The sequence below is a fragment of the Haloquadratum walsbyi C23 genome, assembly GCF_000237865.1.
GTDB classification, from domain to species: domain Archaea; phylum Halobacteriota; class Halobacteria; order Halobacteriales; family Haloferacaceae; genus Haloquadratum; species Haloquadratum walsbyi.
In genome coordinates this window covers 1,326,447-1,381,222 of record NC_017459.1, presented here as the reverse complement: position 1 = coordinate 1,381,222, position 54,776 = coordinate 1,326,447, and the positions used below count along the sequence as shown (strand labels likewise).

The following is a 54,776-nucleotide window of genomic DNA, read 5'->3' as shown; positions in this document are numbered from 1 at the left end:
GATGTTCATCCCTTCCAACCCGAGTTCGACAATGAGTGGATAGAGATGACATGTCTTCTGTAACTCTAGGAGAGATTCAGTATCCTGTTTCGAGACTCCATCGGTGATGTATGCTGGCGGTGGTTCCAGTGAGTCGGGCTTCTTGACGCTTATCTTATCAAAAAAGAGGGTTCTGTAAGAAGATTATTTGCTAAGATAGCAGCATCCAACGGAGGTATCTTTAATACAGAGGGTGGGTCGGTCAGCATAAAGAGACACTTATTGACGAGACAGAACATATCTCAGTATGAACACGACCCGTGAGCCCGTCGCTCTCACAGTAGCCTCCGTTGTTGTGCTGGCGGTCAGCAGCTACTTTCCGTGGATGGCCCCCGGTCCCGACGCAACCATGATACCCGCTATCGGGCTTTTTACACTCGGCTACAAAGTCGCGTTTGCCGAAATCATTTTTCTCGGCGTGGCGACTGCAGCGAGTGGCGCTGTTCTCATGCTTCCGTGGAACCTAGCGAAAGGAGGGCTTCTGTGTGTCTTTGGTGTGGGATATGCTGTTCTGCCGCATTTTCTTGTTGCACAACAGTCTGTCGGGCTCCCCGGACCATTCGAGCCGACGATGGTCGGGCCAGCCCTTGCTTCGATTGCAGGTTGTCTTACGGTCGCTGCTGGCATCCTTGTGCTACGAGACTCGTTCGAAACCCTCCACTAAACATTACTCCTGTAACGGTTTTTGATCCCCTTGCGCTCATCACTGGGTATACGGCTTCACCCTCGATTAGTACTCCGTCTCTCTACGGCGGGTGAATTGGACTACTTTGAGGGAGTTGTACTGTCGCTTTACCTACTTCACAGAGTAATGGGTTGGTGAGCAGTGCAGGCGAAGCCCGGATTATTCGGTGGAAGAATGATAGACATCACACAAAATATTCTATTCTTCTGCGTATAGCAGCGTCCGTTTGCACTCAGGGCAGACATGTGAGACTGATGTGAGACTCCCCGACATCAGTTGGTCAACGAATCCACTGTCCGTTGAAACGATTGATGGCTGTCCGTGGCTCTCGTTCAACTTCATTCGTTCTAGTGGCTCGTCACAGTCTGGGCACTGTTTCTCAGAGGGCATATATATAGAAAGCGACACTCATTCACATAACGGCTACGACAGTAGCACTTCGGCAACTTACCTGAAATGAGGTGCTAAGACCTCTTCTTCAAGGAGCGAGCAACGCGAGCGAGTCGGGAGAGGATACAGGATACGGTGCCGCACGAATATCAAACACGTCAGACGCTCGAGCTATATGTCCACACAGTGCAACGGCTTATATGTGTACCCCTCGCAAAAGCAGAATCATAGCCAGAATCAAGACCAGTGCTAGAGTCAAAATAGTGATATATACTCCTCGACTCAGCACTCACTCTGAGTTCATCCGATTCGACTCAAGTTGAGTTGACTCACTTCGACTCATCTCAACGTTAGTCACTTCGAAGCGCGCTCCGCCATCAGCACTTTCGGTAATGGATATTTCCCATCCGTGAGCTTCAACCACTTGCTTCACGATTGAGAGTCCAAATCCAGTGCCATGTTTGCTCGTTGTATAGCCCGCCTCAAACACGTCATCTCGATCACTCTCAGAGATTCCGTCTCCGTCGTCTGCAATATAAAACCCATCCGTGAGTTCACCAATCGTGATTGTCACATTCTCGTTCTTATCGACATTATCATCCTGATTCCGTGCATGCTCAATTGCATTCCGCATCAAATTCTCAAGTAACTGTGCAAGGCGATTTACATCTGCTTTTACCGTGACAGTCTGGGTGGCAGTAATATCGAGATGGATTGTTGCATCGGTTGTCTCAACATTCTGCCAACAGTTCTGAGACAATTCAGCGAGATTGACTGATTCGACACTCCCAATTTGCTCATTTGCACGGGCTAACGTGAGAATACTTTCAATTAGTTCGTCCATCCGAGTTAATGCCGAGTCAATCTTATCGACTTGTTCACGCTGATCGTCACTATCACACTCCTCACGAAGAAGTTCCAAGTTCCCTTTTGCAACCGTGAGTGGATTCCGCAGGTCATGGCTCACAACGCTTGCAAACTCATCCAATTGTTTGTTCTGACGGTGGAGTTCCCGTCTGTCCTCGACGTACTGTGTGATGTCTTGTGCCACTGCCATCACGCGTGCAATCTCTGTTTCTGTCTCTGTGTTTGTCTTTGTTGTATTGCCGTTACCATCCACAGGTGTCACCCGAATTCGGTATCGTTTATTTCTATACTCCTGTTCGACAACAGTGGTATTCCCGTTGAACGCCTGTTCGAAGTGTTTGCATGTTTCATCCGCGAGTTCATCCGGAAACACTTCATGTGGTGTGTGACCCTCAATATCCGCAGGTGACAGATCAGCTTGCTTCAATGCTTCACCGCGAGCACGAACATACTCGAAATTGTCGTCGATTAGGTACACCGCTCCATTGGGAAAGTTCTCTGCCAACGTTTGATATTGCTGTTTCAGCTTTGAGAGTTCTTGTCTGCGTTCGTGCCTCTCAGTAATGTCACGGCTTGAACCAGCAATATATTCAACCTCATCATCAACAATGACTGGAGCAAGTCTGGTTTCCCACTGGATATACTCATCTCCAAACCGGACCCGCTCCTCATACTCGAGTTCTTTCCGTTGTTCGACGCATTTCTGATACTTTTCTTCGACCTTCTGTGCCTCCTTCCCACCCAAAACTTCCTGTATCGTTCGCCCACGACTCTCCTCAACCGAGATTCCTGGTGTGGCTTCCCAAGCTGGATTGAGCCGCTCGATTGTGAATGATTCATCAACGTTAATCAAAAACAGGTGATCTTGAGTATTCTGAAATAGCGTTTCAATCTGTTCGAGTTCCTGACGACGCTTTCGTTGCTGGGTGATATCACAGATCGCACCTTGAATCTTAACGATATCGTCACCGTCGTATACAGCCTCACCAGTAATACATACCCATTTTTCTTCATCCTCAGCGGTAATCAATCGGACATCAACTTCGTATGCTTCGCCCTGTGTACGACACTTTTCGACCGCTTGCTCAACTGCCGCTTGATCATCGGGGTGATAAAATTCGATTGCAGTCTCAACCGATGGCTCGAATTCCCCAGTGGGATCAAGATCGTGAATTGCGTATGTTCCACGCGTCCAAAATATCTCGCCGGTTTCAACATCAGCCTCCCACCCACCGACAGTAGCCAATTGTTCAGTATGTCGGAGCAAGTCACGATTCCGCTCAAGCGTTTCTTCACGTTCTACTCGATCAGAGATATCTGTATAAATAAAAAATCCGCCTAAGCCATTATCGCAGACAGCGTTTTCAAGAAGGAACTGGCGGAGACCGTCGGCAGTCTCACGAATAACCTCTCTCGACTCGAGACGACCACCCGCTTGGACATATTGATTCATCGATTCGGCTTCATCGATTCGGTCATCAGGAACAATGTGAGCGTCGAGGGAGTCACCAACGATATTATTACTTTCATACCCAAACACATCCTCGAAAGCCGAGTTCACTTGAGTGACGATTGGCTCACTGTTTTTATACCGCACCTCCACAGTGGGTTGTGAGAGGCGGTCGAAAAGGGTGCGAAATCGCTGTTGTTCTTCCTGCACTCGTTGTTTACTCTGTGACTGCTCAACAGCATTTGTGATTCGATGAGCTAACAATTTATACTGTTCCGTTCCAGATGATTTTTGCAGATAATCAGTCACTCCAGCAGAGATAGCTTCACTGGCGACTGTCTCAGACCCCTTACCAGTAAACAGAATAAATGGGAGTTCAGGGTACTTCTCACGCACAGTCTTGAGAAATTCGATCCCGTCTGCGTCAGGCATGTCATAATCAGAAATAACGCAGTCGAATGATGAATCAGCGAGCCGAGCGAGCCCATCACTTGCACTCGCGACGGCTTCGGTCTCAAATCGGTCATTTTCTCGTTCAAGAAATGTCGTCACCATCTCAGCGAAGTCTGAGTGGTCATCGACATGGAGAACGCGGATTGTATCCCTGCGTTCACGTCTCTGCCGAGTAGCCATATTTATGATTTCTTATTTCTCTCATAAGTATCTTCATTGTCAATGTAACTGGCATGAATATCGGCTTGAGTGCTTGTATTTGTATACTCAATTTGCGGCATCTCAGATTGGACTGCACGAATAGAAAATGAAAAATGAAAAATAAAAAATGTGCTTGTATATTGAATCTTTCTTAAATGAGATACCTCACAAGACGAATTTTGAATATTCAATTAGCCTATCGCGACACCGCAAAAATGAGTTGTTATATCGAGTGACGTTCGATCCACCACCACCGATATGTTCCCTGGTATGAGATATGAGCATCATAAGGGAATCGTCATATGTGGACTGTTTCTCAGATCAAATCCACTCAGAACGTGATGATCTCATAGTCGTCGTCGACAAGCGAGCGGATGCTCGGGTGACCGTCGTGGTCGCCGACGAGTTGGATACCAGAGTCAGCTACAGCGTCCGTCACACCGAAAGCATCCGAGCAGTAATCACAAGCAGAGGAGTCAGCCTTGACCACCTGATAGAGTTCGTGGTAGTCACTATCTTTATCTTCGAGTTCCGGAATCCACTGTGTTCCGGCGCCATCGAAAACAACTTCAAGCTCGTCGCCATCGGTTTCGGCGAACTCCTTAGCCGCTTCAAGCCCGTTTGCGAGCCGACCGTGGTCTGCGTGTGATTCCGTTCCGGCAAGGATCACGACTGCTGCTTTCGTCATTACAGACATCTGTATCCAAGTCACAGGTATAAGCTCACGGAAACGCACACGTCATCCGATGAATAGTATGTTGCCACCGACACCACACGCTGTGTATGTCATGAGAGTGATGCACGGTTCAGTCATCCCAAAGAATCGCATCAACTCGAAGGCATGGAAAAAGATCAATGAGCATGAGAATGAGGATTCAGGTCGTATGTTTTCGTCCCGTCGAACGCTACTAGCATCTCGTTCGTCAGCACTCCCATATTGACTTCCCCGAGCTACTGACCGGCAAGACACTCGCGGTACTGTACTACCTCGACCAGCTGCGGACTGTCTCCGAGATTGCCGACCGGAGCAACAACTACCGCAACACGGTCAACCGTCCTCAAACGGTTTCGCAACCGGGGTCTTGTTGGGACCGTCGACGGTCACTATGATTTCAACGCCGACTTCGACCATCTTCATAGGTTCGCCCGTGAACTCACGCATCAGATACATCGCCAGCGTATTGAAGCCGTTGCCTCAAGAAGCATGACTCTCTAGGAAGACCACGACGGATCTCTCGCCCAGGTCGAGACGGAGATCAACGCGGAGGCGTTCCCCGAAACCGGTCTCGCTCGGCTCGCAGCCTTCGACCTCCAGTTCCTGCTTACCGATCACCACTACTACGTCTACTCCGAGGACCTCGATGCCGTCTCGCGGGCGGAGCTCTGCTGTCACACGCTCTTGATCGATGATGGCAGCCGCCACCGCTCGTACTGTCTCCTCCTGCTCAGCCACGTTGACGTCGACGAGGCGGACCTCCGAGAGCAGGCGGCGAAGTATGGGCTCGAAGACGAAATCAACGCCTTGCTCCGCTACCTTGAGACGCACGGCGAGGTAGCCGTCGACGGCATCTGCCTCGAGACCATCGGCTAACTCCGCTAGCAGCTGTTTCGCCTACTTGGAGTCGGTGTCTTCGCCACCGAACGGCGACTCAGTCGAGATTCGGTGCTTTAGCTTCAGATTTGATGCACCCCAATGAGAGTAATGGAGCGTGTACTGTCCGTCGGTTCGTTCGTACGCAACAAGTGCGCGGTGGCCCATTGAACAATCACCTCGCAGGACGACCCACGACTGGATCGCACCGCACCCCTCCCGGGGGACGAACAACGCTACTCGTCGATCGGGTCGGGGGAACTGAGGTCCGCGTACAGCACCTCACCGTCGCGGACGACGTACCGTTTCGCCAGCACGGGAAATTTGCACTTGGTAAATCCGGCTGTCTGGATGTCGAATTCTTCGTTCGGTTCGAGATACTCCACGAGCGCCCGGAGGAACTCGTGGGTGACGATGCCACCGTCGTAGTCAGGAAGACCGTGTTCTCACGGGCCTCGTACACTTCGAAGCTGTCGTAGCCCCAGATGATCAGTTCGCTGTCGTCGTCCACCTTCCAGTTGAGCGTCCCGAAGCAGTGGTTCTCACAGAGCTCGCGGACTGCCTGTGGATCCGATACGAGCGCGCCGGTCGATGTCGTTGCGGGGAGAGTTGCCATCGGTTGTTCTCGGGAGCGGTCTCGCGCCCCCGCACCCCTTCAGGGGGCGAACAACCGCTCACGCTGTGACGACCACAGGACACTGCACTGCTGACGCGTCGTGCTGTCAGGATTCTCCGTGGATGTCACCGTCCCTCGTCGTATTCGGTTGGGTGAGAACATCCACCTGCTCGAGGAGCGTCGTCGCGGTGCTAATTCGCTCCTGATCAGCGGGCTCCAATTGGTCGATGTCGATACTGGTGAGGCTGCTGAGCGCGCGGTGGAGTCGATAACCGGGGGTGTCTCGTGGGTCCATGTGTGCGCCTCCGCCAAATTACGGCGCGAAAAACACCGGTGGGCAGTCAGCGGGACGGTCCGGGAGTGATCACGAATTGGCCTCCAGTTAACCAACAGAACGAATCGATATCAGGGTTCGTTGGTTAAACTGACACCGTCTCTATTGACCGGCTTCGGGTTCGACCCCATAGCGCGGTGTCCCGCACCGCTGACACTCCCACATGGGCTGCCCGGTCCCCTCGTCATCGGGGACAGCCTCGAATTCGCGGAATCGATGCTTAGTCTCCCGACCACACTCGCGCCTTCGCGAGCGCCCTGTGGGCGCAAGCGAGAGCGCGCCCGAGGCGGACGACCATCCAGCACCGCGCGCCGACCCGCCTGGAGCGAGCGGTCAGCGGGATATGCCCGCTCGTGTCCGGCCCGATGTGCGGGGTCGTGTCCAGGGCGACTGTCGCCGAGAACGCGCGCCGCGGTGTGGCGCGCGACAGCGCAGGCGGCACCAAGCGCTGGAACGCGAAAGCCCGCAAGGGGCGCAACCGACGGGGATACCCGCTGGCGCCGAGGGCACATCCATTTCAGCCCGGAACGGGCGCGGGCGGTGCGGAGAGCGCCCGCACGCCCGGAATGGTCGGTCGCGAGCGACGCGGAGGGCGGAACGCGGCGAGCGGGGCGGGCCGTAGAGAACCACTGGTCAACCGGGACCGACGGTTAGTGACACAGCCGACATCCTGGCGGACTCAGAAAGGGCGAGGCCGCCTCGGTCGTCCCCCGACCCCGCTAGCACCACAGGAACGAGGAGCACAGCGTGGGGCGCGGGATGCCAAGCGGCCGAGGGCTTTCACGAGACGCATCTCAGTCGTCTCCCTGTGCGTTCAACTCCCGAAGGGTCCAGACAGCCGTCGTGCCAATTCGAACATCATCGAAATTGCGCATATCGAGGGTGACCGTGGCTGTCCGAAACGGATAGTGCTCAACAAGTACACGATGGATGACAGTTCTGACCGCCTCTGCACCATATCGATCAACGACAGCAGCCATCGCCTCGTCGAAGTGTGCGTTGTGGTGGTTCTCACGCGGGTCCCGTGCTCGCTCAAGGACAAGTGTGGTCACGTCGTCGACCGACGCGTGGGCTGGATTCCCCGTCTGTTCTCGAACCTCGTAGAGAGCATCGGTCTCGGTCATGGGTAGCACCTATTCACCGTCGACGTCGTCAGCTGAGCCAGACGCAGCAGTCTCGAGACGGCGCTGACGGCGAACCTCGGCGAGGGCGTCTTCGAGCGTCGCGAGGTCATCAATCGCCGTGGCCTCGCTCATAATGTCGTCGAGAAGTGCGGCTCGTTCGACAACGTGGGTGTCTCCCTCGGTTGTCTCGATCGAGTCAATAGACACCGACCGCTCCTCACTCCATCCACACGCCCAGCAATTCCGGGCGACGACGATCTGCTCGTCTTCGTCAGCAGCAAGCAGTGCATCCGCCACTGATGCTGAGAGTGGATGGTCTGGCCCCACTTCCATCGTGACAGGGCCGCCACACGCAGGGCACTTCATATCGATACCGAATACCGCCGTCGCTTTCAATATATGGCGTCCGAGTCAAACAATCACATGGTCGTCGAGGAGGCGCTGCCGTAGCGAGATTGGGCGCCGTCAGGAAACGTGTTCGATGGTGATTTCAGGGAGTAAGTGCGCTGCTGGCTCCAGCTCGGCGAAGGATTCGTCGTTTGTGAGAATCGTCGGTTCGTGGTCACGGTGCTCAAACGCTAGCACGAGGATTGGAACGTCCTTTCGGCTGGATCTCACAGACGCGAGCGAGCGTCTGCACGGTCGGAGCTGATCGCTGCTCTCGCAGGAGTGCGTCGCTCACATCACGACTCGACGGCGCCTCGATGAGCCCTGTCATTCGCGTCAGTCGCGTCAGAAACCTCGTTTTGACGGTATCACGGTCCGCCGCAGAGAGACTCTGTGTCCGGTCGAATGCGGCCAGCGCTTCTTTGACCATGTACGCGTTGATAGCAGACGTTGTCTCACCGCGGTCGATTTCAGCAAGCAATTCAGCGGCCTGCTCGTTGGTTCGCAGTGTCCCGAAGACCCACAGATTCGTATCGAGGATCTTCACGCGTCAGACCCGTACACCTGCTCGGACGTCTCTTTCCGTGCCTCTTCGACGGCCTGTTCGAGGTCGTCCGCATCGACTTTCTCTCCGAGTGCTGCGAGCTCTGCGTCGATATCGCTATCGGACTGGCGGCTCTGCTCGGCCTGCGCCAGCAATTGCTCGAGCCGAAGCGCGGCGATCGCCGTGTCGTCATTGAGTTCTCGGAGATGGGATCGGCATGCTTCCTTGATGAACTCGCTCTTATTCGTGTAGATCCCCGTTTCATCGAGGAATCGCTCGATTTCGGTGTCGAGTTCGACCGGGAACTTGACGCTGACACTCGCGTATTTCATAGTAGTACCATCGTGCTACAAATATTTAAATGACGGGCTCAGCCCTTGTTCCGAGGGGTGACGTACGGACATCGCCTGTCCCCTTTATTCGCTGACCTCTTGGACAAGATGCTCCTCGAGGTCGCGCGTCCAGTACGTTGCAAGTCCGCCGGGATTACATCGCGCACAGAACTGGAGCGGCCCCTCGAGATGACCGAGTTCCACACGGAAGCGCGTGAGTGCTGCGAGGGCGTCGACGACGAGCCCACACCCGTCGCAGGTGTGGTGGTCGCGCTCCTCGGGATCCGGCCGATCTTGGACGGCACAGTCGACACAGATCGGGTGTGTCACCCGTTCGTCTTTCCCCCACGTATGCGCCTCGCCCATCTGTGACCCAGGCGGTGAATCGCAGAACGCACACCCGGAGAGCGTCTGTTGCATCAGTTGTCCTCCGCGTCGGCGTCGGTGGCGGCATGCCAGCCGCGATGGAAGGCGGCGAGATGGGTGATCGAGTCGAATGCTGCGCCACTCGGCTCGTGAACGAGGATCCGCTGGTCAGGGACCGGTGTCACCACATCGTCCTCGATGAGTTCATCAACGAGACGGCGGGCACTCCGCTCGTCGACGTCCGCTGTTGAGACCCAGGCCACATCCCGGTCCTGGGCAACGAGTTCGGTTTCGAGTCGTTCGTAGTCGTCCGTCGTGTCGTCGAGGATATCAGGTCCAGTCATGGAAGCTCTCACTCTGGACGTGCTTCGAGCGCGCCTCACGCCCTCCGGCGTTGACGAGACGCGAGCGTCTCGTTCGCACACCAGAACACGGGCGTTCTGGGGACGCAGACAAACATACTGGCTGGAGCGTGCCGACAGCCGGATGACTGACTCGAGTCCTCTCTATATTAACCAACAATCGCCGAGATCTTCCGGATCTATTGGTTAGTATTTTCGTATCCTCCCGCCCTCTTTCAGTGACTGTGGGCCTGCTTCACCACACCGGAGCCACTCTACCGGAAGCCCCGAAGCGTTTGTATACATTGCACACGAAGTAAACAGTATGGGAACGATCTCGACACGCGTGCCCGACGAGTTGGAGGCCGAGCTCGAGGCGTATCTCGAAGACGAGAAGCTCGACCGGAGTACGGCCGTTCGGAAACTCCTCTCCGAGGGGCTCGAGGAGTGGCGTCGCGAACGGGCACTCGACCAGCTTGCGGCAGGTACCGTCACGTTTAGCAAGGCGGCTGAGCTGGCAGGGATGTCCGTCTGGGACTTTGCACAACTCGCCAAAGAGCGTGATATCACTTGGGTGGCGGACGACCATCTCGACGCAGATCTCGAGGCGCTGTGAATGTGGGCATGGGTCTTCGACGCCACACCGCTCATCTACCTCGCGAAAGTCGACCGTCTCGCGCTTGTTCAGCAACTCGATGGGTCGTGCGCACTCCCGGAGCGCGTCTACGAGGAGGTCGTCGAAACTGGTCTCGAGCAGGGATATCCGGACGCCCGTCGCATCGAGCGCAGCGTCGATGCCGACAGGTTTGACATCGTGTCAGTTGAGACCACCCCGCTGCTGTCCCGCCTCCAGGATAATAGCAACCTCAGCGACGCCGATGTCGCTGTCCTCACCTGCGCCGACGCACATGATGGTGTGGCCGTGATGGATGAGACGTACGGGCGTGACGTTGCAGCGGCCGAGGGAATCACAACCCGGGGGACGGCATATCTCGTGCTGAAACTCGCTAGCGAGGGGGCGATCAGTGTCGACGATGCCCGAACCATGATTGATGCGATGATCGACGAGGGCTGGTACTGCGCCCCTGACGTCTATACGAAGATCATTCAGAAACTCGAGTCACTTGCGGACTGATGTGTACTCGTTGCGGCACGGAGGGTACGCTCCATAGCGGGGAAGCTCTCTTCCTTCGGTCTGTCAGAGCCAGATCACGAGACCGGTGATGAGTGTCATGAGTCCGAATGATAGCCACGTCGTCCGCGCTCATCAGATCTTTTCCACCGACAACGGCTTCACCCAGCCGCCAAGTAATCGCCGCTCGCGACCAGCCGTCCAGCTTCTTCGCCAACCGCATCGACTGCCTGTTCACCGCCGCCAACTGCTCCTGCGTGAGTCCTGCACGAGGATCGTCTCGCTCAGGGTCAGCCATCGGATTCACGCTCGCCGCCCGCTTCTGGAACCGCTGCCCGACGTCGTCGACCGGCGACGAACTTGTCCGATTCACGCCTGCTCACGCTGCTTTCTATCCGGTCGGTCCGCGAGGCGGTCCTCCGGGTAGAACACTCGAAAGCGCGTACAGTCGTCCTGTGGCGGTACTGTGTCCCACCACTCGACGTCGGACCCCCAGCTGTCGTACATCGCTTGATCCCGGCCGTATCCGACCGTCACGCCATCGAGCTGCGGGACCTCCTCGGGAATCGAGTTGGCATCGCCTTCGAGGAGTCGGAGTACGGCATACCGGAGATACTCGTGTGCAGGAGAGCCCTTGGCTTTGGCGACCTGGTCGTAATGCTCTGCGACCCGCTCCGCTTCTGCCAGAACGGCTCTGAGATGTCGCTCTGTCATGATTCGGTGAGGCTGGAATGCGCCTCCGCCCCTCGGCGGGCGCTCAAAAACTTAACCAACGCACCAGCCAGATATCCCGAATTGTTGGTTAATCACCAGAGCTCCGGATGCGACACCCATCGGCCATCGACACCGATATCGGCCGTTGCCTACGACGATCCCTGTCGGGAGATCGCCATGTCCAGCTGTTCCCAGACCATCTTGAACGCCGGCGGATCACCGGTCAGGTCCGGCAGCGTGGTCTCCCACTGGTGGCGGATCGTTTCTTGTTGCTCGGCCGGGAGTCCCTCGTTCAGATCAACGGTGAGCCCATCGTGTTTGCACTTCGCGTCGAAGGCGGGCCCCACGTCGGCAAAGTTGATCGTGACCGAATCGGTTTCGAGCAGCTGATAGAGGTCGTAGTAGTCACGGGCGGCCCCGCGCTGGTAGATCGCTCGGAGCTTTTCGGCGAAGATCTCCTCGACGCTGTACGCTTGGAGGTCGAACTCGGGCACATCTTCGTACGCGTGCGTGTGCTGAACAGGGTCAAAGGCGAAGTGCTCGTCGACCATCACATCGATACTGGTCGTGTTGGGGTGGTTGAGGACGGCGCGGTACTGAATCCTGATGTCGACGTAGTGGGTCGGGTAGTGGTCCTGCTGGGATTCGTGATGCTCCCGTATCTCGAAATCGATGCCAGAGCGGTCAGCAATCGTATCGAGGACCGTTCGGAGCTCCTGTTTGGATCCCTAGCACTCCCCTTCGACGCCAAAATCAAGATCTTCCGAGAATCGCCACGACTGCGGGAAATACAGTTTGGATAGCGCTGTCCCGCCTTTGAACAGGAGGTTATCTCCGCAGTCGCTCGTGAAGATGCCCCAGAGGAGCCACGAATTGACGTAGTTCTTTTCGGCGTACCCTTGCCGAACGCCCAGTTCGCTCGCGCTCCTCGTCGTACGCTCGCCACTCTGGTCCGTGATCGATTCGCTGTTCGTCGATGACCAGGCCACAGTCCTCGCAGACCGGTTCGACCGCGTTCGTGGCACGAGTTGACCCGTCCGTCGCACTCGGGACACTGGTTTGCACTCGATTCCGTTCGGACGTCTTCGTCGAATCCGCTCTCGTAGATGTCTCTAGTTGCCATCGTTCTCACCGTGTTTCGAGAACTCGCCAGTACAGCGAGCCCCTCACCCATTGAGGGGGAAATAAACTCTACGCGGGATTGCCGAACCTATTGAGAGATTTGACGGGGTTGAATTACGACGTTCTAGTCCCCCCTAAACGTAATGAAGGGTATGTGCGCCGAGGCTGCTTTCCCTTTGCGGGCCTATACGGGAATCAAATTTTCAGATATGTTTCTCAACCGGCTCCAAGGCGTAGGATTCCACCAGCTTATCCCGGCCGGTTAGGTTTGAATCTGCCATCGCCACGATCAGGTGGTAGCTTTCCAGGATTTCAGGAAGTTCCAACAAGAAGTCTGTAACGTCCGCTGCGTCCTCATTGTCCGGACTATTCCCGTAGGGCGAGTCAATTAGCAGCAGTTTGAGCGGAACCGTCTCACGCTCCTCCTCCAACTCTGCCAAAACCGTAGTGTGGAAAAGCAGCATATGCAGAAGGAGCTCTGCATCAGTTTGTCCCAACAGTCCTATCGATCTCTGCATATTGTCTGTACGGTGAATCGTGTAGCTGTACGAATTACCTCTGTCGAAGCGGACACCGGTGGCATTGGCAAAGGTGCCGCGTGTGAAGATTTCCAAGAGAGATTCCAGCCGCTCTCCCAGCCTGTTCTTCAACCGTTGACGGGCTTCCTTCCGCTCCTCGGATATACTGTTTTGCTAGGACTCCAACGCATCCATCCGTCGCTCCTTCCTCTGTCTTTCCTCGTCAATCTGGCTCCACTCCCACACCTGCCGGGCAACACCATGTAACGAGTCTTTCTTCGCGTCGATACTGAGTTCGAGGGAAGTATTCTTGTCCCGCAGATCTTCGATTTCATGCTCTATCTTCTCCTTTTCACGCTTATACTCTGCAAATCCGGATTGCTCTTTCCGTGTTTTTATGATTTCAAGTTGGTCCCTCTTCTCCTCCAGTTCCTCTTTCAAGAACTCAGGTTCTCAAGAAGATATGTAGTCGATCAACTGGCTGGTCACATCTTCGGTGCGATCGTCGACGAGAGAGGTCAGGTAGTGCTCAACATCGGTAGCACTGTTGAGGGTCGCGAGCGACCACGGAAGCACGTGGCTTCGTTCTCCGAGTGGGTCGCCCTCGTAGTCGTCGTCTCGGAGTGTGAGTGCCTCCTCGTGGTAGGTCTTCGTGGAAAGCAGGACCGTGATGAGTTGGGTACCATGATTCGGGAGATTCGGCGCTCCCAGAATGAGCATCGGGCGACCTTTCTCCGAGAGCGGGTCACTCGCCCAGGCGATGTCGCCACGTTCCAAGCCCTCAAACGTAGTCACTGTACGTCTTCCATCTCGTCGGTCTGGAGTTCCTCGAGACGCTCCTCACCGTAGTGTTCGTCTGCCGTCTCGTGGTGTCGGTGGAGCCGGTAGGCGGATTGGAGCCGTTCCTCATCGTCCGTGATCGCCCAGTACGGGCGCTTGTGCCGCACGAGACCGCGTTCCTTCAATCGCGAGAGAATTGCACTGACGGCGTCTGTATCCAGCCCGAGTTGTTCGGCGATTGTTGTCGCCTTCCACGCCCGGTCGTCATTCTTGTCGAGGAACAGCACGATCCGCTCAGTATCATTCCGCTCCTCGAATTCGTCGGCGTCAGCGTTCTCAAACTCGTCGATATCGATGGTACCGCTTGACATAACCTAGTGTTGGGGGCGTTGAAACATAGTTGTTTGGCATGTTTGCTACCGTGGATAAGGTGTTTCCGTGCCCAGACGCGCGGGAGGGGACTCACTCGGCTGGCGTTGCGACGAGATGCTCCTCGAGGTCGCGCGTCCAGTACGTCGCGAGCCCCCTCAGACTACAGCGGGCGCACAGCTGTAACGGACCTTCGAGGTGGTCCAGCTCGACGCGAAAGCGCGTGAGTGCCGCGAGGGCGTCAACGACGAGCCCAAGCCACCAAGTACGGTGTCTTCTCACCGATGTCCCCCTGTCCAGGACCGACCTTGAGCTTCTGACCGAGGAGTTCACGCCCTGCCGGGAGGACTGTGTAGTACTTCCGACCGCATGCTCGTCCTTCCTCCAGCAGGTCTTGCTCGACGAGCCGTTGCACATCCAGATCCTCAAAGTCGCTCTTGAACGAACTCATTGAATTCAAGAGTCTGTGATTTGGTGCGTCACCATTCATGATGTCGAGGATGCGGGTCAAGAATCGGACGTCGTCGTGCGTGAGTCCGCGCCGCTGGAGTTCGTCATCTAGAACGGTTACACCACCTGCCTATACTGGTGACGATCCAGTCTCCTCTTGTTCACTGACTGGTTCTTCCGGCTCAGTTGTCACGGAATCTTCAAATAATGAGGTGGTGTCTGTGTCTCTTTTTCCTCCTCTTCAGTGGTCGCCGAACCACTAGCTGCCTGTCCGATGAACGACGACTGCGACGAGTCCGTAGGGCTAGGCGAGTCTACGGATGTCGAACCTTCGTCGTTCGGTCTACTTCCCCAGCCCTCGTCTTCGGCTGTCTCCGATTCGCTGGTAGTCTCAGCAACCCCATACTGGACCTGTGTTCGCTCCGAAAGCCATGGGAGGACCACACGGTCTCGAAGTGCTCCTCCTGTTCGACAGAGAGCGGCTCGTCACTCTCTAGATGGCCGGCTGCTATCGGAAGCGGCTTCACCGAGAATGGGGGTGCCCCCGTCTTCCCGAATGACGAACTCGGCAGTTGTGCGATCCACTCTCCGCTGGGGAGTGTGTTGTTCCGATTTCTGAGGTCGGTCGGGCTCAGGTCTTCGTGGGTCAGCGACTCTGCGAGGTCGCGCTCGATGGAGATGTTCCCGACGAGCTTCGTCTTGATGTTGTTGAGGACCTCGTCGTAGGCGCGTTCGCTCCGATTTCGGACCTGTCCGGGGAACTGCATCACCAGTCCCATACTCAGACCGAACGACCGTCCCTGTGGAAGCAACTGCTCGGAAACGAGTTTCGTTGATGCGACGGGGGTCTCCTCCTCAATGATCTCTTCGGAGTCGAGAGACGGCTCTTCATCTTCAGTAGCAATATACCGATGAGCGACCGTCCTGAAGAATCGACCCATGGTATCGAACTCGTTCAAGTCTTCGATGTACTCCGTGAACTTCTCATGTTCTTCTGGTGTGAGGCGGATACCTACGAATTCGCTCCGGTCAGCCGTTGTATATCTTCAAATTCGCCAAGCCAATGTAGAACTAGGGTTTCACACTGCGTAGGAGAACCGAGTCTTCTCAAGACCTGTGTGCAGGGGACAGGACACGGACTTTGCGGAGCGATTGTGGACGAGTCGCCTGGAGAGTGGATTAGCGATGGTCCGTGTCGCTTAGTTGACCCAATCCACCACATGTGGTGAACTCGCGATGAGCCCGTCGACGCCACGCCGAGAGAGTGCCCATGCTCCTGGGCGGGAATCAACGGTCCATGCGTTAACCGCCAGTCCTGCGTCATGAGCTCTGGCGACGACACCGGTCAGCAGGCATAACCACGCATTCGGGTGGACGAACGCGCAGTCAAGATCCATCGCGACCGCCAGGTCGTCGTCAGGGGTTGCCCCGAGTACGTATGCTAATTCAACGTTCGTGTTCTCTTCAGGGTGGACATCATGAAGAGCATCGGGGTCGAACGACGAGATAATCACTTCATTTGGGACCGATTCGGCTACTGTAAGGGCCTGTTCTGTGATTTTGGGATCCTTCAACTCAAGATTAACACCCACCTCGGCGGGAACCATGTCGAGAACGGTGTTGAGCGTCTGGACACCCTCTCCGTCGTGAGCATCAAGAGCGGCGAGTTCTGTGGCAGTCAACTCGTCAACTCGGTCAATACCGTCGATATCGATGTCAACCAGAGCGTTATGTGCGACGACAAGCTCGCCCGATGCACACCGACGAATGTCGAGTTCGACCATATCGGCGTTTTGAATCGCCCTTTCGACAGCTGCAACGGTGTTCGCGGAGTACTGCTTATCGAAGCCACGATGGGCGACGAGTTGCATGAGAGTTTTATTTCGCGACGAGCGGTAAAGATATTTTGCCCGACCTGTCGAATACCTCGTCCTGCTGGGCAATCTTGGAGATCGTCCGGAGCCCACATTCTGTGTTGGTCATCCAGCTTCTAGTAGGGCTTTCGTGGAGTAATAGCGTATGCAGATATACTGCAGCAAGTGGAGCTACCAGCCCTATTGCTGGCAGGAGCCTTACAGGAGTATAAAGAGAGCTGTTTGATACTCAGCGAGTTCTTTGATTAGAGGACGCCAAGCTTGAGGAACACTATTCTGATTCTCTAGTGACGGGGGAAGCGGCGTGAATCGATCTTGTAATTTCATCAGGGTAGGTGAGATGCTATCCACCCAAGCAAAGTCGTCGTTGGGTTGAATAAAGTACGTGAAGACAGAGAAAGTGACGGTGGGATTCCGCCTGTCGACCGGTTCACGACGGGACAACAGAATCTGCGTGAGCGACTGACCGCTACAAAGTCATTATTCTCCAGATGTGACATGTCGTCCGGGCTGCTCGATAACCCGCGATGAATGTACACCGGTTCCCACCGGAGCCGGGCGTTCCCCGGTCACTCGGCAGCTAACATGAGTTATTGTTCCGGTTGCTTACCCAACAGATTTCAGAACATCGGTGGTTTTCTGTACGTAAAGCCGGAATCGTCTCAACTACGTTCTCTCAGGGGGTTGATGTCCATTTCAAGACAACAGGCTCCCCTGAACCAATTAAAAAACGGTAAAACCGTCACTCCGGACTGGAACTGTGACCAGGACCGACCGAGGATATAATCTCAGACGTCACCGGTAACTCGGGGTCATCGAGAATAGTTGCAATCTCTCATGCGGAAGGGTCATTTGAATCTCAGCTACTTTTGGATATATCATACTCTCTGCAATCGGTACAAAACGCTATGAATCTATCATATCCGTGTAGTAGACACGCTAGCTTCTCTCTAACATAATTACATCTATTTGAGAAGCGAAAAAATAGTGTTCCTACCCTGAGGATGGCAGAATCACGTAATTATTTATATCTACACTGTATCAAAGGCGGTTGTAGGGTAATGGGAAGAAAAAAACTCATTCCCGTGCTCTCCAAGCCATTCTGAGACTGACTCATCCAGAGTACGTTTTTTGCATCTCGGAAAGTTCGGAGAGATACCCTGACAACCAAGCTGAATTATACATTTCTCATATTAATACTTGGGCATAACAATTGGAATGATCACGAATGGGTGGTCTGACTCTGCAGAATCAAATATCTGCCACTAACTTCACGGCGTCAGTCTCTGCACATGGAATCCCTCAACGAAAATTCAATCCGGTCTCACACGGATGAGTGCATCTTATGCGTCACTGTCAACCCGCGCTTATCGAAAATGATTGTAATCTCCGGTGTCATGAGACTCTCCTGACTCTTTGCGTCATCGAGTACCCTTTGATAGTGATTAATTTGAATAGTTTCACTGACGGTGTCGGATGACGCGGATTCAGCGGCTCCCATCACGGACACGGATAATCACGGCGGTAGAGACTTGCATTAATGACTATGAATGTCACCGCGTCCGTAGGCAGCGACACCACCGCACATACGCAGATAATATCGGGTTGCTCGGTCTAATGCCTTCGAGCGTGTCGGTTCGTCGGTCGTTTCACAAGGTTCTCTAGTGAGTCATGGATAGAGACTACCTGCGCCTTTCATGTCGTTTCTCGGTTATCCAAGATCATAATTCATATTCAGCATATGACACTGACCAGACACCGTTACACAAAAGAATCTACTATAATTTAATGGAGGAAGGGGAACCCCCAATAGATCAAAGGGAAATAATGGGAGCTTCCGACTCTTATCATTCAGTGACCTAAGCTGATGACGGCTCAGTGCAGTGTCGCCCTCAATGCTTGCCTGCGTATGAGCGAACCCACAACCATTTTATCGGGCAGTACTCAATTATTTGAATACCAATTGGTGTGACAAAGCCAGTGATTTTATACTTTTTGTTATATATCAGTGAAACTTCAAATACTGATATTGAATGAGTAGATTGATGAGTGAGTCTCAGTCGAATTCCGTGTCTTATGTTCCAGTAATGTGGAGGAACTCGGAAATGAAGCCGTCGAGATCGACGAATATTTAGTTCAAATCCATCGCCTACAGCGTGAATCTCTGGGTTTGGCTCTGGTATCATGCAATGTCGGAACTGAATTGAACGAGCGGTGACCTATCGGCTCGCAACTAATCGTGTTTGATAAGCAATTCAGGAGCTGGGGGGCTTGGTTCGTAACTGCAACCGTGAGCTAAGACCAATACCGTAGCCTCACAATTTTGTTTTTTGTTTTTTGTTTTGAACATCAGCTCTACACTCACATAGGAAACCAATTCACCGCCATCGTAGCCGGCTCTATTCACAAATGATAATTGCTCGCTGCTGAGGAGAGTATGTTAGAATCAAATATCGGATTTGCGTACACACCGTGAGGTAGCAATTGACAAAGCGCGGTTGAGCCGAATTGTAAAATCTTCTGTGCCTCCACTATATTGTCTGTATAAATCACCGATCAGATGCGTTATAGTGGGGTGACGTCAGCAGGGAACGAATTTGGAGATGGTTACAGACCTACTTGATACTTAGTTTGACATTTCACTCGTATCTTGTGTCACGAACAGGTCGAAAGCTACATCCTGTGGTTCGTCGTCTGGGCTAAGATAGCCGGCGGCGAAAGCAGTGTACACCTGCCCGCCGTTCAGACTCACATCAAAGTCAGCAACCACCTCGCCATCGTTGCTCTCGGTATCGCCTCTGATCTGGAGGGTGTAGTCGTTCGCAGGAACCTCTGTGTAACCTGACCCACTGAACCCGACTCCATTAAACAGCGTGTCTCCCGTCGAACTGGCTGTAATGTCAACAGCTGGAGCGTCAGGGGACACGTGGACCGCCCGGACCCGCGCGGTATCCTCGCCGGGGCTCGAATTGTCATCTTCGAGTATTAGTGGTTCGAACGTCTGATCTACCATGTCGCCAAGCTCACCGGCTGCGACGATGGTATAGTCTGTGTCTGCCTCGATAGGTACGGTACCCGAGAAGACCGAAGTCTCTGGGTCGCCAGCCGCAGTGATCTCGACAGTGTGGTCACCGGCCGGAAGTTCGAGGTAATCACTCGTTGTTCCGAACGGAACGTCTTCAAGAACGACTGACTCGTCAACATACACGTCCACATTCGGAGCGTTCGGTGACATGTGTGACACTCGGACATTCCCCGGACTCGTCGACATCATCCCGCCGTTGGTGTCCTGTGAGACAAGTAGATCAAAGGGAGTGTCTCCCGGTTCATCATCGGGGCTGAGATAGCCGGCGGCGAAGGCTGTGTACACCTGTCCACCAGCGAGGCTCACGTCGAATTCGGCGACCACGTCACCGTCGCTAGCGTCGGTGTCACCGCGAATCTCAAGTGTGTACTCGCCCGCAGGAACCTCTACGTAGCCGGATTCACCGTACTCGACGGCGTCAAAGAGGGCATCACCGTTGGACGCAGTGGTAATGTCAATAGTCGGCGCGTCTGGGGAAGCGTGGACGGCTCGGATGCGGGCAGTGTCGCTACCAGGTTCGCTATTATCATCTTCGAGGACAAGCGGTTCGAACGTTTGGTCTGCCATGTCGCCGAGTTCGCCGGTTGCGGCAACGGTATAATCTGTGTCTGCCTCGACTGGGACTGCTCCAGCGAAGACCGAGGTATCGGCGTCACCCGCTGCGGTGATCTCAATTTCGCGCTCGCCGGCAGGAACTTCGAGGTACTCGCTCACTGCACCGAAGGGGACGTCTTCGAGGACCACTGAACCATCCACATATACATCAACGTTCGGGGCGTTCGGTGACAGATGCGCTACGCGGACGTTAGCGGTTCCCTCAGGTTCCTCAGTCGGCGTTTCCTCATCTGTCGGTGTGTTTGTTGGCTCTTCAGTCGGTGTATCGGTATCGGTATCAGTACCGGCATCGCCATCGTCACTGTTACCAAGACAGCCAGCGAGTCCAACTGTCGCTCCAGCACCAACGCCAAAGAGTACGCGCCGTCGTGTCGTGTTTGGATCGTCTGATGACATCTAAGATATTGTAGATATACCTCACAATTAAGACCTTTTATATAGTTAGACTCAAGCTCCCCGCAATTTTGACATATACTCTGTTGGTGTGTCCTATTAGCATCGGAGCCGTCTGTAAGCCGTTTGACCTCGAGTCTTCGAGATACATCAGGAGTCGGCTCTCTTGTGTCGCGTGGTTCGTTCTCTGTTGAGAGCAATAAATCCGTATCTCGTCGCCGTGAACACTCGTGAAGACGATTCGACCCCCCAGCGGAGTCTGTCCGTGTCCACGCTCGGGTAGTCACGTGCCGTCTGCTTCACTCTCGTGTTCTGGCGTCGATCGACCTGTCAGCGGTACGACGCCCCAACTCACCCATCGCGTCGGCGAACCCACCTGGGTCAGACAGTTTTTCCATCTCAACTGTGTCGTCCTCGCCGCGTTCGAATATCGGTCTGTCAAGAATGATATCAAGCTTGCTGAATGAGCACGCTGTATTCAGCACTCTATTTGTATTGTATGTGACATATTTCAATAGAGCCCTCTATTTTAATATTTTATTTCTTGACATTCGGAACGAGATTCACAGCTTCAATCCGGGTGCCTGACTCAAGCAACTCATTCCACGGTTTGTTTAATTTCTCCATCAGAACGGGAACATTCTCAATCGTCTTCTGCCCTTCCGGTCGCAGCGAGTAGTGCGTTTCATCCTCAATCTGCTCACGTTTGATGAAGGCGCTCATACCAGGACTCCCCGATACATTTTGAGTTTCGTTGACCCGCTTGCCAAAGGCTCCGAGGATTCCTGTGAGACTCCGCTCTGGATTCTAATGCATCCCCCTTGGAGTCTCTCCGCCAGTTCCGTTCGACTGAGTGGTTCATTCTATTCGTACAGTAGTTTCAGCAACGTGATATGACCACGCATGAGATCGGTTCGGCACAATACTCCTGTGAGGGCGGGTGATTGCATAAAAATAATGAACCCATGAACACAATAAAAACCCGTCTCCGTCAGACTAGTTGAGAAACATTTCAAGATGATATGCATGACTTTGTTCAATTGTCTGTGCAATGTCGGAATTGTGCTCTGCGAGGCGCTCGATGACCAGTTTTTGAGCTGATATATCCACATGCTAAGACCTGATACTTCCACAATCCGACCCTTTGAGTTCAGGACGTCGGCGATGATATCATCACTTGCATCGAAGCCATATCTAAAGACGCTCTTGCCTAACCGAGCGAAACACCGATCAGATTTGCGATATTGTCGCCGGTTGGCGTGCAAGATGGATGGCACAATTTTCACACGTTCTTGTCTCAAATCATCCTATACAGATCGTGCCCTCTAAACGAGATATCATCGGTAATAGCCCTCCAAGCAATGGTCTCCGCTGGTCACATTTTCAGTGGAATCGTATTAGTGCGTTCTTCGTTGGCGTTGTTGCAATGGGTTTGTATTTTTCGATGAACTCAATGGTTGATGCAAGTCAGATCCCTTCATGGGGTTATGAAATCTTGGCAGTCATTCCGATTGGACTCATTTGGTATGGTCTCAGTAGATCCAGCTGGCAAGAGATTCTCAAGGCAATTGTTGGTATTGCGGTTGGAGGTATGCTTGGAATATATGCCTTTTAGTGGCGATATACAACGAGGTAGAACTGCTTCGTTCAGAGATCAAGATTGCTGAGTGTCATCTCTATGTCTTGCACAGTTCGACCTCCCAGCTTCGAGACAGATATCGCTGTTTCACTATCTTCGGTAAGAGCCATGTCTGATCATGCAAGTCGCGTAGCATCGCAAATTAAATGAGAGAGACGACCGCTCATGTATTAACAACCAAATCAAAATCTGCAGAGTCACAGTAAAACAGTTCTGTATTACCGCATGCCGAATATTTTATCTGGTAGCTATAAGTGATATTACATATGAACTCCCGCGCGGACGGCGACACCACCCTTGCAGCATTAGCCCACGCGTCAGCACTCATTGCATCATTTTTTGGCCCAATCCTGTTTCTGATACTTTGCGACGATGACGACGAATTGGTCCGCGAAAATGCAAAAAATGCAATTAATTTTCAAATAATGATACTTGTATTGACATTGATCGCAGCAGTTCTAATCCTTCTTATTATCGGGTTATTCCTACTTCCCCTGATTGGCGTGATTGACCTCATCTTCGTTCTTATCGCCACAGTAAAAGCAAATAACAATGAAATCTACAGCTATCCGCTGACGCCGGATATCGTCTGAGGCTCTGGTTAGAAGTAACAAACATCGGAGTTAAACTTCTTGACGCGGGCGAGCACGCGCTTGCCCGCGTTAGCCTCGTCCTCGTCATTGCGGACGGAGGTCATCGATAGGGTTACCGGCTTTCCGCTGGAGACGACGTACGCTGTACAATACTGGTGGCAGGTGATTGTTCCGTCCTCCGGGGTCATCGGGCAGAGTTCGCCTTCATCAGCATAGTAATCGCCGTAATAGGGGTTGTCAATGAAGTCGATAGAGACGATTCTCAACCCTGACCGGTCGAGAACCATCATAGCAAGGCGTCCAACTAGACGCTTCACAATGAACTCAAGCCAGTACTGGTCATGTTTGTAGCCAAGTCAAGACAGTATCGCTGCAAGTTTCCCAGGTCGAGGTTTCGTTGACACAGACGAAGATGACGACAAGCCAGATATTGTCGGGGGTTCCACTCGACGCCCGGCAATGGAAGCGGGGTAATGACTTCTTCCGCTACGTCTTTTATATCCGACGCGAGAGTAGCAGTTTGGATCTGGTCGGTTGAATATATTCGGATCCAGACACTTTCTCGTGTCGATCTTACACGGGATAGCCTTACAGGGGCTTCTCTTCCGGACGACGTGGAGGATGTTCGGCTCGCGGATGCCCGGTTTGAGTACACAATCCCTAATGACCAGCATATCTCGTCGAAAGATATCGTTCCAGAGGCCACCCTCGATGGGGGTGACTTCTCTGATGCAGACCTCTCTGGTGCTTGTCTAATCGCAATTGACCTTTCTGATGAGAACCTCTCTTGTGCAGACCTCTTTGATTCCTCCGTTTTCAATGCTATCCTCTCCGATGCTGATCTGTCTGGTGCCAACCTGGTAAACACTAATCTCGAAGAATGGAGCCCGATCATTGATGAACCGTTTTTTGACCCTACTGATGGCAAAATCAATAATGATTAATCAAAATAGAGTAACTGGGAGTGTAATGGGGGTACAGTTGTTATCACATTTTGATGATATAGTTATAAATTCAATAAGTATCACGAATTGAAATATATGGTTACTATATTGCATAATATTTCAGCCAAATTTACATTTCTTACTAGGAGATTCATACTTAACTGTCCAAATTCTACTAATTGATAGAATATATTCATTTTCTCTTGACAGCAAGAATAGACACAGAATGAAATACTGATTATATCGACTCTGACGACTGGTATTCCTATTATTTGGAAAGTAAAATACCAATGTATTGTAATGTCATCTTCAAGAGTTTAGTTGAGATACGTCGAAGTTTATGAGATCTAAACTCGCTGGGTGATTTGATACCGGAGAGTTGAATATATGACTTTATATGTATCTGGTCTCGCTCAATTTGACATCAGGTAACTGGTATTGCGGCTATCTGGACTCCTCACGACGAACTAGAGACAATGTTATTTGGGTCAGCCAAGATAGATCAGGAGCGGGAGGAGGAAGGGGTAGCTAACAATCCTGCTCTCGGCGCGGTGTCTTTCAGTCCAGCGGTATATCCCGATTCTGAATCCCTTCCTCATCATCGGCATCCCGCCGCCCTTCCGGTTCGCTGTTCCTCTGTTGCCACGCCTTTGACCACTCCTCTGTCGCATCAAGTGACTCCGCACCATGAGACGTCGTACGTGCCCTAATATCTGCCATGAACGGCGTGTTCACCGTATCACCTGCGATCACCGCCTGCCCCGGCGTCAAACCCGGGAGCTCCGACAACAGATCCTCACCCACATCTTCGACACCTCTCTTGACCGCATCCTGGTCGTTCGGGTTCTGAATCTCCATGATGACCTGAGACTTGCACTGCGAGAGGACATCGTCATCGATCTTGCTCGGGCGCTGACTGATAATCCCGACACCGATTCCAAACTTCCGACCCTCACTCAAAATCGTGCTTAAAATCCCCCGGGAACGCGCCTCACCGTCCGCCGGCGCAAAACGGTGCCCCTCCTCCAACAGAATGAATACTGGGAAGTCGAGGTCACTGTCTTCGTCTCCTTTCTCATGGAGCATCCGCTCCTCGTTGATCCGGCGTAACAACACCGTCGCAATCATCCGCTGATCAATCAAGCCCATCCCATCCATTTGAAGCACGCTACACTGCCCCGGCGCCAAGATATCTGTCAGCGGAACATTCTGGCTCTCATCGAAAACATCCCGACCCAACGCCGAACGCAGCCGCCATTTTAAGGCGTCGACCACGCTATCGTTTACATCATCGCCAATCTGGTCGATAATGTTCTGCGCCGACAAATATATCTCATCATCTAAGCTATTCCAGGCCCCTCTCAACGCCGCCTCCTGCGCATCAGACGGATTAGAAAGAACAGACATCAAATCGGTGAAACTTAATTCAGAGATTCTGATCTTCAGGTCATCCGATCCTTTGATCTCGACATCAGGCGAATACCCGCCCGACTCAAATTCATCAATACCCTGCATCTGCTGCAGCGTGCCATACTCCCCATGTGGATCCAACACCAAGACCGCGGCACGGGAATCCGGCTTCATCATCTCCTCAATCAACACAGAGGCAGTATACGATTTTCCGCTGCCCGTAGAAGCCAAGATCGACAGGTGTGTTGCTGCAAAACTATCTACCGGGAGGTGAACATCAACCTCCCCAGGATCTCGATGCAGAAGCTCGCCGATATGTGCCGAACCCTCGCTCGCAGGATCCACATCTGTTAAAACAGATTCCAACTCATCCGCATCCGCCATCCGCACCTCCTTACCAGGATTCGGTACCACCCGCGGATTCGCAAAGTCACCCATCTGCCTATCAAAGTATCCGATAATACTCGCAGTCACCCGATACAGATCAACACCCTCAGACGCAATCCCCAGCTTTGAGGCCACCGCATCTGGCGCAACATCCGGATTTGCCATGAACTGATTCGGATACCCACGCTCCTGCTCACGACCCGTAACCCGAGCATAGATATCTCGATACTCTTCTACCACACCCTCCTCCGTCTCAACTGTGACTTTGCTTCGATAATAGACGAACTCACCGGTCTTGATCTCGGTGCTATCTGGCGTCACGAACACAAACTCGTTAGCAGTCTCCCCCGGACCCGATACAATGCCGACAGTCATCTCTCAACACCCCGCATCTTTGTCTCCCACTCAAGATTACGCTGGATTACATCCAACGCCTCCCTTTCATCGCCGAACGACCGCTTCAAACGATCTAAGATCTGCGAGAGAATATCCTCAGCGAATCCACCTGCCACATCTAAGACCCGCTGATAGTACTGTAATTGAACCCCGCCGTTGAACCGGTGAAACCCTTTGAAATCCTTCTTTGAGAGCTTCTTGAACACATCATCTATCTCCAGCGACTGTTTGGGAATTGTGTGACTGATGTCCACCAAGTCACCGTCCTTAACGCTGGCATGACCGAGCAAGACAATCCCCGTCAATACCTGCTTCTCCTCCACATAGCTTGGATTGAATACCTCCTGTTTGTCAGGTTGCGCCAGACTTGGTCCCGAGCGTCCCTGCTCAGGATCCACCAGGATAGTGTCATAGATCACTCCAACAAACACCCGGGCTTCACCGGCGACCCTCTTTGTAGCGTATACGAACTGACCAAACTCGTAGTCCTTTGGACCCGGTGAGTTTTTACGGTCGACATCTGCGTAGACCTCACAGACATAATCGATGTGAGAGTTTGACCTGATTACCTGTCCAACCTCTACGTTAGATTTGTTTACCATGTATTACCGCCTCCTCCGTCTCTTGTTTAATGCCTTATCGACCCAGCGAATATCAATGTCATTCGCTTCGGAAAACGTCTGCATTATTTCAAGAAACCTATCTCGATCCGTGTTACTAATCACTGCATCCGCGTCCGCCGCAGAGAGAATCTCTGGGAACCCTCGACCGACCGCTGCCTGTGCCCGAACCGTGGACAATACCTCATCGACCATTTCCTCTTCGTGAACCCACTTCGGAATTCCAACCCGATCCAAAGACTGCCCTGATCCGGTGTTCAGATATGTAAACAGCAATCGGTCGGAGAAGTCATACTCACCGCCATGATAACTTGTCGACAGCCGGTTCATTGTCGATCCTCTTTGAGTCTGGAACAGGACCGACCGGTCACCCCAGTTCCCGAGTTCCTGAAGCAGCACGCGGAAATCACGGACCTTCTGAGGGGCATCTACCTCGTTCAAGTGCTCTAACATCACAGCCAAGTCGCGACCCTTCGACCCGGAGGTAAATCCGATAACCGGCACTTCGTGGTGCCTGCTTGCCGCTAGCAGTCGTGACATCGCCTTAGCATACCTTTCCTGGGTATTCTGGTCGAAAGTCTGGATGAATGAAATCTCCAGAGACCCATCGTACATCACGACAGGCGGTCTCTCCGCATCAGCGTACTCCTCAATCCGCTCACACAGCACCTTCATCTCCAGTTCAAAACGTGAGACGGAGACCTCTTGCTCATCCACCTGCACATATCCAGTGTTCGGATCCTTATACAGTAGATCCTCCGGAGTCAATACTTCCATGTCCACATCACGGGTGTAATCCTTCCCTCGCTTATGCCGGTTAATGAGCCAGACCGCCTGTGCCAGTCCGACTGGTTGATCAAATTCATCTATCGGCTCGATCTGGGAGCCATCCGCCGCGATCATAACCCGATCTTCCAACACGTCAACCGCCCATACATTCACCTCCTCGTGGCTGCTCCACGACTGGTCGAAATCGACCGAGAAACCAGAGACCTTATCGAATTCATCAGTCGGCAGCGCACCTGGGAATTCGTCCTCCGATAACGCCTCTTGTACTTCCTCTTTCGAGTAGTTCGACGAAACGTTATCAAACGCATCTCTGTATTCTCTGACCGACTGCTTACGCTCCTCAGGTACTTTGAAATCCTCTGCTTGATCCTCAAGCTTGCTAACGAGCTCTCTATCATACAACGGCATTACTGGCTCACCACTCTCGTCGCGCCATCCTCCTTCTCTAGCGAAATCGCATTCTCAGTCAGGCTTTCAAACGTGTCGTTATGACTCACCACAGTCAGTTGCTCAAATCCTTCGAGGCTTCGAATTTGATCAACAAGGTTTCCACGCTTTTCCTCATCCAGATTAGCTGTCGGCTCATCCAAGAACACAATATCCACATCGCTCAGAGTCTTTAAAATCGCCAGCCGAACCGCCAACGCAGCACTCATTTTCTCCCCGCCTGAGAGCTTTTCGAACTTCTTTTTCTCCCCATTCTCGGTAACTATGACTTGATAATCGTTCTTCCACGCAAGTTCTTCGGAGGGCTTTCCACGGAGATCCCGGAACAGTTTATCTGCCTCACTTGATATCTCCTGAATTAGAACTTCCGCCATCTGATCACCGGCATCCTCAACCGTGTCACGCAGGAACTCCGTGAACGATATATCGCGACGTAATTCGGAGGCCTCTGTCTCAAGATCATCCAGTGTCTCAGCCTTTTTGCGTAACTCGCTGATCTCTTCTTGAAGATCCTGCTCTTTATCTTTGAATCCATCCAACTTCCCGTTCATATTTCCAATCTTTTTACTGAGCGAGCTAATCCGGTTTGATACCTCCTCATGCTCGTCGGAGTCATATTGTGCTTGTTTCTCAGACAGTTTCTCTTCAACCTCTTTAAGATCCTCCTGTAACGACTCAACCGTCTCGTTAATCGTATCGTACTCGTCTTTACGTTCCTCGATCCTCCCGGCGAGATCCTTCTTTTGAATGTACTCATCGCGAGCCCCGGACAGTTCATCGAGTCGCTTCTCCAAAGTTTCAATCTCCTCGGTCAAGCCATCGAACTTCTGTAACTCATCTTTGATCTCTTTTCTTGAGCGCTTCAGATCATCAAGCGCCGCACGTTCCGAATCAAGCTGGTCGGCAGCATCCTTGTTTGCCTTATACACACCTTCCGCCTGGCTGTACTTCGACTTCGGGTCTCCGAGCTCGGCTAATTGGCTCTCTACCTCACTGCGTTTTTGTACCTCCGAACGGAGCTCACGCCGGTCTCGTTTGAAACCTTCCCTGTCGGATTTCAATTGTTTGACCTGCTGTCGCTGATTTGTGCGCTGGTTCTCAAGATCCCCGAGACGCTGAACCTGCTCTTGAGCCTCTTCAGCCTCCCTGATTTCACTCTCAAGATCTCCAAGTTCATTCTTGATTTTATCGATATCCGACTGGAGAGAGGCGATTTCCTCAGTTCGTTCCTCAATTTCATTTTCTCTTTCTGTCTCGGTCAGTTCCTGCCCACAGGTCGGACACACCGGTTCATCAGCCTCCTGTAACGCCTGAATTGACTCCTCTAGGTCATCAATACGGATCTCGTGACCGGACTGCTCATTGAGGAGCTTGCGCTCTCTTTCTTCCAACTCATCGAGTCTGTTAGCTGTGTTCTCTAACGCCCGTATTTGCTCGATTTTTATCATGGTCTCACCCAGGTCCTCTCTCATCGACTCAAGATTGGACTCGACATTATCAATCTCGTCGCTGAGTTCTTGGATCTCGTCCTCAGCTGACTCAATTGAGTCAAGCTGCTCTTCTAGGTCTTCCTGCCGCTTCTTTTCTGACTCCAGTTTCTCCATCCGTCTTTGCGCATCTTCGGCCTTCTCAACATCAGCTGCAATTGATTCGACCTTCTGCTTCTGACCTGTTATTTTCCGATTCACATCCTCTAGGTCCTGGTTTAGTTCGTCACGTTCCTCAACGTCTTCCTCCAACTCATCCAGCCTTTCATCCTTCTTTTGGTACTCGTCATACTGCTCCTGAAGCTCATCGAGTCGATCACGGGCGTTCCGAGCCTCCTCCAACGCCTTCTCGACATCATCCAGAGCACTCTCCTTGGTATCTATCTTTCCGCTGAGAAGTTGTTGGTCGTTCGACAGCTCATCAACCCTCTGTTTTAGATCATCAAGGGCGTCCTTACGTCCCTCTAAGTCGTCCAGTTCTCGTTCCTTCTCATCAATTTCCTCGCCCAGTTTCCTGATTTTGTGCTTCAGTTCGTCGTGTGTCTCCACTAACTCATCCAGGTCAGAAACCTCCTCGTCTAATGCTTCGATATCTCTCTCCAGTTCATCCAACTCATCCTCAAGTTCACGCTTTGCTTCCAACAGGTCCGGGCGGGAATCACTGGAGCTAGAAATATTATCGTAGACATCCAAGTCAAGCAACGGATCAAATACACTTTCACGATTTGCCGGCGTCTTCGCAAAATCCTCAGCAAACTTGTTCTGCGGTACCCCAACACTCGATTTCCAGACTGTATCTAGATCAGTGTTCTGTGGCACCCCAAGATGCTCCTTCAGCCATCTAATCCGCTCGCTCTTACCACTCAGACCATCCAACAATTTGCCAGTCTCCGAATCAATAACCCGGTGTTTAGAACGACCAGCATGGCGCTCCACGGTGTATCGGTGTCCATCCTCATTCGAGACAAACGTCACCCGAACACAACCAGACGACTCACCATTCCGCACGAAATCGCCCTGGCTGGACACCCGGAGATGATCAAATAACGCAAACCCAATCGCCTGCTGAACAGTCGACTTCCCTGCTCCATTCTCACCAATCACCGCATTAACACCATCAGTCAACTCGACATTCGTGCGACTATCATCATAGCTTTTGATATTGGAAAGTTCAATAGATTCAATCTTCATGCCGAATCACCTCCCTCGACGGAAAATAGCTCACGCCGCTCCTCTTGAATCATATCCGATACCGCATCAATCGGTTCCCCTGCCAGATGCCGTCGCTTGACTGACTGCAACACCGAAGCGATCTCCTCAGGACAGTCCCCAAACTTCGGGTGCCCATCCACCAGCTGCTCAAATACCCGACGTTCCAGTTTATCACGGTCAATCTGACCGTACTCATCCGTTACAGCATCCTTTCCATCATCAATATTCTCAAGAACAGAAATCGCATCTCGAGTCTCCATGGCGTCATTCGGTTCGATGTGAATCGGATCCATGCGCTCTTCAATACTTCCTTTGAGCACATCCATATCCAACCGACTGCGACTGAACTCCAATAGCCCAGTCAAGCGGAGGTACACCACTGGATTCCGTCGCTCACCACGCCCACGGAACTGCTCACGATCCTGTGTTTCACGCAGATTCGGGACCTCTGCCTCCACCTGCTGATCAAAGTCTTGCGCAAGTTCGTCAGGAGACTCATACCCATCCACACTGAACTCAACAGTATAGAACGGACGTCTTTTCGCCAGATGGTGTTCCGGCTCCAACCCATCATTAGTGGTCGTAACAGTGTAGTACCCGAGATCGTTGCTATCCTCACGAATGCTGTGAACCTCGAGCGAACCAGGACTATACACCCAATCAGCAATTGAGTACTGCGTGTGCAGATGCCCGACACCAAAGTAGTCTACCATCTCCCGAAGTGGCTCCAACTTACTGTACTCCAATCCAGACATCTTCGGCACCTGACCCTCAATACCGAAATGTCCAAGTAAAACCGTATAGCCCGGCTCGCCATACCGCTCATTCGCTGCTTGAATTCCCTCCACAACGTCATCCAAATGATTCTCCAAGCGCCGACCAAGATACTGGACTCCGAATACCCGGACATCATCAAAGTCCACAAACCCGGCTGACGTCCCTTTATTATCTGGATCATGTGGTTCAAACGTTTCTGTATCCCCGAAATCAGCCTCTAGGAAAATCAGCTTCCCCTGCTGATGGAGATACTCAAGCCAACCTAAATCCTCTTTGTAGAGGTTGTCATCATGATTCCCTTGGATCGCAACAACCGGGATATCGTCCTCATTATCATTCTCGGTCTGAAACTCATCTAAACACCTCTCAGCATCACTCAACGCCAGCGCATCAACATCCTTGTTGTGAAACAAGTCACCAGAGAAAACTGCGAAATCCACGCCCCGGTCTATGGCTTCTACAGCGGCAGACAGAAACGAGAGCTGCATATCATCCCGCCGCTTCTTGACATTATACTGTCGATGCCCGATATGTGCGTCTGAAATATGTGCAAACGTCGTATTTTGTTTTGAACTCATTATATGTCACTCCGTATGAACGAGATTATCGACATGCTGTCCGGGGCATCAATGTCCGCGGACAGATTCTCATCCAAATTGTGCGTCAGAACTTGCAGCAGGGCACACTTGCCCTGATTGAAACCTGAGAACCAATTCAAGCAACTCAACTGAGAGTACTTCATCAGCAATTCCTCTGCAGTCCGCGAATTAATCTCATCGCGATTCAACGAGACATAATCTTGCACAGTGATCTTCAATAGATGTGCGGTGCCGCAATCCGGTTTGTGCGACACCAGCAGCCCCTCCTCACTGTTATCAGCCACCGCAGTCCCGTTATCAATGTTCCCAAAACCAGAACTCCCTTGTTGAATCAACCGCTGATCAGCTGACTTGGTCATAGGAACAACATCGATCAACGTGCCATCCGGCAGAAGACCACTAAAGTTCATGATCTCATCAACCGGATGTCTCACTTTCTGAGGGATCCCATAGTGAATCACCTGCTCCATCATGTAAGGCTCCTGCTATTTTCTCGCCACTTCTCATGTACATCCCGCTGGTGTAAACATAATGGCGTCATCAGTTGGTACTTATTTAGGAGTGATAGCAGCCCCTGTGATGCACTATCCTCGAATCCAGTCACCAACAGGTCAATATTCGATGCGATAGCCCCGTCATTGAATAGTCGCGTCGTAATATCGGAAACGGTGGGACTTGACAGATCAAGTGAGATGCTCAGATCTTCTCCGACGTGTTGGGTGAGACTTTTTTCAATGACGGTTTCAGTGGCTTTTTGCACATCGTCGATGCCAACGTCGTTCCTCGAGTTGTTGTCACTAAGTTCACTGAGTTGGGATATAAAAAGTTCAAATTTCCCATCGCTGACGTTGTCCTCTAATACTGTGGAGGGGTCGGCGTACCGACCAGCCGTTTTCGATAATCCCCGATGCTCATATCTTTCTCGTTGTCGAGCAAAGTCGTCCACAGAGGGCAAAATCACTAATCTGGGTACCTGCTCGAAGATCCTTTGCTGTCTCATCAGTGTATGGTGAACATTCTGTTTTTACCCGTCCGATAGGAATTTATCATGATACATGTGACCTGTAGACTGGATTCCTCGTACAGTTGTCGCCAATATCGTTGATATTTTGTCCTATAATGTGTTCGGAAATGAGTTGCCTCTAGGAGAGATAACCCCGACAGTAATGTAAGTTACGCTGACAGTAGTTACTACGTTTGGACATAGCAGAAATAAAGAACATATGTTTGATGTATATGAGGAGAATGAATCCTCGCTAATCAACAGGCGGGATTCGACAGCATGGAGCTGTGCAATCTGATAAATGAGGATCCCGCGCTGTGAATGTAGTATTACTCAACGCCGTTACTCATCAGCGTTAATAAATTGATCTTCACCAGTCCACATTCTGATATTATTTGAGCCTATAACCTTTCCAATCAGATATCATTAATTTATGATATTGTCCAATATTCGCATTGAAGGAATTAAATTAGTCGAACGATGCGGCAGTTTAGATTCCAGACTCGATTAGCGAATCATCTCCGGCGGAGTGTCGATTCCCTCGAATCAAATGTGACGTTGGAATGTTGATAAGCGTATATCCGTAACGCCTTTTGAGCAGACGAGATTGGCAACTCATCGGGTGTGACCGTCCCATCATCGATTAATGCCTTCATAATAAGATCAGCGACTGTCTCATTCTTTTCAAAGCTGAACTGCTGGGATTTTATTGCCCCGTGTTCATCATCTTGTGCTTCAGTGTCATCCTCACTCTCTTCTTCACTGTGATGACGATTTGATACTTCGACCCCGATATTCTCACTCATACATACACGTCTGATATGAATGTGATTAAATATCAATTAAAATATGTTACTTATGATTCAAACTGACCGACGACTGAGAATAGAGTTATCTCCCACCGTCGCAAGGATGAAGATGATCATTCTCCGATTGATTCAATCATTATATCAGATGGCAGGCTATGTTCGATCGATCATGCTCCAGTCTACAACAAGGATAATCGAGAGAACATTTTCCTGAACGGGAATCAAAAAATGGTCATTAATACCGTGCTCGGAATTTGAACACTCGACGGTGAATAATTAATTCATATACCCACATAGCTAACTAGCGCAAGCGTTCCATTGTTGAGGAGTATATCAACGATATTTCCAGTTGCGATGAGTGCCAGTGCAGTCACAGTCCAGATGACCCAGTCAGCAGGCAGCGATTCGGATGGATTCGACGCTGTCCATACTCGTCACTCCATACGAAGAGAATCCCAATACTGGATTGTGCCGGTATGCAAGATGGACAGCGCAACCGTAGCACGGGGTACAGAGAGACAGGTCAGGTTTCACAGTGTGAGACCGTCGGTGACGTATATTACACCACAGTCACATCTGATAAGTAATGAGCAACGGGACAGACCCGAACCAAATGGACGAGACGTACTTCGGTCTCTCTAAAAAATATCTGATATTCGAAGTAGGTCGGATCTCGTATGCAGTCGGGATCGGCACCGCAGTGATGACTATGTTTGTACTTGGAGTGTCCGTTATTGGCATTGAACTGCCGGAAATCGTTGTCTTCGCTAGTTTCGTGATCTGTTTTGGATTTCTCCCGGTTGCATTATACCTCTATGATCGGTGTCACGAACGTGACTTTGTGATCGCCGACCTTGGACACACAATGGTTCGTCCGGTTACGCTCCTCTTCCGAATCCTTCGAGGTCCGTGAGGGCATTACCGAAGGACTCGGATCTTGACGATTTACCATATGTAACCTCTGCATGTTTCACTGGTCTTCTGATTGATTTCATATAGTCGTCACTTATTAGCACACGTGTGATATCTATATTTGACTACTATTCAATCCCTGCGGAAACCTTTCTCTGACACGCTTTCAACGGAGTCAGGAAGAGACAGTAAACTCCCAACTCAAGCGTAAGTATGGCGTATTCGTCCGCTCACGCTACCGGTGGATACAGCTCTATGAACTTGCTGTTGGTTGTCTCACAGATACCATCGACAAGACACTCTGAGCGTTAGATACCGATAGTACACTTCTCATGCTGTCCAGGCCAGTTATATAATGGATGGTCAACATAATGTTCGATATGGGCAACTCCGACAACCTCACTGAAGTTGAAATTCGACGTGCTGTGAGAGAGGAAATGTCAAGAGTGGGGCGGTCAGTTCTCTCGACTGTCTTTTGGACGATACTAGCAGCATTCACCGTTCTTGTTGGTCTCCAAGCGGTTCAAATGGGATTCTACACAACTGGCTTGGCTGCTGTGGCTTTGATTGCGGTTGGTATACTCGTTACGAGCGCTAGCATCTACCTTCTTTATATCCTTCACTGGGTCTAGCAACGTGATGATACGATCGGAGGATTGAATCGACCGTTCGCAGTCCTCTCTAATGGCAGATTTACACGGAACGGTATAAATACGAGAGGAGTTCAACAGACCAGCGGAGTTTATTAAGTTGGCGTAAATCGATATTTATTGTTGATATTGCCTTATGTAACATATCGTCGTATACAGAAAGGATTAGTTACATAATGCGACCATCGAACTCCCGATGCGCCCCGACCCCTGATAACCGTCTGTCACGGGAAGCGCCGACTCTATAATACAGACTCAGCAGTTTCGACCTGGTGCTTTGCCTCGTCGAAACGAACAGCTGGAACGTAGACCCCGTGTTCGGATTCGAGAGTGAGACTAGTCCTGGCGTCTTTTCACCTCGTCAGGTTCGGAGGTGTATGTCCTGTCGATAACATCCTCCGTCGTTCACGAGGAATCGCAGATTCGCATCAGTATGTTCCCCGAGGAGTCGGTCAATATCAGCGGTCTCCGCAGCGTAAGGTGGCACCGGCATCCGTCCAAGCGCGATTTCGGCACGTATCTGATGTTTACACCGCTGATCCGCACCGAGATGATACCGTGCATCAGGACAGTTGCAGCGACCGTCACGGACGTCGACAGTGTATGATTCGCCACTGTGTGAAACAACTGAGACGAACCACGCGTCACTCTCGACGGGAGTTCCCTCAGTCGACACGACCGAAAGTGGTTCCTCAAGAGCGCGCTGAAGACGTGGCTTGATCTCGGTGTTGACTTCAGTATTGGATTCAGACTCAGCTCCAAGATCGGGGTTAGGTCCAGATTCAAATTCGAACATAATTCCACAAAACAACGGGCTTCGGTGGTGGAAACCCGGGAATTACTTATACGACCTGTCGATATTTGGGGCTTATTGTCACTGTCTGTCACACATAGCGATTCGAATCTGTTGTACACGCGCACACTGTAAAAAGTCCATGATCGACATCATCCGTTCTTGCTACCGCCTACGTCATGCTTCTAGTTCAACGTGCAAAGCTGAGATACTGTGGTTAGATGTAAAGCGTGAATTGAACATTATTGGCATTTGGGACGCCTCCAATTGGGTATGCGATCAGAGCCGAGAATAGGAGACAGAACGCCGGGTACCCATACAATCGGAGGACGTACTCTCGTCGGTATCTGCTGAGACGATTCGAGAGCGACTCCGAGGAGATAATCGGGTGAGTGCCCCCGGTTTCCACAACTGAAATACCGTCGTCTGTCTTCTCTCCGATGATCGTTATCTCATCACCACCCTGAAACGTCAACTCCCTATATCGAACCGTGTTGTGAGGAGTGAGTTGCTCTGCGAGCAGCCTCACCAACATGTTGGAGGAGTCTCGTGTTGGTCTGTCGAACCCGATATCGCGGTTGTGAGCCCGATATGTCTCTGTGAGGTCCTCTGTCGGTGTGAACTGTTTCTCGAACTCCGACTGAGAGAGTTCGGTGTCGATAAACGCAAGCGTGGAATTCACATCAACTCCAAGAGCCGAGCTCAGCGTCTGAGCTGTGGTCTGTACTCTTCTTTGGCGTAGTTGACCTGTGACCGGCACGTGTTCAGTATCGAGAGTAATCAGCAGTTCATCTGCCATCACGCCTGAGGCTTCCAGGAACCACTGCGTTCCCTGACCACGACTCAATCTCGCTGTATCCCATAGCGCGAGAGCACAACGCTGTGAGCGGTACGGGGAGTCAATAGTCCGTGACTGGCTACTCACAGTTCCTTAGACAGCAACAGCCTCCCCTGGGATAGCATCGTCAAGACTAGTGTGTATTGCAGACAACTGGTGATACTGCTGTCGCTGTTTCCACCCGGTGTATATAATCGGAGATCCGAAAGCCAGCAGAATGAGTAGCATCAGTGAGACTACTACAATAGTCGCAGTGAGAGGATCCATCAATGACAGTGGTATACTCATATTCTGTATGGGTAGTACTTACGAATACTCAGCTTCGCATGGTAGTCTCGGAGAAGTCTGTAATCGGGATCATCTGTTCCTGCTACTCAGTACGTCACGCTTCCGATTCAACGTGCAAAGCTGAGTATATACCAGAATGTCGAAATGATGGAGGCGACAATCCGTCCGATGTGATGACCTTTCTCGATTCTATCTAACTTCATGCGTTTACAGCCATAGATGTCCATCGGGCGTGAGTCGTTCCGTGCCGTCGCCTGCGATATTGATGTTGTCGTCTCCAGCGTACAATTCAACGGTATAGACCGACGTCTGATGCTGTTTGCTGACAGAGCAGACCATCCATATGCGTATCCGACACATATCATCGTGACGTCAGAAATCGTCGATTGGGGTCCTCCGTCCCCAAATGCATGACAGATACACCCACACTTGTACCTACAGTCTCTAAGGCTCATCTGATACCGGAAGGGACAGTCGAGTTCGTTCAGGTGCATGCAGCACAGACAGCAAAACCGACACTGACACGCGTCTTTCGGTGATATCGATTATGATGCCGATGTCGACTCAAACGTAGATGTCGATTCAGACATCGACCGGGAGCGTAAATCTCCTATCGAGTCGCGTACTGTGTCCGGTCAATGTCGTGTCCGTGTCGTCTGAGCGGGAGACGGTCAAGCAAAGCTGGATTGCCGGCTCTTTCGAAGTCCATCACATCTAACAGAAACAGCGTGCCGAATAGAGGGCGCATGTCTTGCACGGACAGCTGACAGATTTCCAGCAACCGAGTGGATCAACTCACTCGGAACAGAGAGGAGACATATCGCAGCCGGGTCTGGGTCTGGGTTCAGATTCAATTCACTGGATTACTCATCAGGGGGTTGATTTCGATACGGAGCAAGAATATCATCAAGGAGTATGCTTCGAGGGTCAGAAGCAGGATAGTGAGTATCGATGTACTCTTCAGCAGTCTGAATTTGCTCGCGCCTGCCAAACTGCCGAACTCGTGTCGCAACCTGGATGAACGTATCATCTCCAGCGGAAGCCGGTTCAGCGGTCGGAATATTTCCTTCTGTCTGTTCTGCAAATATATCTGTCCAAATTTCGTCAAAATCCACTATATCTGGGTCGTGATCCGTTGCCTTCGAGAGTACGTACTCGACAGCAAACCGCTGGAATTCCGATTTGTTCGAGCACGTCCCTTCCTCGACCATTTGTTCAACTTTGTCCAGAACTTCCTGGGGGAATCGGACAGTCGACTTTACCATATCATATCCTGACGCGCCTCGAAGCTTAATTTCTGCTATCGATCTACTCTGCATTCACCATGTCTCCGGGAATATATCACCGATTTGGGATTTTAACAGAGCCATCACTTCAATTCCTCTCATGGAGAATCGAAATATGAGTCGTCTCGAACCTGAAAACCATCACATATTTAGCTCGGATAGTGGTGAACTCTACGTAGTTCCGTTGGGACCTCCTCCAGTCAATGGTGAATCCACGGTGAGATTGATCAGCTCTGACGATGAGCAAATTGCAACCGCACAGAAACAATTCAACTGCTACGCAAAACAGGAGCACCTTCCGTAAATCAAAACAGATGTTGAGTGAGGAATCATTCCGGTATTCGAAGTTTCCAGCCAATGTGTAGATGGCTGTGCTATCTGTCGATTCCTATATATATCGATCCGCCAACTGCTGAATGCACAGCGCGACTCGGTCACCCATTTTGATACATCCCGGTAGTTTACACCTGTCTTTTATCTATGAATCGAGTCGCTGTCGAGATTGGTGAATCGGATAAAAATCCTGATATCCACAGATGAAACACACTTATGAAACGATCTTGTTAATCTCGTTTATCCGCAGTCAGTAACCCCCACCGCCGATCTCCTTGCCTCGATCTTCTGATTACAGATTGGGTTCGAGTATCTGAGATAGCCGCTTGAGACTCGGTGAATTTATATCTAAGAGACAGTATCTTACATGATGAATATATTGAACCCAAAAACCGATACAGCTATATGAACGAGGGCAGGCCACTCAGGCGTTTTCTACCGGTGAGGGCGGTCCAGAATGACCGCCGTACACGCTAATCACGTAGCAGAGGGCACGCCCCAGAACGAAGCCACACAGAGCAATCGGAATTCCGAATCCGACTGCAAAGAAACCCGCTATTCCTACGGCCTCGGGAAGCGAAACGACGTGGGTTCCCCATGAGTAGGTGACGGTCGTTCCATATCGGGTGACACCTGCACCGAAAACGGGCGCACCCACCAAGACACTCGTCGGGAGCAGCCCTGAATTGACGGCCGCGCTGATTGCACCAATTACAACCAGACCACCGATTGCGAGGAAAATTGCCAGTGACGGATCAGTTCCGAACCACGTTCCGCGAACCCACGCGGTCAGCGTGTCATAACCGATTGTGGAGCCGACCCACCAGGCTGTCCCGAGGGTCAGAACCGGCGACAGGAGCGCAATGAAGAGCGAAACATCACGACGTTGTCCCAGAAGGGCTACCCGCAACGGTCCGACCACGAACTGCTTGACAGGCCCGGAGAGGATAGCACCCACTCTGGCATATACGGTGGCAGACAGCGACAGGAAACTGTGAGCGAATCGTCGGATGACACGCCACATCGCCCAAACAGCTGAACGCGTAGCGTCGGTTAATCGCCTGAACGCTACCATTATGAACACAGCTATCTCACTAACCACTGTTCGAAGGGAGGGGGGACCAGGTAGCACAAATAGTTGTTCTGGTGTGTTTTAATTAAGTATTATGTTCACTAGTTAGGCGGCTCTCTTGTGGACGACTATCTGTGAAGGACAAAATCGGCTGGTGTAGGTACACTCTGTATCGGTCACTGGGTCACCTATCAACTACTGAATGGAATGATCCGGCGAGTGATGAATCAAACGCACATACCCTGTAATCAATTCTTGGGAGCGATTTTAAATCTCTAACAGATTGAGTACACCATATCGATGCCCTCAGATTCGGTGACTTGTGCAATGACATCTCCCATGCATTGATCCGTTTCTACTAGGAAGCTATCAGTTGATCCATTGGCGGTAACTGACACGTTGAACTCTTCGATACTATCAGGATTCGCCTGACGAGTATTATAAGCCATGACGGTTGCGTCCGGTTGGAGGGTATACGTCTGGTTGTGCACCGTTTCTCCCGTCGTTTCCCGAGTCACAGTTGCTCTCACATTAACTGGATCGGAGAGTTCGTTTTTAATCTGGATTGAATGGTCCGGGTCTAATGTTTGTCTAGCCTCCGCATTTATGTCTGCGAAACTAGGAGTTTCTGATTGGTCTGGGTCGGGTGTCTGTGTAGTCTCCGTGTTTGCATCTAACCCGGGAGTACTGTTTTCTGATTGGTCTGAGTCTGAGTCTGTGTCTTGCGGCGGATCAACTCCTACACAACCAGTCGCGATAAAACCCAACGATACCCCGGTTAGTTGGAGCAGCTCACGCCGATTCATGGATATACTGCTGATTTCGTCTGGATAATACGTTTGTGAATACTCACGGGATTTGAATCAGATTCAAACTCAGTCTCTGAAGACTCTTGATAAGCATGAGCGCTTTCTGCCAGCATATATCGGTGCATATTGGTATCTCTTGAGTGAATGAATATAACGGGAGACAGCCGGTTTCTCTGAGGGCAATAATTTCAGAAACAGAAGCATGGGATTCATCGAATGTGAAACAGTCTTCTCACAACTGTGGAGTCTCTGAATCACAATCTTGACTGAAAGAATCACATATGTTGGACAATCATCGTTCTGGACACGTTTTTGTTCTCAATAATGATAACTCCCGGATTTACATCACTGATCCGGTCACAATGTCACCATCACGAACAGTAGTGGCGCTCCAACGAACGGAGTCGCGAACCCAGCAATCACGGTCCCAGCGAGCAGTCGTCGTTGCAGGTGAGTGAATTCGATCCCATACCCGCCCGCTGGCGTGATCAACAGTCCCACCGGCAGCAACAGGAGACCAACCCAAACGGTCAGCAAAAGCACAATCGCCGCGAAACCCGCCGCAACGCCGCCGGACATCGTGGTGAGTCCCCAGACCCCACCGACTGTTAATCCGCCACCGACCATCGCCACCTGGAGTTGGGGAGATCCGAGCAACTGGCGTCCGTTCATCGGTCTTCACCGCTCCATTTCTGAAGACTCTTGATGAGAGGAGTGGTTTGTGCCTGAATATATCTGTGCATATTGGTATCTCTTGAGTGGATGAATATAACGGGAGACAGCCGGTTTCTCTGAGGGCAATAGTTTCAGACAGAGAGTGGAGTTCACCGAGTCTGAAACAGTCTTCTCACCTCTATAATCAGGAAACAGATGGTCACACCAACGTAGCAGAGCCGACGTATTCATATCACCCTAAGCAGGCAGAAGTATACCTGTTAAATGTGAAAGCTGCGATGCATAACTTTATTTCCGCACTTTATTCATTCCATGAGTGTATTGAAGAACGGTTAGACCAGTACCTTCCGTCTGAACGGGAACTAACCAGTGATGACCTGACTGGGAATGTCCCCAGCTCTGAGTATGCGTACAGAGCGGGGTTCCTAATTGGGCTTCGGACAGACGCTCAACATTATGGATTCGACGTGACCGAGGAACTGGACTGGTATCGGACATGATGAGGAACGAGAGATGTCGGACCTCTCCGCTCCTTTGAGAGAGCTAAATCCAGTGGGTGTAGTTACCCCACTTTCGGGATTCCGTTCGGAAGCGTTGGGTAACTTTCTAAGAGCAGGCTGGAGTCTGAGTCCCTCGTTTTTCTACTCGATGTAGTCGAGCCAGCGCTGTGTGACCTCAACGTACTCGCCGTCGAGGTCGGCGGCGGACAGCAGTGTCGCGATAACGCGGATAGCCGTGATCTGCTGACCCGGGGTCATCGACTCGTCCTTGAGCCAGAGCCCACCGGCGGTCCGAGCAGGGTCGATGGCGTTCTGTGGGTCCGAGGAGTCGGCGCCGATCCAGTGGTCGTCTTGTGTGAACAGGATAGTATCGTTCGCTTGAAGCCACGGGAGGATGTCAGGCTCGTCTTGCGCACCTTCCCCCAGCTCGGGAACGTCCAGCACGTGCGTGGCGTTGTGCCCGAGGCTCCGGAGCTCGTCGTGAAACGGCTCGATATTTTCATCGAGCAGGATGTCGAACGACGCCATCTACTCCAGGCGTCTCAGGCCCCGCTTCCGTCTGGTTCCGGCTCTGGGGTATCGTCCCCGTTGTCGAACGTCACCGAGAGGTTCTCAACGCCGAGGGCGGCAGCATCAACCGGCTCGTCGGGGGCGACGTCATCAGGCGTGATCGCGTCCTCGTGCTGGCGTCGGCGTGATTGTTCGAGCTGGGCAAAGTACTCAGGGTTCAGATGGTAGAATGCGAGCGCTTCGTGAACGGCAGCCTCGGGCAACTCGAATCGGTCGGCGATGGTCGCCGGCGCCAGCTTGCGCTTGTGGACTAGCGCACCGATGTCTCGGACGGTGATCCGACGGCCGCGGATATGCGGGGTGGATTCGATCTCTTGAGCAAGGTACTCGCTCTGGGAGAAGTCGTACTCACGGTTCAGTGTGATACTCATTGGCGTACTCCTGCTTCGCGACACGGAGCGCGGCTCTGACGCCACTGATACACCCCGAGACGATGGCTTACAGTGGTACTCATACACTCGCGTTCTCGGCGGAGGCGTTTATAACCAGCGAGGGGAATACCCACGACTTTGGGCCTGTCTCTTACCCACAACTCGAGTCAGGATTTTAGCGGAACGGGATCGGCGAGCACGACTGAAATCCCCGGTACCTATAGTTTCAGCACCTCTTTGGAACAATTGTAGTGGAGTTGATTACCGGCGTTCTGTAACCCCTACAGCCGGTATCACTATCTGAATCGCTTCTCGCCTCGATTTTTTGAGTTCAAAATACCTCTGAGAGCGTCTGAAACGTCCGGTTACGACTCCACGAACTTATGGGTAAGAGACAGAGGTCTAGCCACCCTCGGGACAGCAGTCTATGCTGGTGCCCGTCTCGTGAGTAAGACTGGCACCGTAGCGGTTCGGCACGTAAGCGGTCAAGAGCGTGAGAACGGTGCGGTGTCCAATACCGTTGATGTCGCCCACGCTGAACTGAATTCGGACGGAACAGTCGACCGCAAAATACACATAGACTACCACGATTGTTTCAATCCCGAGGAAACGGTGATTATCTCGGATGCCACGCATGACTCCCTGACTGACCGCTTTGACAATATCCGGTATTACCTCGGGCACCGATGTCCGAACGCGAAGTGTTCAACGCCAGCGATCACTCGAGGAGCATTCAATCATTCAAACCTCGGTGAGACGGTTAAGTTGGTGTATCACGGAAGCACTGCAACCGTCGTGCCAGTTTGATCACAGTTGTTGGGACTGTGATTTCTGTCTCCGAAGCGGAACAACCGGACGTTCCAGCTGAACTCAGTGTGGCTTCGGATGGACACAGTCGTTTTCGCTCATAGTGAACCATGTGAACCGTTGAAATGAACTTTTGGATTCTATATACACAGCAGAGCGTCAGGAGGCTTCTTCCAATAGTCCCGACGTTAGTTTGATTCGTACTGTTCAGCGACGAGAGTAAACGTGTTGTCGAGATCAGTGGGAAGATCATCAGGCTTACTCAGTACATCGGTCCGTGTGTCAACGGTCCCGCCAATAAAGAGACTCTCGCCTGGATCGGCGGTCCGGTTCTCCTCGAGTTCATACTCATATTTAAAGCCGTCATCAACGAGCCCGCTCCCGTCTGAACCCGTGAATCCGGTTGTGGTGAGGGTGCCTGTGTCAATCCCAATCCGGTCATCCGCTGGAATAGGCTCTTGATATGGTCCCCAAAGAATCAGATATCCCTTGCTGTCTCCGGTGTATGCCCACCCAGTTCCGGTTGGATTCTTTTCGTATGTCGTGTCCCTCTCAACGACAAGGGTATCATTAAATCCGACAGTTATAGTGTCGTTTCCGTTGTTTGTGATCTTAAAAAGACGATCGAACACCGTGACTGCGTTCTGATTGATTCCCTCAAAATCGATTGTGATCGTTCCGTTGGCGATCTCAACATGTCGATCAACTCCATCTACGGGCTCAATTCCCAGCAGTGCATTGTCGTCGCCTGCCACCTAGACTGATGCTGTCCGGTTAGCCTCGACGCTACTGAACGCGGTTGTTCCAAGCAATCCGCCAACACCCGCGAGCAGGCTTCCGACCCCAATAAGTGCCGTTCGGCGACTCCTCATTGGTATCGGGACTGGCGTTGAGATGATCTTGACACGCACATCTTCATTTCAATTTAACTAAATAATTGTATACTCTTATTCCTGCCGTGAGAAGCCGTCTCACGTGGGAATAACTCCGTATTGTCAATTAACATGAGATACGATAGAAGTATAAAACCGTTCAGACGAGGTTTGGATTTTATATACACAATCCAAAATTAAGCGTCAATATCAGGTGTCTGGTTTCGGGTTCTCACTGAGAGACTACTCGAGACTCTATCAATTCCACAGTTGAGTATTCTGAACTGGAGTCGAGATTCATCAATATCCTCACTCGCAGTCTATCTATAATTAATTGGGGTAATTGATAGAGTCCGTCTACTCACATTTGATGACATTCTCTCCTGAGAAAATCGATCTCTGTTCTCTGTTGGAACTGTGTCTGGAACGGTTCACCGACCAGTGCGAAGCATTTCCACGGTCACGCAGTGCTGTGAACAGATGAGTGACGGCCGCCGTCGAGGCTGCAGACATCGACGGTCGAGTGTATCCGCACGCTCTCCGAGCGACTGCAGCCAGCTATCACACATATCAGGGGGTCGCACCGGTTCCGCTCCAAGCACTGATGAGCTAGAACGATTTAACAACGGCACAGAAGTACATACGCATCTCAGGCAAGGCGACAGTTGACGCGCTCCGGCAGGTTCACCACCGATAACGCAAGTCACATATCTCTCATTTCTCAACGTGGCTGCTGAATAGACAGCGCGTATGTCGCACGTCGCAAACTGAGAACCAGAGTTGTCTGATTCAGCCAGCACAGGTCAGAGTTGCACCCATCATGAAAATGGATTAGAACGAAGTGAACATGAGCCAGTGGCCTGCGTGCGCCATAATCGGCACAGTCAAGTTTTCTGTCCGCTCGTAGCCAGCGGCTGCAAGAACGCCGAAGATGCTCGTGAACAGTAGTGACACAAGTCCACCTGAAAGGAAAATATGCATCCCGCCAAACAGAAATCCGCCGACCAGTACCCGCCCAAGCGACCCGAGTGCCGGTTCGAGCGCATTGTGAATCACTCCTCGGTAGAGGAGTTCTTCCATCGGTGCCATGAGCACGAACATGATCACCAGTCCTGGAACGATGATCTCGGGGTGGTCGAAGAATACCCGCCACGTCGGTGTCATTTGACCACTATGTCCACCGTGGCTCAGTCCGAGCAGAGGGAGGATTGGTGTCACTACACGCACTGCCAGTTCGTACCCGACCGCTCCAAGGACAATCCACGCGACTCCCTCGGATGAGGGAACCTGAATCCGGTCCAGCGGGTTGTAGTCGTCACACCACCAAACGTACCCGGCCGCGACGAGTCCGAATCCCGGTTGAACAATATAGTTCCGCAGTAATCCTCCAAACAGGACCCATCCGGTTTCGAGGATAACAAACAGTGGATCGATAACGAGCACTGATACAAATCCAGCAACGACGCCTAGGGCTGCGAGTGCTGTGGCACCGGCAACGCTCCGAAATACCTCCTGTGCTTTCGAACCCAGCCCGGATGGACTGGTCTGCGTTTCCATACCCGTTTCCAGAAAGTGTTTGCTAATAAGACAGGCGGCAGTGTTTCTGGCTGTGAAATCTATTCTCTAACACGTAGCGAAGCAAACAGGGCTGTCACAGCCTCTCCATCACACTTGATTCCACCATTACGAGGTGGTGCCGTACCTAATTTGCAGTTCTGTTGACCGGCTAATTCGTTCGGATCGATCTGAAACAGACGATGGCTGACTGCTTTTCTGTATCATCAATCGAATCAATCACTGGCATCTTCTTATGAAAAGTGGCAATCGGAATATATGTACTGATCATATACAAATAAGAAACTCCTGGTTCCTATTTCAATATCTTAATATTTTCTTATGATTCCTCTCAAATGCCTCACTTATCGCCACATCATGTAGGGCATCTATACGACACCATCCTAATATTTAACAGAACGTAAACATGAGTGTGGATAAATGTCAGACGGTAACACAGCTCAAGATTCAATTAAAAACGAAGATCTGGTTGAGTATGGCATTGAAGACACACCGGAATTTTCGAAGGCGCTCCCGCTGGGTGTCCAGCATCTACTTGCGATGTTTCTCTCGACAGTTGCACTGCCGCTTGTGATTGCAAGTGCCATTGGTCTCGGTAATTCTGACACGACATACATCGTGCAGATGGCACTGCTTGTGGCTGGTGTTGCAACGCTTGTCCAAGTCTACCAGATTGGACCAATCGGTGCTCGCCTCCCTATTGTCATGGGAACAAGTGCAATCTTTGTTTCGCCATTGATTAGCGTCGGGACTGAATTCGGACTGGCAGCAATCTTTGGTGCTGTTATTATTGCCGCACCAATTGAGGTGCTTATCGGCTACGTTTTTGACGATATCGAGAGATTATTTCCACCGCTCGTCACAGGCATCGTCGTCATGCTCGTTGGACTCACACTCATTCCAATCGCTCTTCAATACTCTGCTGGCACGCCTGGGACGGACACATTCGGTAGTCTCAGAAATCTTGGATTAGCCGCACTTGTCTTTGCTGTTGCACTTGGCGTGAACCAACTCTTCGACGGCTTCATGCGCTCGGCGGCAGTGCTCGTCGCCGTTATCATCGGATATCTTGCCGCGATTCCGCTCGGTCTGCTTGATTTGTCTGCCGTCGGAAGCGCGGCATGGTTCTCTTTCCCAAGACCGCTTGCATATGGTCTATCATTTGAACCCAGTGCTATCTTAATTATTGGGTTCGCGTACATTATCACTTCAATGGAGACCATCGGTGATATCTCCGGCACTACCGAATCGGTGGGTCGGCAACCGAGAACTGAGGAAACACAGGGTGGATTGGTTGCAGACGGTGTGATGAGCGCGGTCGCAGGTGTTTTCAATGCATTCCCGAATACATCGTTTAGTCAAAACGTCGGTCTCATTAGTTTCACAGGCGTCGCGAGTCGATCTGTCGTTGGCATTGCAGGCGTGTTTCTCATTGTGCTTGGTCTCGTCCCAAAGGTCGCGGCTGTTGTGAGCGCAATGCCGAACCCTGTTCTGGGTGGTGCAGGTGTCGTCCTGTTCGGCATGATTATCTCTATCGGGCTTCGTATGATTGCGCAGGGTGCAACACTCACCCAGCGCAACCTCACTATTATCGCAGTCTCGCTTGTCATAGGCGTTGGTGTCGAGTGGCGCTCTGATGCGCTTGCACAACTTCCGTCAGAGGCACAAGTTCTCGCCACCTCGGGGCTCATCATGGGCGGTGTCACGGCACTTGTTCTAAATGCTGTGCTTCCAGAGAACGGCGACTCAGGGACGCCGAGCGTGATGGGCGATCCTATTGCAGAAGACGATGACTAATTGTGATCGTTCAAGTATAGTTGTTTTCTTGACAACAGTGATAGCGAACGTGTTTCAATAAGCCATATGTGAATCATTAAGACGAAGTTGTGATTCAATGGACACAGTCCAAAATTAAGCGTCAATATCAGGTGTCTGGTTTCGGGTTCTCACTGAGAGACTACTCGAAACTCGGCTCTGTCAATTCCACAGTTGAGTACTCTGAACTGGAGTCGAGATTCATCAATATCCTAACTCGCAGTCTATCTATAATTAATTGGAGTAATTGATATAGTCCGCTTACTCCCATTTGATGACATTCTCTCCCGAGAAAATCGATCTCTGTTCTCTGCTGTCTGTTCTCTGAAGAGCACTATTCACCAGAGTCTGCGTTAATCACAATGCGAGTGGGATTGAGCCCGCGCATCTGTGACAGTGCTGCTGTAATTGATCCATTCTTGGGGAATGTTATCACGCTGCTACGACATCATATATGTGTCTGTGTCCCCATAGAACAACATATGAGTAGTCCTGTCCAGCCGGATAATAACAATAGTCCTGTCACTCCTCGTGATAGAGTATGGAGCAGTGTCGTGGATGAATCGAAGACAGAGTTCACAGTCTCAGATATTAAGTCCCGATTATATCAAGATGGATATGATGAGATTCCGAGTGAGGAAACAATTAAACGAGTCCTGAGGAGTATGACTGAGTTGAATATTCTTCGTCATAAGAAGGGTTCCCCATACTACGACAAACAGACAGATTTCAAGCAACTGTAGTCTTCGCCTAGGACAGATATCATACTCTGCGTGAGAGTATGAAGATATCAACAAGGATTTCAAGAGACAACAACGTAACCTGATGACCCGATGACTAGCGTGTCGCTCACTCTACATTGTGTGCTCACTTGAGTAGTATCACGTGAGAATTACCACAGCGATATCATTTGACCGGATCTCTATTTCATACATATCAGATTTTTCGGTGATTTTCGATTCATATGTCTTTTGCTGTGGGCGATTTACCTCAACGGATATCAAGAAACCTTCGACAGTTTGTAACATTGCTGTCAATGTAGTTGTTTCACCACTCTCGAGGAGGAATGTTTTCTGAGCAATTGTATTTCCATTTTTCTCTGTGATTCGAGCAGAACCTCTCACCAGGCTGTCACGGCTATTGATAAGAGTAAAGTCAGAATTTCTGAGCAGGAACTGCTCAGGTCTTGATAAACATCCACCGAGAGAGCACAACCCAATTGCAGCGAGGAACTTTCGTCGATTCATATTCGAATATCTTTGCAGAATAAGAAGAATTCTATTCTCAGTTTCTGGATATGAGACACGACAGTATCACTGATTTTCGGGAGCGGGAGAGGGATATCCCAGGATGCGTTGTCGGTCCGCAGGAGTGAGAAGAGTATTTTACCAGAAGCATGTCAACAATTCAGACGAGGTTGTGAGTCATTCAACACAATGCAAAATTAAGCGTCAATATCAGGTGTCTGGTTTCGGGTTCTCACTGAGAGACTACTCGAAACTCGGCTCTGTCAATTCCACAGTTGAGTACTCTGAACTGGAGTCGAGATTCATCAATATCCTAACTCGCAGTCTGTCTACAATTAATTGGAGTAATTGATATAATCCGTTTACTCCCATTTGATGACATTCTCTCCTGGGAAGATCGATCTCTGTTCTCTGCTGTCTGTTCTCTGAAGAGCACTATTCACCAGAGTCTGCGTTAATCACAATGCGAGTGGGATTGAGCCCGCGCATCTGTGACAGTGCTGCTGTAATTGATCCATTCTTGGGGAATGTTACCACGCTGCTACGACATCATATATGTGTCTGTGTCCCCATAGAACAACATATGAGTAGTCCTGTTCAGCCGAATGATAACAATAGTCCTGTCACCCCTCGTGATAGAGTATGGAGCAGTGTCGTGGATGAATCGAAGACAGAGTTCACAGTCTCAGATATTAAGTCCCGATTATATCAAGATGGATATGATGAGATCCCGAGTGAGGAAACAATCAAACGAGTCCTGAGGAGTATGACTGAGTTGAATGTTCTTCGTCATAAGAAGGGTTCCCCATACTACGACAAACAGACAGATTTCAAGCAACTGTAGTTTTCGCACAGGACAGATATCATATTCTGCGTGAGAGTATGAAGATATCAACAAGGATTCATTCGATATCTAGTCTTATCTGAAAGTCTGTTTATGTACTCATTTCACATTTTTTATGAATTGGTGAAACTCTCCTGTTCACAAACGGACGGTTCTTTATATACTGAAAGCTCCCAGAGAAAGAGTCAGCATAGTTTTGGGAAGATATAGTATAAAAAAGGTCGATTTTGGGAGTGCTGTTCTGCCAGAACTGAACCATCTCGACACAGTGAATTTATTCAGCTCAGAGCCGATTTACTGCCAAGCGTGGGAAAACTTGAGCAGCCGATCGTTCGGTGGACAATTGCATGTTTGTTTCTTGCTGTTGAGCTGTTGTGGTTCGTTGTCATTCCTGACCCAGGGGAAGGGGACTTGGGCAGCAGATATGTGATTACTCCCGCCGACCAAGTGATGTGGACAGTACTCTCGTTTGTGTTATTCTTCGTGTTGCTGTCGGCGCTGAAAGATTTCGGCGAAAGAGACAGACCGCTCGCCTATGCTGCCGAGCAGGTTGAGACCACCCAGCAACGACGGGCTAGGTATATTCACAAGACAGCCCGGTTAATACGGATTGAGACGACTGGGCCGCTCGCATCGTGGTTCGCTGCCGGCTTTTTGATTCTTCTGGCGATTTGGGTGGCAACAGAAAGCGCTTCCGGACAGCCAGTTCGACTCATCTGCACGACAAGCATATATGTACTGTTGGCAGCCTTTGCAGCCCCTCCTGTCCGTGGCTACTTTACTCGGAAGCTGCGAGTGACGATTCCACGGTCGATTGTGGTCATCATTCTCATTGTGGGAACCTTCCTGAACCAGGCGGCGGTAGCCCCACCACTAACGACCTAAACTAGTTAGAACCGCCTCGTTCAGGATACAGTACTGAGAGTTTTGATCTTGATAATATATCTCAATTTGACTATGATTACGGACTGAATAAAAGCACTATGAGTATATCCGATTCAGGGGGCGGATATCGTTCCCATAGCGTATGTCATGTTTGCATTGTACAAACCTCTTGATCGGTTTCTTGCGATACAGATCGGTTCTCTTACTGTGCAACGACGAGCCAGATTGATACGTCGTTGCGAGTAGGCGTTTTGTATGTCCACTATTCGGCTGGGACTGGACATCGCATTCGTCTCCATCGATGGGATTCCGTTGGGGGCGTCATTACAGCCCCTGCAACTTCAACCACATCTCGCTTTGGGGAGTCTCGGGCTAACTGTTTTCATCGCAACCGTGGTGGCACTCACAGCGGTCTCGGCGTTTGTGTTGCAGGGCAGGGCAGCTGATAATCGTCGCCGGATTGCTATCATAGGTGGATTGATTTACGCTGTGGCATTGCTATCCTTCTGGGCTGGTGTGCGAATACTTTTCTGGCGGTTCGCGGCTGAGTTTCCATCAGATCTCCCATTCGTTCTCCCAATCATGATTGGGGTCGGAATGCTGTTTATCACGCAGTGGGGTGGTGCCACAATTCTGTATCTCTCTTATCGGTTTCGTATCGCTGGGGTCTGGCTATTTGCAACGACGTGGGGTACCGTCTATGCGTTTCTCTTCGTTGGCGGCGAAGGTACTCCTACATTCTTTCTCATCCTCTGGCTCATCTACTTTGGCCCAGCGACACTAGGAGTCCTTGCTGTGCTTGCTGGAACTGAATTAGCAGTTAGGAACCGGGGGCGGCTGATCACTATCGTACAGGGGATAACCGAAAACTAGTCGCGTTATTCTAATCCAGCGGGTCATACCGATAAATAGGGAGATACTCGTTGACACCAGCTCAAGCGTGAAATTTCTCTCTGCTGACGTTCTGGTATCCCCATAGTAGGGATCGAGATTACTGAGTGTAATCTCTGCATCGGTCATTCGGCGACCTATCAGCAACAGACTAGAATGATCCGCCGATTGCTGAATCAAATGCGCGTATCCAGCATTGCCGTCCCCTCCTCGCCGAATCAAAAGCACCGTTCAGAAGCCCCGCTCGGTAAACGACTCCCGTGCCTGTTCGTATACTGTCTCTCTACCACTCGTGTAAAGTGATGGGAGGTTTACGCGGCGTTTATACGTCGTTCCCCCGTCAGTGTATCTAATAACGAGTCGAGGACGTGTTATCCCTTTTATACCATCCGTTGCAGAGACCTGCTCGATTGTATCAAGTCGAATTCGGTCTGGCGATCGGAACCCACGTGCGTAATTCACTACATAGAGTACGAGGATCAACCCGCAAAGGGCAGCGATGTGGAGAAAGTTCCCATCGTAAACCGCGCTGACTACCCACCAGATGCCGATTGGATATGCAAACAAATGACCGACAAAGGCAGCACTAGACCACCACGTTCCGCGCTGCCAGTAGTTTCGGTAGAGTGAGTTAATGTACCCCGAAAACGACTCCTGAAAGTACACGTAATCCTCGGAGAACCGTGCTGTGCCGCGTTTCGTCGGGAACGACTCAATGGAAGGCATACGTCTTCTCCCCTGACTACTCAGAAAGGTCCGCAGAGAGTCGAGTGAGCCCACACTCCGGACAAAGATATGCAGAAAGTGGAGCTTGATACCCGACGCCGAGGCGGTCGAGGATACCGCCGTCTCTCTCAGTTTCGATGTACAGGTCACCGACGCCCTCAGCGGTTACGTTCGTCTGTTCCATCTGGACATCACAATCCGGACAAGATCGTTCGCTCATGGCTCGGTATCGTGTTTCGCTAATCATACGAAAAAGGACTTGACTGCTGTTTCATTGGCTGAAATGCTACTATCGGGATCTCCCTTCGATGAATACATCTTCTGTATCGGTCACTGTGTTATCTATCAACTACTGAATGGAATGATCCACCGGGTGATGAATCAAATGCGCGTATCGGTCACAAAATCCTGACCAGTATACGACTGAACGGATGTCGTTACAGAACGCTCCTTGTCACGGGTTATCGAATGACCACGTTCCGTTGACGCGATGTATCGAGAGTCCGGTGTCAGTATATGAGGCACTCACGCGGTTGTGGACTTGAACCCGGTTAAATTCCTCTCGACTGGTGGGCGCGTTGTGACAGCCTGTCTCCTGTTGTTCGTTCCCCCATGCTGGAGTACAAACACCAACGATATACCGGATATCTTCGTAGGCTTGGTGGAGTTGCTTATCCAGGGCTTCAGAAACGACCGGACTGGTTGGGGAGTCAAATTGGTTTTGCCAGTCATCGTGTAGCCAACTTAATTGAGGAGGGGCAGAACCAGGCGGGTTGCTGAGAGTGACTGTGATAATCGATTCACTGTGCAATTGATTCTCTTCTCGGTATCTCGCTTCGATTGATTTTTCTTGGACATATCCCGATGCGGATTCGGAGGTGAGCCAGAACCACGCACCGAATCCGCTCAAAATCAAAGCTCCGAGTGACGCAATGATACTCCGACGGGAGGGCATGAATGCAGTGTTTTCTCTCCAAATCGGTAAAACCTCATGTGCTGTTTCAGAGCGAAAGCAGTCGGAAACAGAGTGTCGAATCGACACCTATCGACTTGCTGCATCCACGCTCTGTATTTCGCATACCGATCCTATCAGTTCTGGAGGATTTCAACAGAGCGCTTGATTTGGATTCCGTTTTTGAAGGGAGAAGTCGGAGTCGTCACTCCAGATTGCCGCATCGCAGGCTATCGCACACGCCAGATACAATGTATCGTCCGGATCGGTATCACCGATTGCTTCGTCTGCGCTCTCGATAGCCGGATAGAACTCGCTGGCGGTGACAACGTCGATGTATTGGAACAGAAGGTCGATGAACCGTGCCACTCGCACCGGTTTCATCCCGGATTTGTCGACGATTAGGTCCTCGTAGTTCTCTACTTCGTCGTGGACAAACGCGGGTGTCAAAAGCTCGGGGTCGAGCGTGACGATGAGCTCCCGCGTTTTCGAATCAGCGATGAGTGCAGAGATGACGACATTAGCGTCGATGACCAACTTCATCCGTCGAATCTACGCCGATTCCTCATCAACGTGAGTTCGTCCACTCTCGTTGATTTTATCCGCAATCTCCTGGACGTCGCTCTCGGTGAGTTCGCTTTTGCTGGTGAGCTCCTCCATGACTTCGAGTGTCTCGACACCGCTCAGATTGGCACTGCCCCGACGACAGTCGCATCCACATTTGATTTTCAATTTGAACCGCATCCCGATCACCCGACAGTTGTCCATCATAATAGTGGGCAAATCGAGATTGATGGGCTTATTATGACTCGTCGAGGGGGCAAGCGGATTCTGCTGGTTATTGAGGCGAAACGTGGACGTGGACGGAAATTAGCAAAGCATAGGATAGGCTATCCGACGCTTGCAGCCGAAATGTCACTATCGCTCACCGTCGATCAACTCGTGCCTGTGTATCTTCGGGCACACACGGTCGATGGTGATGATGATATGATCCGATATAGCATCTATGAATGTTCAGATATTCCAATTGGGGAGACACAGCCATGTCTTACCGGACTCAGTGTAATCAACGATCATCATTATGAGGTACGTCTCGGGTAGTCTGTTCTTCAAAAACAACGACTCATCTGGTTCTCTGCCCGGTTGAAGTAGTTGAGCATAGATCTTGGGTAAAACTACTA

The 54,776-nt window shown here is 51.3% G+C and carries 62 protein-coding genes and 11 pseudogenes; 21 read left to right on the top strand and 52 right to left on the bottom strand.

Going from position 1 to position 54,776, the window contains the following annotated elements; translation table 11 throughout:
• Positions 1–388: 388 nt before the first annotated feature.
• The gene (locus HQRW_RS06125) at positions 389–703 is read left to right on the top strand and encodes a hypothetical protein (protein WP_231852455.1); all 315 of its coding nucleotides are present in this window, start codon (positions 389–391) and stop codon (positions 701–703) included.
• Positions 704–922: 219 nt separating this feature from the next.
• Here HQRW_RS06125 and HQRW_RS06120 read toward each other — a convergent pair whose 3' ends face one another.
• The 3 genes from HQRW_RS06120 to HQRW_RS06110 all read right to left on the bottom strand — a co-directional run bounded on the left by HQRW_RS06120 (position 923) and on the right by HQRW_RS06110 (position 4,773).
• Positions 923–1,114, bottom strand: a complete 192-nt coding sequence (locus HQRW_RS06120; RefSeq protein WP_231852454.1) for a CpXC domain-containing protein — start codon at positions 1,112–1,114, stop codon at positions 923–925.
• Between the two features lie 289 nt (positions 1,115–1,403).
• Positions 1,404–4,064 (bottom strand): hybrid sensor histidine kinase/response regulator, encoded by a 2,661-nt coding sequence (locus HQRW_RS06115; protein WP_014555894.1) that lies wholly within the window; start codon positions 4,062–4,064, stop codon positions 1,404–1,406.
• A gap of 352 nt (positions 4,065–4,416) precedes the next feature.
• A complete protein-coding gene (locus HQRW_RS06110) occupies positions 4,417–4,773 on the bottom strand; it encodes a DsrE family protein (RefSeq protein WP_014555893.1) in 357 nt (118 codons plus the stop codon).
• Between the two features lie 227 nt (positions 4,774–5,000).
• Between HQRW_RS06110 and HQRW_RS14950 the strand changes: the two are divergent.
• Positions 5,001–5,676: pseudogene (locus tag HQRW_RS14950) on the top strand (transcriptional regulator TrmB); the annotation flags it as partial.
• Here HQRW_RS14950 and HQRW_RS14945 read toward each other — a convergent pair.
• The 9 genes and pseudogenes from HQRW_RS14945 to HQRW_RS06065 all read right to left on the bottom strand — a co-directional run.
• Positions 5,632–5,844: pseudogene (locus HQRW_RS14945) on the bottom strand (DUF6735 family protein); the annotation flags it as partial. The pseudogenes HQRW_RS14950 and HQRW_RS14945 overlap by 45 nt on opposite strands.
• A gap of 68 nt (positions 5,845–5,912) precedes the next feature.
• Positions 5,913–6,292 (bottom strand): annotated as a pseudogene (locus HQRW_RS14940) (hypothetical protein).
• Positions 6,293–6,398: 106 nt separating this feature from the next.
• Positions 6,399–6,587 (bottom strand): hypothetical protein, encoded by a 189-nt coding sequence (locus HQRW_RS16905; protein ID WP_077215969.1) that lies wholly within the window; start codon positions 6,585–6,587, stop codon positions 6,399–6,401.
• Between the two features lie 833 nt (positions 6,588–7,420).
• Positions 7,421–7,750, bottom strand: a complete 330-nt coding sequence (locus tag HQRW_RS06090) for a hypothetical protein (RefSeq protein WP_014555892.1) — start codon at positions 7,748–7,750, stop codon at positions 7,421–7,423.
• Positions 7,751–7,759: 9 nt separating this feature from the next.
• Positions 7,760–8,116: a hypothetical protein gene (locus tag HQRW_RS06085; RefSeq protein WP_011571400.1), complete on the bottom strand. Its 357-nt coding sequence runs from the start codon at positions 8,114–8,116 to the stop codon at positions 7,760–7,762.
• Between the two features lie 205 nt (positions 8,117–8,321).
• Positions 8,322–8,684 (bottom strand): hypothetical protein, encoded by a 363-nt coding sequence (locus HQRW_RS06080; RefSeq protein WP_231852453.1) that lies wholly within the window; start codon positions 8,682–8,684, stop codon positions 8,322–8,324.
• Positions 8,681–9,013: a ribbon-helix-helix domain-containing protein gene (locus HQRW_RS06075; protein WP_014555890.1), complete on the bottom strand. Its 333-nt coding sequence runs from the start codon at positions 9,011–9,013 to the stop codon at positions 8,681–8,683. The genes HQRW_RS06080 and HQRW_RS06075 overlap by 4 nt, the downstream gene beginning before the upstream one ends.
• A gap of 84 nt (positions 9,014–9,097) precedes the next feature.
• Positions 9,098–9,433, bottom strand: coding sequence for a DUF7558 family protein (locus HQRW_RS06070; protein ID WP_014555889.1), 336 nt, complete (start codon positions 9,431–9,433; stop codon positions 9,098–9,100).
• Positions 9,433–9,723 (bottom strand): hypothetical protein, encoded by a 291-nt coding sequence (locus tag HQRW_RS06065; RefSeq protein WP_011571396.1) that lies wholly within the window; start codon positions 9,721–9,723, stop codon positions 9,433–9,435. The genes HQRW_RS06070 and HQRW_RS06065 overlap by 1 nt, the downstream gene beginning before the upstream one ends.
• Positions 9,724–10,045: 322 nt before the next feature.
• On the opposite strand from HQRW_RS06065, the gene HQRW_RS06060 reads away from it, so the two are divergent.
• Positions 10,046–10,336 carry a UPF0175 family protein gene (locus HQRW_RS06060; protein ID WP_011571395.1) on the top strand — a complete coding sequence of 97 codons (291 nt, stop codon included), beginning with the start codon at positions 10,046–10,048 and terminating at the stop codon, positions 10,334–10,336.
• Positions 10,337–10,855, top strand: coding sequence for a DUF3368 domain-containing protein (locus tag HQRW_RS06055; protein WP_014555888.1), 519 nt, complete (start codon positions 10,337–10,339; stop codon positions 10,853–10,855).
• Positions 10,856–10,979: 124 nt separating this feature from the next.
• On the opposite strand, the pseudogene HQRW_RS14925 reads toward HQRW_RS06055, so the two are convergent.
• The 14 genes and pseudogenes from HQRW_RS14925 to HQRW_RS16405 form a co-directional block, all read right to left on the bottom strand.
• Positions 10,980–11,193: pseudogene (locus HQRW_RS14925) on the bottom strand (DNA-binding protein); the annotation flags it as partial.
• A 73-nt stretch (positions 11,194–11,266) separates the two neighbouring features.
• Positions 11,267–11,566, bottom strand: a pseudogene (locus HQRW_RS06045) (hypothetical protein); the annotation flags it as partial.
• 149 nt (positions 11,567–11,715) lie between these two features.
• Positions 11,716–12,525 (bottom strand): annotated as a pseudogene (locus HQRW_RS06040) (nucleotidyl transferase AbiEii/AbiGii toxin family protein).
• A pseudogene (locus HQRW_RS14920) lies at positions 12,449–12,689 on the bottom strand (TFIIB-type zinc ribbon-containing protein); the annotation flags it as partial. The pseudogenes HQRW_RS06040 and HQRW_RS14920, both read right to left, overlap by 77 nt.
• Before the next feature lie 202 nt (positions 12,690–12,891).
• Positions 12,892–13,185, bottom strand: coding sequence for a hypothetical protein (locus HQRW_RS06035; protein WP_149031526.1), 294 nt, complete (start codon positions 13,183–13,185; stop codon positions 12,892–12,894).
• A gap of 195 nt (positions 13,186–13,380) precedes the next feature.
• Positions 13,381–13,647, bottom strand: coding sequence for a hypothetical protein (locus tag HQRW_RS06030; protein WP_049891757.1), 267 nt, complete (start codon positions 13,645–13,647; stop codon positions 13,381–13,383).
• Between the two features lie 12 nt (positions 13,648–13,659).
• Entirely contained in the window at positions 13,660–14,001 is a 342-nt protein-coding gene (locus HQRW_RS06025) for a hypothetical protein (RefSeq protein WP_014555887.1), read from the bottom strand.
• On the bottom strand, positions 13,998–14,357 hold the full coding sequence (locus tag HQRW_RS06020) for a MarR family transcriptional regulator (RefSeq protein WP_011571385.1): 360 nt from the start codon (positions 14,355–14,357) through the stop codon (positions 13,998–14,000). The genes HQRW_RS06025 and HQRW_RS06020 overlap by 4 nt, the downstream gene beginning before the upstream one ends.
• Positions 14,358–14,448: 91 nt before the next feature.
• A pseudogene (locus HQRW_RS17140) lies at positions 14,449–14,610 on the bottom strand (DUF7558 family protein); the annotation flags it as partial.
• Between the two features lie 4 nt (positions 14,611–14,614).
• Positions 14,615–15,668: pseudogene (locus HQRW_RS16900) on the bottom strand (ATP-binding protein); the annotation flags it as partial.
• A 336-nt stretch (positions 15,669–16,004) separates the two neighbouring features.
• Positions 16,005–16,676 (bottom strand): glycerophosphodiester phosphodiesterase, encoded by a 672-nt coding sequence (locus HQRW_RS06005; RefSeq protein ID WP_011571384.1) that lies wholly within the window; start codon positions 16,674–16,676, stop codon positions 16,005–16,007.
• 2,629 nt (positions 16,677–19,305) lie between these two features.
• The gene (locus HQRW_RS06000; protein WP_014555886.1) at positions 19,306–20,775 is read right to left on the bottom strand and encodes a DUF4397 domain-containing protein; all 1,470 of its coding nucleotides are present in this window, start codon (positions 20,773–20,775) and stop codon (positions 19,306–19,308) included.
• A gap of 296 nt (positions 20,776–21,071) precedes the next feature.
• Complete coding sequence (locus tag HQRW_RS05995) at positions 21,072–21,257, bottom strand: hypothetical protein (RefSeq protein ID WP_048066726.1); 186 nt, start codon at positions 21,255–21,257, stop codon at positions 21,072–21,074.
• Between the two features lie 52 nt (positions 21,258–21,309).
• Positions 21,310–21,495, bottom strand: a complete 186-nt coding sequence (locus tag HQRW_RS16405; RefSeq protein ID WP_049891739.1) for a hypothetical protein — start codon at positions 21,493–21,495, stop codon at positions 21,310–21,312.
• Between the two features lie 547 nt (positions 21,496–22,042).
• Between HQRW_RS16405 and HQRW_RS05985 the strand changes: the two genes are divergently transcribed.
• On the top strand, positions 22,043–22,387 hold the full coding sequence (locus HQRW_RS05985; protein ID WP_014555884.1) for a hypothetical protein: 345 nt from the start codon (positions 22,043–22,045) through the stop codon (positions 22,385–22,387).
• A 290-nt stretch (positions 22,388–22,677) separates the two neighbouring features.
• Complete coding sequence (locus HQRW_RS05980) at positions 22,678–23,004, top strand: DUF4870 domain-containing protein (protein ID WP_049891736.1); 327 nt, start codon at positions 22,678–22,680, stop codon at positions 23,002–23,004.
• A 20-nt stretch (positions 23,005–23,024) separates the two neighbouring features.
• On the opposite strand, the pseudogene HQRW_RS16400 reads toward HQRW_RS05980, so the two are convergent.
• Positions 23,025–23,546 (bottom strand): annotated as a pseudogene (locus HQRW_RS16400) (ISH3 family transposase); the annotation flags it as partial.
• A gap of 72 nt (positions 23,547–23,618) precedes the next feature.
• Here HQRW_RS16400 and HQRW_RS05970 point away from each other — a divergent pair.
• Positions 23,619–23,948, top strand: a complete 330-nt coding sequence (locus HQRW_RS05970) for a pentapeptide repeat-containing protein (protein WP_049891732.1) — start codon at positions 23,619–23,621, stop codon at positions 23,946–23,948.
• 558 nt (positions 23,949–24,506) lie between these two features.
• Here HQRW_RS05970 and HQRW_RS05965 read toward each other — a convergent pair.
• The 8 genes from HQRW_RS05965 to HQRW_RS05930 form a co-directional block, all read right to left on the bottom strand.
• Positions 24,507–26,120, bottom strand: coding sequence for an ATP-binding protein (locus tag HQRW_RS05965; protein ID WP_014555882.1), 1,614 nt, complete (start codon positions 26,118–26,120; stop codon positions 24,507–24,509).
• Positions 26,117–26,743, bottom strand: a complete 627-nt coding sequence (locus tag HQRW_RS05960; RefSeq protein WP_014555881.1) for a hypothetical protein — start codon at positions 26,741–26,743, stop codon at positions 26,117–26,119. The genes HQRW_RS05965 and HQRW_RS05960 overlap by 4 nt, the downstream gene beginning before the upstream one ends.
• Positions 26,744–26,746: 3 nt before the next feature.
• Positions 26,747–27,958, bottom strand: a complete 1,212-nt coding sequence (locus tag HQRW_RS05955; protein WP_014555880.1) for a DNA double-strand break repair nuclease NurA — start codon at positions 27,956–27,958, stop codon at positions 26,747–26,749.
• The gene (locus tag HQRW_RS05950; protein ID WP_014555879.1) at positions 27,958–30,675 is read right to left on the bottom strand and encodes an AAA family ATPase; all 2,718 of its coding nucleotides are present in this window, start codon (positions 30,673–30,675) and stop codon (positions 27,958–27,960) included. The genes HQRW_RS05955 and HQRW_RS05950 overlap by 1 nt, the downstream gene beginning before the upstream one ends.
• Positions 30,672–32,051, bottom strand: a complete 1,380-nt coding sequence (locus HQRW_RS05945; RefSeq protein ID WP_014555878.1) for a metallophosphoesterase family protein — start codon at positions 32,049–32,051, stop codon at positions 30,672–30,674. Before HQRW_RS05945 ends, HQRW_RS05950 begins: the two co-directional genes overlap by 4 nt.
• Positions 32,051–32,545, bottom strand: a complete 495-nt coding sequence (locus HQRW_RS05940; RefSeq protein WP_049891730.1) for an argonaute/piwi family protein — start codon at positions 32,543–32,545, stop codon at positions 32,051–32,053. The genes HQRW_RS05945 and HQRW_RS05940 overlap by 1 nt, the downstream gene beginning before the upstream one ends.
• Positions 32,542–33,027: a hypothetical protein gene (locus tag HQRW_RS05935; protein ID WP_149031525.1), complete on the bottom strand. Its 486-nt coding sequence runs from the start codon at positions 33,025–33,027 to the stop codon at positions 32,542–32,544. Before HQRW_RS05935 ends, HQRW_RS05940 begins: the two co-directional genes overlap by 4 nt.
• Before the next feature lie 563 nt (positions 33,028–33,590).
• Positions 33,591–33,881, bottom strand: a complete 291-nt coding sequence (locus HQRW_RS05930) for a hypothetical protein (protein ID WP_014555877.1) — start codon at positions 33,879–33,881, stop codon at positions 33,591–33,593.
• Between the two features lie 589 nt (positions 33,882–34,470).
• Between HQRW_RS05930 and HQRW_RS05925 the strand changes: the two genes are divergently transcribed.
• The 3 genes and pseudogenes from HQRW_RS05925 (at position 34,471) to HQRW_RS05920 (ending at position 35,428) form a co-directional block, all read left to right on the top strand.
• Complete coding sequence (locus tag HQRW_RS05925) at positions 34,471–34,797, top strand: P-loop NTPase family protein (protein WP_014555876.1); 327 nt, start codon at positions 34,471–34,473, stop codon at positions 34,795–34,797.
• Positions 34,798–34,963: 166 nt separating this feature from the next.
• Positions 34,964–35,101: pseudogene (locus HQRW_RS15455) on the top strand (IS5/IS1182 family transposase); the annotation flags it as partial.
• A gap of 75 nt (positions 35,102–35,176) precedes the next feature.
• Entirely contained in the window at positions 35,177–35,428 is a 252-nt protein-coding gene (locus tag HQRW_RS05920; RefSeq protein ID WP_014555875.1) for a hypothetical protein, read from the top strand.
• 379 nt (positions 35,429–35,807) lie between these two features.
• Here the strand turns inward: HQRW_RS05920 and HQRW_RS05915 are convergent, their stop codons facing one another.
• The 3 genes from HQRW_RS05915 to HQRW_RS16395 form a co-directional block, all read right to left on the bottom strand.
• The gene (locus tag HQRW_RS05915; protein WP_014555874.1) at positions 35,808–36,242 is read right to left on the bottom strand and encodes a hypothetical protein; all 435 of its coding nucleotides are present in this window, start codon (positions 36,240–36,242) and stop codon (positions 35,808–35,810) included.
• Between the two features lie 214 nt (positions 36,243–36,456).
• On the bottom strand, positions 36,457–37,086 hold the full coding sequence (locus HQRW_RS14895; protein WP_231852450.1) for a hypothetical protein: 630 nt from the start codon (positions 37,084–37,086) through the stop codon (positions 36,457–36,459).
• Between the two features lie 84 nt (positions 37,087–37,170).
• The gene (locus HQRW_RS16395; protein WP_231852448.1) at positions 37,171–37,365 is read right to left on the bottom strand and encodes a hypothetical protein; all 195 of its coding nucleotides are present in this window, start codon (positions 37,363–37,365) and stop codon (positions 37,171–37,173) included.
• Between the two features lie 219 nt (positions 37,366–37,584).
• Here HQRW_RS16395 and HQRW_RS05905 point away from each other — a divergent pair, with 219 nt between their 5' ends.
• Entirely contained in the window at positions 37,585–37,779 is a 195-nt protein-coding gene (locus HQRW_RS05905; RefSeq protein WP_049891724.1) for a hypothetical protein, read from the top strand.
• Complete coding sequence (locus HQRW_RS16690) at positions 37,776–37,904, top strand: hypothetical protein (protein WP_269448575.1); 129 nt, start codon at positions 37,776–37,778, stop codon at positions 37,902–37,904. Before HQRW_RS05905 ends, HQRW_RS16690 begins: the two co-directional genes overlap by 4 nt.
• Positions 37,905–38,228: 324 nt before the next feature.
• On the opposite strand, the gene HQRW_RS05900 is transcribed toward HQRW_RS16690, so the two are convergent.
• The 4 genes from HQRW_RS05900 to HQRW_RS05880 all read right to left on the bottom strand — a co-directional run bounded on the left by HQRW_RS05900 (position 38,229) and on the right by HQRW_RS05880 (position 41,537).
• Complete coding sequence (locus HQRW_RS05900) at positions 38,229–38,630, bottom strand: ribbon-helix-helix domain-containing protein (protein WP_014555872.1); 402 nt, start codon at positions 38,628–38,630, stop codon at positions 38,229–38,231.
• A 778-nt stretch (positions 38,631–39,408) separates the two neighbouring features.
• Positions 39,409–40,059 carry a hypothetical protein gene (locus tag HQRW_RS05890; protein WP_231852447.1) on the bottom strand — a complete coding sequence of 217 codons (651 nt, stop codon included), beginning with the start codon at positions 40,057–40,059 and terminating at the stop codon, positions 39,409–39,411.
• A gap of 272 nt (positions 40,060–40,331) precedes the next feature.
• The gene (locus HQRW_RS05885; RefSeq protein ID WP_014555870.1) at positions 40,332–40,862 is read right to left on the bottom strand and encodes a hypothetical protein; all 531 of its coding nucleotides are present in this window, start codon (positions 40,860–40,862) and stop codon (positions 40,332–40,334) included.
• 360 nt (positions 40,863–41,222) lie between these two features.
• Positions 41,223–41,537, bottom strand: coding sequence for a hypothetical protein (locus HQRW_RS05880; protein WP_014555869.1), 315 nt, complete (start codon positions 41,535–41,537; stop codon positions 41,223–41,225).
• Between the two features lie 281 nt (positions 41,538–41,818).
• Between HQRW_RS05880 and HQRW_RS16390 the strand changes: the two genes are divergently transcribed.
• Positions 41,819–42,040, top strand: coding sequence for a hypothetical protein (locus tag HQRW_RS16390; RefSeq protein ID WP_231852446.1), 222 nt, complete (start codon positions 41,819–41,821; stop codon positions 42,038–42,040).
• Between the two features lie 141 nt (positions 42,041–42,181).
• On the opposite strand, the gene HQRW_RS05870 is transcribed toward HQRW_RS16390, so the two are convergent.
• A complete protein-coding gene (locus tag HQRW_RS05870) occupies positions 42,182–42,568 on the bottom strand; it encodes a DUF5615 family PIN-like protein (RefSeq protein WP_014555867.1) in 387 nt (128 codons plus the stop codon).
• A 14-nt stretch (positions 42,569–42,582) separates the two neighbouring features.
• Entirely contained in the window at positions 42,583–42,981 is a 399-nt protein-coding gene (locus HQRW_RS05865; RefSeq protein ID WP_014555866.1) for a DUF433 domain-containing protein, read from the bottom strand.
• A 444-nt stretch (positions 42,982–43,425) separates the two neighbouring features.
• Here HQRW_RS05865 and HQRW_RS05860 point away from each other — a divergent pair, with 444 nt between their 5' ends.
• A complete protein-coding gene (locus tag HQRW_RS05860) occupies positions 43,426–43,788 on the top strand; it encodes a hypothetical protein (RefSeq protein ID WP_049891722.1) in 363 nt (120 codons plus the stop codon).
• A gap of 188 nt (positions 43,789–43,976) precedes the next feature.
• Here HQRW_RS05860 and HQRW_RS05855 read toward each other — a convergent pair whose 3' ends face one another.
• Both HQRW_RS05855 and HQRW_RS15795 read right to left on the bottom strand, forming a co-directional pair.
• Entirely contained in the window at positions 43,977–44,543 is a 567-nt protein-coding gene (locus tag HQRW_RS05855) for a hypothetical protein (protein WP_049891720.1), read from the bottom strand.
• Complete coding sequence (locus HQRW_RS15795; RefSeq protein WP_158307734.1) at positions 44,544–44,699, bottom strand: hypothetical protein; 156 nt, start codon at positions 44,697–44,699, stop codon at positions 44,544–44,546.
• A 445-nt stretch (positions 44,700–45,144) separates the two neighbouring features.
• Here HQRW_RS15795 and HQRW_RS16385 point away from each other — a divergent pair, with 445 nt between their 5' ends.
• Positions 45,145–45,273 (top strand): integrase, encoded by a 129-nt coding sequence (locus tag HQRW_RS16385; RefSeq protein WP_011571364.1) that lies wholly within the window; start codon positions 45,145–45,147, stop codon positions 45,271–45,273.
• Positions 45,274–45,491: 218 nt separating this feature from the next.
• Here HQRW_RS16385 and HQRW_RS05850 read toward each other — a convergent pair whose 3' ends face one another.
• Positions 45,492–46,217, bottom strand: a complete 726-nt coding sequence (locus HQRW_RS05850) for a CPBP family intramembrane glutamic endopeptidase (RefSeq protein WP_011571363.1) — start codon at positions 46,215–46,217, stop codon at positions 45,492–45,494.
• Between the two features lie 438 nt (positions 46,218–46,655).
• Between HQRW_RS05850 and HQRW_RS05845 the strand changes: the two genes are divergently transcribed.
• Both HQRW_RS05845 and HQRW_RS05840 read left to right on the top strand, forming a co-directional pair.
• On the top strand, positions 46,656–48,032 hold the full coding sequence (locus HQRW_RS05845) for a uracil-xanthine permease family protein (protein WP_014555864.1): 1,377 nt from the start codon (positions 46,656–46,658) through the stop codon (positions 48,030–48,032).
• A gap of 500 nt (positions 48,033–48,532) precedes the next feature.
• Positions 48,533–48,793: a hypothetical protein gene (locus HQRW_RS05840; protein WP_149031523.1), complete on the top strand. Its 261-nt coding sequence runs from the start codon at positions 48,533–48,535 to the stop codon at positions 48,791–48,793.
• Between the two features lie 138 nt (positions 48,794–48,931).
• Here HQRW_RS05840 and HQRW_RS05835 read toward each other — a convergent pair whose 3' ends face one another.
• On the bottom strand, positions 48,932–49,297 hold the full coding sequence (locus tag HQRW_RS05835) for a hypothetical protein (RefSeq protein WP_014555862.1): 366 nt from the start codon (positions 49,295–49,297) through the stop codon (positions 48,932–48,934).
• 583 nt (positions 49,298–49,880) lie between these two features.
• On the opposite strand from HQRW_RS05835, the gene HQRW_RS05830 reads away from it, so the two are divergent.
• From HQRW_RS05830 to HQRW_RS05820, 3 genes are all read left to right on the top strand, one after another.
• Positions 49,881–50,141: a hypothetical protein gene (locus HQRW_RS05830; RefSeq protein WP_049891718.1), complete on the top strand. Its 261-nt coding sequence runs from the start codon at positions 49,881–49,883 to the stop codon at positions 50,139–50,141.
• A gap of 306 nt (positions 50,142–50,447) precedes the next feature.
• Positions 50,448–51,026 carry a hypothetical protein gene (locus HQRW_RS05825; RefSeq protein ID WP_014555860.1) on the top strand — a complete coding sequence of 193 codons (579 nt, stop codon included), beginning with the start codon at positions 50,448–50,450 and terminating at the stop codon, positions 51,024–51,026.
• 255 nt (positions 51,027–51,281) lie between these two features.
• Positions 51,282–51,899: a hypothetical protein gene (locus HQRW_RS05820; RefSeq protein ID WP_014555859.1), complete on the top strand. Its 618-nt coding sequence runs from the start codon at positions 51,282–51,284 to the stop codon at positions 51,897–51,899.
• Between the two features lie 249 nt (positions 51,900–52,148).
• Here the strand turns inward: HQRW_RS05820 and HQRW_RS05815 are convergent, their stop codons facing one another.
• The 4 genes from HQRW_RS05815 to HQRW_RS05800 all read right to left on the bottom strand — a co-directional run bounded on the left by HQRW_RS05815 (position 52,149) and on the right by HQRW_RS05800 (position 54,138).
• Complete coding sequence (locus tag HQRW_RS05815; RefSeq protein ID WP_014555858.1) at positions 52,149–52,643, bottom strand: hypothetical protein; 495 nt, start codon at positions 52,641–52,643, stop codon at positions 52,149–52,151.
• Between the two features lie 16 nt (positions 52,644–52,659).
• Positions 52,660–52,863: a hypothetical protein gene (locus HQRW_RS05810; protein ID WP_014555857.1), complete on the bottom strand. Its 204-nt coding sequence runs from the start codon at positions 52,861–52,863 to the stop codon at positions 52,660–52,662.
• A gap of 234 nt (positions 52,864–53,097) precedes the next feature.
• On the bottom strand, positions 53,098–53,598 hold the full coding sequence (locus tag HQRW_RS05805; protein WP_231852445.1) for a hypothetical protein: 501 nt from the start codon (positions 53,596–53,598) through the stop codon (positions 53,098–53,100).
• Between the two features lie 150 nt (positions 53,599–53,748).
• The gene (locus HQRW_RS05800) at positions 53,749–54,138 is read right to left on the bottom strand and encodes a PIN domain-containing protein (protein WP_014555855.1); all 390 of its coding nucleotides are present in this window, start codon (positions 54,136–54,138) and stop codon (positions 53,749–53,751) included.
• 144 nt (positions 54,139–54,282) lie between these two features.
• Between HQRW_RS05800 and HQRW_RS16095 the strand changes: the two genes are divergently transcribed.
• Positions 54,283–54,696: a DUF6997 domain-containing protein gene (locus HQRW_RS16095; protein ID WP_394294969.1), complete on the top strand. Its 414-nt coding sequence runs from the start codon at positions 54,283–54,285 to the stop codon at positions 54,694–54,696.
• The last annotated feature ends 80 nt before the right edge of the window (positions 54,697–54,776 follow it).

Bases quoted from the DNA above. Each gene is read 5' to 3' on its own strand.
- HQRW_RS05810 (WP_014555857.1), bottom strand. From the start codon at position 52,863: ATGAGCGAACGATCTTGTCCGGATTGTGATGTCCAGATGGAACAGACG.
- HQRW_RS05835 (WP_014555862.1), bottom strand. From the start codon at position 49,297: ATGAATCGACGAAAGTTCCTCGCTGCAATTGGGTTGTGCTCTCTCGGT.
- HQRW_RS05955 (WP_014555880.1), bottom strand. From the start codon at position 27,958: ATGCCGTTGTATGATAGAGAGCTCGTTAGCAAGCTTGAGGATCAAGCA.
- HQRW_RS05865 (WP_014555866.1), bottom strand. From the start codon at position 42,981: ATGAGTATCACACTGAACCGTGAGTACGACTTCTCCCAGAGCGAGTAC.
- HQRW_RS06070 (WP_014555889.1), bottom strand. From the start codon at position 9,433: ATGCAACAGACGCTCTCCGGGTGTGCGTTCTGCGATTCACCGCCTGGG.
- HQRW_RS06110 (WP_014555893.1), bottom strand. From the start codon at position 4,773: ATGACGAAAGCAGCAGTCGTGATCCTTGCCGGAACGGAATCACACGCA.
- HQRW_RS06020 (WP_011571385.1), bottom strand. From the start codon at position 14,357: ATGTCAAGCGGTACCATCGATATCGACGAGTTTGAGAACGCTGACGCC.
- HQRW_RS16395 (WP_231852448.1), bottom strand. From the start codon at position 37,365: ATGAGTATACCACTGTCATTGATGGATCCTCTCACTGCGACTATTGTA.
- HQRW_RS06125 (WP_231852455.1), top strand. From the start codon at position 389: ATGATACCCGCTATCGGGCTTTTTACACTCGGCTACAAAGTCGCGTTT.
- HQRW_RS16390 (WP_231852446.1), top strand. From the start codon at position 41,819: ATGCATAACTTTATTTCCGCACTTTATTCATTCCATGAGTGTATTGAA.
- HQRW_RS05815 (WP_014555858.1), bottom strand. From the start codon at position 52,643: ATGCCTTCCATTGAGTCGTTCCCGACGAAACGCGGCACAGCACGGTTC.
- HQRW_RS05840 (WP_149031523.1), top strand. From the start codon at position 48,533: ATGAGTAGTCCTGTCCAGCCGGATAATAACAATAGTCCTGTCACTCCT.
- HQRW_RS05880 (WP_014555869.1), bottom strand. From the start codon at position 41,537: ATGAACGGACGCCAGTTGCTCGGATCTCCCCAACTCCAGGTGGCGATG.
- HQRW_RS05965 (WP_014555882.1), bottom strand. From the start codon at position 26,120: ATGACTGTCGGCATTGTATCGGGTCCGGGGGAGACTGCTAACGAGTTT.
- HQRW_RS05845 (WP_014555864.1), top strand. From the start codon at position 46,656: ATGTCAGACGGTAACACAGCTCAAGATTCAATTAAAAACGAAGATCTG.
- HQRW_RS05985 (WP_014555884.1), top strand. From the start codon at position 22,043: ATGGCACAATTTTCACACGTTCTTGTCTCAAATCATCCTATACAGATC.
- HQRW_RS06120 (WP_231852454.1), bottom strand. From the start codon at position 1,114: ATGCCCTCTGAGAAACAGTGCCCAGACTGTGACGAGCCACTAGAACGA.
- HQRW_RS05915 (WP_014555874.1), bottom strand. From the start codon at position 36,242: ATGTTCGAATTTGAATCTGGACCTAACCCCGATCTTGGAGCTGAGTCT.
- HQRW_RS05930 (WP_014555877.1), bottom strand. From the start codon at position 33,881: ATGAGTGAGAATATCGGGGTCGAAGTATCAAATCGTCATCACAGTGAA.
- HQRW_RS05800 (WP_014555855.1), bottom strand. From the start codon at position 54,138: ATGAAGTTGGTCATCGACGCTAATGTCGTCATCTCTGCACTCATCGCT.
- HQRW_RS06115 (WP_014555894.1), bottom strand. From the start codon at position 4,064: ATGGCTACTCGGCAGAGACGTGAACGCAGGGATACAATCCGCGTTCTC.
- HQRW_RS06005 (WP_011571384.1), bottom strand. From the start codon at position 16,676: ATGCAACTCGTCGCCCATCGTGGCTTCGATAAGCAGTACTCCGCGAAC.
- HQRW_RS06075 (WP_014555890.1), bottom strand. From the start codon at position 9,013: ATGAAATACGCGAGTGTCAGCGTCAAGTTCCCGGTCGAACTCGACACC.
- HQRW_RS05925 (WP_014555876.1), top strand. From the start codon at position 34,471: ATGAGCAACGGGACAGACCCGAACCAAATGGACGAGACGTACTTCGGT.
- HQRW_RS16405 (WP_049891739.1), bottom strand. From the start codon at position 21,495: ATGAGCGCCTTCATCAAACGTGAGCAGATTGAGGATGAAACGCACTAC.
- HQRW_RS05960 (WP_014555881.1), bottom strand. From the start codon at position 26,743: ATGGTAAACAAATCTAACGTAGAGGTTGGACAGGTAATCAGGTCAAAC.
- HQRW_RS05820 (WP_014555859.1), top strand. From the start codon at position 51,282: ATGTCCACTATTCGGCTGGGACTGGACATCGCATTCGTCTCCATCGAT.
- HQRW_RS05980 (WP_049891736.1), top strand. From the start codon at position 22,678: ATGAACTCCCGCGCGGACGGCGACACCACCCTTGCAGCATTAGCCCAC.
- HQRW_RS06085 (WP_011571400.1), bottom strand. From the start codon at position 8,116: ATGAAGTGCCCTGCGTGTGGCGGCCCTGTCACGATGGAAGTGGGGCCA.
- HQRW_RS06055 (WP_014555888.1), top strand. From the start codon at position 10,337: ATGTGGGCATGGGTCTTCGACGCCACACCGCTCATCTACCTCGCGAAA.
- HQRW_RS16690 (WP_269448575.1), top strand. From the start codon at position 37,776: ATGACAGATACACCCACACTTGTACCTACAGTCTCTAAGGCTCATCTG.
- HQRW_RS05890 (WP_231852447.1), bottom strand. From the start codon at position 40,059: ATGGTAGCGTTCAGGCGATTAACCGACGCTACGCGTTCAGCTGTTTGG.
- HQRW_RS05940 (WP_049891730.1), bottom strand. From the start codon at position 32,545: ATGATGGAGCAGGTGATTCACTATGGGATCCCTCAGAAAGTGAGACAT.
- HQRW_RS05850 (WP_011571363.1), bottom strand. From the start codon at position 46,217: ATGGAAACGCAGACCAGTCCATCCGGGCTGGGTTCGAAAGCACAGGAG.
- HQRW_RS16905 (WP_077215969.1), bottom strand. From the start codon at position 6,587: ATGGACCCACGAGACACCCCCGGTTATCGACTCCACCGCGCGCTCAGC.
- HQRW_RS05945 (WP_014555878.1), bottom strand. From the start codon at position 32,051: ATGAGTTCAAAACAAAATACGACGTTTGCACATATTTCAGACGCACAT.
- HQRW_RS05870 (WP_014555867.1), bottom strand. From the start codon at position 42,568: ATGGCGTCGTTCGACATCCTGCTCGATGAAAATATCGAGCCGTTTCAC.
- HQRW_RS05805 (WP_231852445.1), bottom strand. From the start codon at position 53,598: ATGCCCTCCCGTCGGAGTATCATTGCGTCACTCGGAGCTTTGATTTTG.
- HQRW_RS05920 (WP_014555875.1), top strand. From the start codon at position 35,177: ATGGGCAACTCCGACAACCTCACTGAAGTTGAAATTCGACGTGCTGTG.
- HQRW_RS05885 (WP_014555870.1), bottom strand. From the start codon at position 40,862: ATGAATCGGCGTGAGCTGCTCCAACTAACCGGGGTATCGTTGGGTTTT.
- HQRW_RS06000 (WP_014555886.1), bottom strand. From the start codon at position 20,775: ATGTCATCAGACGATCCAAACACGACACGACGGCGCGTACTCTTTGGC.
- HQRW_RS05950 (WP_014555879.1), bottom strand. From the start codon at position 30,675: ATGAAGATTGAATCTATTGAACTTTCCAATATCAAAAGCTATGATGAT.
- HQRW_RS06090 (WP_014555892.1), bottom strand. From the start codon at position 7,750: ATGACCGAGACCGATGCTCTCTACGAGGTTCGAGAACAGACGGGGAAT.
- HQRW_RS05830 (WP_049891718.1), top strand. From the start codon at position 49,881: ATGAGTAGTCCTGTTCAGCCGAATGATAACAATAGTCCTGTCACCCCT.
- HQRW_RS05905 (WP_049891724.1), top strand. From the start codon at position 37,585: ATGTCCATCGGGCGTGAGTCGTTCCGTGCCGTCGCCTGCGATATTGAT.
- HQRW_RS06060 (WP_011571395.1), top strand. From the start codon at position 10,046: ATGGGAACGATCTCGACACGCGTGCCCGACGAGTTGGAGGCCGAGCTC.
- HQRW_RS06065 (WP_011571396.1), bottom strand. From the start codon at position 9,723: ATGACTGGACCTGATATCCTCGACGACACGACGGACGACTACGAACGA.
- HQRW_RS05900 (WP_014555872.1), bottom strand. From the start codon at position 38,630: ATGGTAAAGTCGACTGTCCGATTCCCCCAGGAAGTTCTGGACAAAGTT.